The following is a 57,402-nucleotide window of genomic DNA, read 5'->3' as shown; positions in this document are numbered from 1 at the left end:
CGGACTGCGGGCGTGCCCTATGTGGCATGATTCAGCGGTCTGGAGCCCGTTTTGCCTTAGATTTGCTAAGGCAGGGAGACCCGCTGGTCAAAAAACATTAAATATGAGTACTGCTACCGATTTGGTAGCAGCAATTTTGGACTAATAAGGCCAGATGGCAAGTCGAAATGGGTGGCGCGCGCAGACGTGGTGTAAGAGCGTCCTGAGGTCCGTCGCTGCAAGTCCCGATATTACTCCTTCTTGAGACCGCGCCTCTCGACTATCTCGTCCACTATCTCCCTGGCGCGCCGCCCGAGCGCGCGGCGCCTCCCCTCTGTCGGGGCCGGCCTGTCCGCGGGCTCGGCGAAGCCCTCGGCGGCCGAGGCCTCGGAGAACACGCGCTGCTGGGACCACTGTCCCTCGGTCTCCATGAGGCTCGCGCACGTCAGGCGCAGCATCGACTCCCTCGAGGGGAAGGACTGCACGACCCTGTAGCGGCGCTTGATCTCGCGGTTGGCGCGCTCCTGGACGTTGTTGGTGCGGAGCTTGGCCCAGTGCGCCCTGGGGAAGGCCGTGAACGCCAGCGCGGAGTCCTCGGCCTGCTCGAAGACCTCGCCGGCCCTGGCGGACACCGACGCCACCCAGGGCGCCGCCTCGGCCCACACGCAGCGCGCGAGGTCGGGGTCGTCCTGGTAGACCGCGGCGTGCACGAGGTCCCTGACGGCCGCCTTGGAGTCCTCGGGCCTGCCCGAGCAGGCGCTCTGGAGGTTGCGCTGCAGGTGCGTCACGCAGCGCTGCCAGGCGCAGCCCTGGAACAGGCGCGAGACGGCGGCCACGAGCCCGGCGTGGCTGTCGGAGACCACGAGGCGAACGCCGGCCAGCCCGCGCTCGCGCAGCCCGCCGAGGAATGCCGCCCAGGAGTCCTCGCTCTCGGTGTCGACCACGTCGCAGCCCAGGAAGTGCTTGCGCCCGTCGGCGCCCAGCCCGATCGCGGTCACGACGCCCTGCGAGACGACCGACGAGCCGACCCTGCAGCTCATGTAGGTGGCGTCGAGCCACAGGTAGCAGCACGGCGTGCCCGACAGGTCGCGGCGGCGGAACTCCGCCACCTCGGCGTCGAGGTCGGAGCAGAGGCTCGAGACCTCCGAGCTCGACAGCGAGGATATGCCCAGCTTGGACGCCACGCGCTCGACCTTGCGGGTGGACACGCCGCATACGTACATCTCCTGCACGATGGCGGCCACCGAGGTGTCGACGCGCGACCATCGCGCGAGCATGCCCTCGGGGTAGTAGGTGCCGTGCCTGAGCTTGGGTATCTCGAGCTCCACGTCGCCCACGGCGGTCTTGAGCGACCTGGGGCGGTAGCCGTTGCGGCTGTTCTCCCTGCCGTCGCTGCGCTCGTTGCGGCTCGCGCCGCACATCTGCTGGGCCTCGGAGTCCATCAGCGCGTTCATCACGCTGCCCAGCACCCTGCACGCGAACTCGCGCGCGTCGCCGCACTCCTGCCAAAGCCTCGCCGCCTCGAGGGCCTCGTCGCGGCCGAGGCGCAGTACACTCTCTTCTTGGGGCATCGCCTTTCCTTCCATTCGTCACCTTCATTACTCCAACGACGAATTCTAGGCGGTGTCCCCTCCCTTTCAAGAAAGGGCGGAGGCGGGGCATGCCCCGCCTCTTACACCACATCTCTGCGCGCTACCTCGAAATGGCGATGAATGCACGATTTTGATCCAACTGTTAGTCCTTATAATGGACATATGTTGCGTAACTTAAGCAAATACTATCTTTTTATATGTTGCAAACAAAGTAGCAGTACTCATTTTTGCCATTTTTTGGCCACGGACCTTGAAATGAGGGGTCCTTAGGATTCGAATCCCTCTGCGATGGGTCTGAAAAAAAGGCCTCCATCGCTGGAGGCCTAACAATTCAGTGGTGGGCGATGAGGGATGTCGCGTGCGGCTGACGCCGCCCGCTTTCGCTTCGGGCCTACGGCCCTCGCGTGCTGCGCTGGAAAACGCTTCGCGTTTCCTCAGCTCCGCACCCTGGCGGGTTCGAATCCCATGCGCTGGGACCAAACAAAAACGGTCCCCTTGCGAGGACCGTTTCCAATTCGGTGGTGGGCGATGAGGGATTCGAACCCCCAGCCTTGTGCGTGTAAAGCACCTGCGCTAACCGTTGCGCCAATCGCCCGTGCGGAGAGAGTATAGCAAAACAATCGCCTCATTCACCTCATATCCATTAAAGGTAACTCGCGCGTGTCACAGCGGAGCTGATTCAGTTGAGATTGCCTGAACATTCCGCCCCTCTTTACGCCCTCGGGTATACTCAAAAGCTACTGATTCGATTTGATGCCCAGCAACAGCAGAGGGGATAGTATATGTGCGGTTTTGTCGGTTTTGTCGGTGGGACGGATAACCAATCCGAGGTGCTCACCAAGATGATGGACCGCATCGTCCATCGCGGTCCCGATATGGGCGGTCAGTTTATCGACGGCCGCGTTGCCCTCGGCTTCCGCCGCCTGTCGATCCTCGACCTGACCGAGGCTGGCGCCCAACCCATGGCCAACGAGGACGGTAGCGTCGTCATTGTCTTCAACGGCGAGATCTACAACTTCCAAGAACTCCGTTCCGAGCTCGAGGCCAAGGGCTACAAGTTCCACTGCGGCGCCGACACCGAGAGCCTCCTGCACGGCTACGAGGAGTGGGGCGAGGCCGTTCTCGATCGCCTGCGCGGTATGTACGCCTTCGTCATCTGGGACAAAAAGAAGAACAAGCTTTTTGGTGCCCGCGACATCTTTGGCATCAAGCCGCTCTACTACTATCCCATGGCCGATGCAGGCGACGGCGCTCCGGGCGTGCTCTTTGGTTCCGAGATCAAGAGCTTCCTGGACTACCCGCACTTCCACAAGGCGGTCAACAAAAAGGCTCTGCGTCCGTACATGACGCTGCAGTATTCGGCAACCGAGGAGACCTTCTTCGAGGGTGTCTACAAGCTGCCGCCGGCGCACTACTTTACCGTCGATATCCCGACCGGCAAGATGAACATCGAGCGCTACTGGGATTGCGATTACTCTGCCGTCGAGAAGCCGTTCGAAGAGTATGTCGATGAGCTGGACGAGGTCGTGCACGAGAGTGTCGAGGCCCATCGCATCGCCGACGTCAAGGTCGCGTCGTTCCTCTCCGGCGGCGTCGACTCCAGCTATATTGCCGCTTGCCTCATGCCCGACAAGACCTTCTCGGTGGGCTTTGACTACAAGAACTTCAACGAGACCAACTACGCCAAGGAGCTTTCCGATAAGCTCGGCGTCGAGAACGTCCGCAAGATGATTACCGCCGACGAGTTCTTCGGTGCGCTCGAGGACATCCAGTATCACATGGACGAGCCGCAGTCCAACCTGTCTTCTGTGCCGCTGTGGTTCTTGGCCGAGATGGCCCGCAAGGACGTCACCGTCGTGCTTTCGGGCGAAGGCGCCGACGAACTCTTTGGCGGCTACGCCTACTACGAGGACACGGTCCCGGTCCGCAAGTACAAAAAGATGGTGCCGCTGCCCATCCGTCGCGCGCTCGGTAACCTGGCGCTGCATATGCCGTACTTCAAGGGACATAACTTCCTGGTCAAGGGTGCCGAGATCCCTGAGAAGTCGTTCCTGGGACAGGCTCTGGTATGGCCGGAGCGCGAGGTCGACGGCGTGCTCAAGCCCGAGTACAACACCGGCGATGGCGCCTTTGAGCTCGCAGCACCCATTTACGCACGCGTGAAGGATCAGCCCGAGCTGGTCAAGAAGCAGTACCTGGACATGAACATGTGGCTCCCGGGCGACATTCTGCTCAAGGCCGACAAGATGTGCATGGCACACTCGCTGGAGCTGCGCGTGCCCTTCCTGGACCGCAAAGTCATGGAGTTCGCCGAGCACATTCCCGACCGCTACCGCATCAACGAGAACGGCAACAAACAGGTACTCCGCCACGCTGCCAACAAGTCGCTGCCCGATGAGTGGGCCACCCGTCCCAAGGTGGGCTTCCCGGTGCCGATTGTCTACTGGCTGCGCGAGCAAAAGTGGTACGACTATGTCAAGGAGTACTTCACCGCGCCGTGGGCAAGCGAGTTCTTCGATACCGACGAGCTCATGCACCTGCTCGATCTGCACTTTGCGGGCAAGGGCGATTTCCAGCGCAAGATCTATACGCCGCTCGTGTTCCTAGTGTGGTACAAGCGCTTCTTTATCGACGAGGGCCAGCCTTCTGTTCAGGCTGCCTAGCCTCGGCTTACGAACGCCTGCGCGTAACGGCTCCTCCGGGAGCCGTTTTTGCGTGGGTGCGTTTCAGTTACTATAAAAACCGTCCCTGCCAAATGGCTGAGAAAGGTGAAAGATGCACCATTCGGATTCCGCGACCGTGACCACGGTCGATACGCTTGCCAAGCTTCTCGATGTGTGCGGCGAGCTGCGCGCATCAGAGCAGGTTGACGAGCGTGCCGTGACCGGCTGCTCGTTTGATTCGCGCGCGGTCTCGGCAGGTGACGTGTTCTTCTGCAAAGGTGCTGCCTTTAAGCCCGCGTTTTTGAGCATGGCGCTCGATGCGGGCGCCGTCGCATTTGTGTGCGAGGAGTCACTGGTCGAGTCTCTGGAGCCGCTGGCGCAGGAGAGCGGTGCTGCGATGCTGGTTGTTGATAGCGTTCGCACGGCCATGGCCCTGTTGCCGCCGGAGGTCTACGACCGTCCCGACCACGACGTCAAGATCGTGGGTATCACCGGTACCAAGGGAAAGACCACGGCCGCTTTTATGCTCCAGTCGATTATCAAAGCGGCGGGCGAGTCCTGCGGCATGATCGGCTCGGTGAGTACCGACGATGGCATCGAGTGCTACGAGAGCACCAATACTACGCCCGAGGCCCCCGAGGTCTGGCGCCATATCGCCAACTGCCGCACGTCCGGTCGCCAGTCCATGGTCATGGAGGTTTCGAGCCAGGCGCTCAAGTACCAACGCGTCGAGAATCTGCCGTTTGACGTGGCGTGCTTCCTCAACATCGGCCGCGACCACATCTCGCCGATCGAACACCCCACGTTTGAGGATTATTTTGAGAGCAAACTCAGGATCTTTGACCAGGCAAAGACCGCCGTGGTGAATCTAGGCACCGAAGAGGTTGACCGTGTGCTAGAGGCAGCGTCGACGGCCGAGCGCTTGGTGACCGTTGGCGTCGAGCATCCCGAGGCAAGCCTGTGGGCGAGCGATGTCCGCATGCTCGGCTTTAACATCGAGTTCAACTTGCACGGCATGAGCGCCGACGAGTCCGAGGCGGGGGAGAAGGTCCTGCTGGGTATCGCGGGCGACTTTAACGTGGAGAACGCGCTGGTCGCTATCGCCGCTGCGCGCGAGATCGGCATCGGTATCGAGGCTATCAAGAAGGGCCTCTCAAAACTGCGTGTGCCGGGCCGTATGGAGGTCGTGGAGTCGAAGGACGGCCGCGTGATTTGTGTCGTCGACTACGCGCACAACCAGCTTTCGTTCCGCTCGCTTTTCTCGTCGGTCAAGCGCGCGTTTCCCGCTAGTCCGGTCATTGCGGTGTTTGGCGCTGCCGGCGGCAAGGCGCAGGAGCGCCGCGAGCAGCTTCCGCGCGAGGCCGCACCGTATTCCGACCTGATGATCTTTGCCAATGAGGACCCGGCTCACGAGGACCCGATGAAGGTCTGTCGCGAGCTTGCCGAACATGTTCCCGACGATACGCCGAACAAGATCATCCTCGATCGCGAAGCCGCTGTGCATGCGGCGTTCAAGGCGGCGCGCGAGGAGTACGTCAACCCCGATGCTCCCACCATTGTCTTGCTGCTGGCAAAGGGTGACGAGGAGCTCATGCACGTGGGCGACGAGTTCGTGCCCATCGAGAGCGACCTTTCGCTGGCCAATCGCCTGATCGATGTTGCCCAGTTTGACTAATGAACCATGATGGCGGCGGCGCCCTGAGTGCGCTGTCGCCATAAGCGTGTTCCCTCAATCAAAACATGCCGTCCAAGTCCAAACCCTTCTACGTAAACGGAGTAACCATGTCCCACAATACCCTGCCGACCGTCGCCGAGCTTTCGGGCGAGATGCGCGAGCGCTTGGCCAAGGTCAAGTACGTCTTTACCGACCTGGATGCCACGATGCTTGCACCCGGCTCGTGCGTGCTGCGCGACAACGACGGCAACCCCTCGACCAAACTCGTCGAGGCCGTCGTGGCGCTCGCTCGCGCTGGTATTCAGGTGGTTCCCACCTCGGGCCGCAATCGTACCATGATCCACGAGGACGCGCGCGTGCTCGGCCTCAACTCCTACATTGGCGAGATGGGCGGTCTGGTCATGTACGACCTTAAAGCCAACGATTGGGAGTATCTGACCGGCGACATGCCCTACGACTCCTCTTGCGGCCTCACGCCGCACCAGGTGATCGAGCAGACCGGCGTGTGCGAGAAGATCCTCGCCCGCTGGCCGCACAAGATCGAGTATCACAACGACATGTCGACCGGCTACAAATACCGTGAGGTCACCGTCGGCATGCGCGGCGATGTGCCCGACGATGAGGTTCAGGCCATCCTGGACGAGGCCGGCTGCGGTCTGATCTGGGCGTGCAACGGCCATCTGACTCACCTGTCCAAGCCGACGACGCTCGAGCTCGATCGCGTCGAGGACGGCCGCGCATTCAACATCAATCCCGCGGGTCTCAACAAGGGCGTCGCCATTGCGCGCTTCTGCGAGCACCTAGGGATCGAGCGCGAGGAGACGTTGGCGCTCGGCGATTCCGAGTCCGACTTCTACATGGCCGATCACGTGGGCACGTTCTGCCTGGTCGAGAATGGCCTGACGAGCGTCGGCGCGCCTGAGTTCCTGGCTGCTTGCGAGAACGCTTTCGTTACGCGTGGCAAAATTATCGACGGTTGGGCGGCGACGGCAGAGCTGCTGGTCGCGGCGCGTTCGTAGCGCGGCGTCGCCGCACTTGGACATGTCTTTTCGAGAGAGACTGGTGAGGTAATGTCCGATATCGAGAATCCGGCAGGCGACACGCGCCCGATTGGCGTGTTCGATTCTGGTTTGGGCGGTCTGACGGTTGCGCGCGCCATCGCGACGGCGCTGCCGCACGAGTCCGTCTACTACTTTGGCGACACCAAGCGCTGTCCCTACGGCACGCGCACCGAGGATGAGGTGCGCTCGTTTGCGTTGCAGGCGGGTCGTTGGCTTTCGAAGCACGACGTCAAGATTATGGTCATCGCCTGCAACACGGCGACCGCTGCGGCCTTGCGTCTGGCCCAGCAGGTGCTCGACGTTCCCGTGATCGGTGTGATCGCGCCGGGTGCCCGTGCAGCAATCAACAGCACGCGTACGCGTCGCGTGGGCGTGCTCGCCACCAACCTCACCATTCGCTCGGGCGCCTACACGCGCGCCATTCAGGATCTGGATGCCGGCGTCGATGTATACGGCTGTCCTGCCTCGAGCTTTGTCGAGGTTGTCGAACACGAGCTAGCCTCGGGTGCACACCTGCAGGAACAGTGGCTTGAGAACGAGGACATCTTCGATACGCCTGCCGTGCGTGCGCTGGTGGGTGCCACGGTTGAGCCGCTGCGCGACCACGGTATCGATACCGTGGTGCTTGGCTGTACGCATTTCCCGCTGTTGGTGGGACCTATCCGCCATGCGCTGGGGCCTGGGGTGCGCGTCGTGAGTTCCGCCGAGGAGACCACGCGCGAGCTGACCGATATCCTCACGCGCCGCGAGCAGCTGGCGGGCGACGCCGCCGAGCCGCAGCATCGTTTTGCCACGACGGCCGATAACATTGCCGAGTTTGCGGTGGCGGGTAGCTTTATCTTTGGTCAGCCGCTCAAGAGCATCGAACATATCGATATCGATGAGCTGAAATAGATGTGAGGCAGCCGCCAAAGCCTTCGCCACATATTTTGCCGAAAGGATATTTCTATGGAGTATATGCAGGTCAACCGCGCCAACGGTCGCGCCGCCAACGAGTTACGCCCCGTTAAGCTCACCCGTGGCGTCATGAAGCACGCCCACGGCTCGTGTTTGGCCGAGTTCGGCGACACGCGCGTGCTGTGCGCCGCCACTATCGAGGAGGGCGTGCCGGGCTGGCGAAAGGGCGCCAAGGCCGGCTGGGTGACCGCGGAATACGCCATGCTGCCGGCGTCGACCGGCAAGCGCTGCAAGCGCGAGCACGCCAACCGCAAGGGCCGCTCCATGGAGATCGAGCGCCTCATCGGTCGCAGCCTGCGTACCGTCGTCAATATGAAGGCACTCGGCGAGTACACCGTTACCGTCGACTGCGACGTGATTCAGGCAGACGGCGGCACGCGAACGGCGAGCATTACCGGCGCCTGGGTGGCACTGCACGACGCCCTTGCCATGTGGGTCGAGGCGGGCAAGATCGAGCGCATCCCGCTTATCGGCCAGGTGGCTGCCATTTCCATGGGCGTTGTCGACGGCAACACCCTGCTCGACTTGGATTATTCCGAGGACAGCCATGCCGAGGTCGACATGAACCTCGTCGCCACCGACGCCGGTGAGATGATCGAGCTCCAGGGTACCGGCGAGCAGGCGCCCTTCGACCGTAAGCGCCTCAACGCCCTGCTCGACCTGGGCGACAAAGGTATCGCCGAGCTCATCGAGCTTCAGCGCCAAGCCCTCGCCTAACCTACCAAAAAGGGACAGGTTTAATTTGGTAGGTTTCATCTGCGGAGACGTCTAGACACAAGACTGCCGTTGATTGAGAGGGGAGAGGCAGAGGCCCTCGTCGCCCTCGGCGCGGCATTGCTATAGAGACAAGGAGGCCACTCATGGCACTTGAGAAGATCGACATTGACACTCTCGACCCGGCGGCGACCATCGTCGTGGCAACGGGCAACGCCCATAAGCTCACCGAGATCGAGGCCATTTTGGGCAAGGTTATGCCCGAGGTTCGCTTTGTGGCGCTCGGCCAGCTGGGCGATTTTGAGGACCCCGAGGAAAACGGCACGACGTTTTTGGAGAACGCCATCATCAAGGCGCAGGCTGCCGTCGAAGAGACGGGGCTCATGGCCATTGCCGACGATTCGGGCCTGGTCGTCGACGCGCTGGACGGTGAGCCCGGTGTGTATAGCGCACGCTACGCGGGCGTTCACGGCGACGATGCCGCCAACAATGCCAAGCTGCTCGTGAATCTGAATGGCGTGGCAGATGAGGATCGTACCGCGCGCTTTATGAGCGTCGTTGCGCTCATCGACACGGACGGCTTGGTCACCTATGGCGAGGGCGTCTGCGAGGGCGTTATCGCGCACGAGGGCCGCGGCGATCACGGCTTTGGCTATGACCCGCTGTTCCTGCCGGTCGACACGCCGGGCAAGACCATGGCCGAGCTCACGGCGGACGAGAAGAACGCCATCAGCCATCGATTCCACGCGCTCGAGCATCTGTCCGCCAAGCTGACGGGCGAGGAGTAGGCCATGCGTGCGGTGGTGCAGCGCGTGCTCAACGCCGGCGTGACGGTCGACGGCGAGTGCGTGGGCCGCATTGGACGCGGCTACCTGGTGCTGCTGGGTGTGGGCCATGGCGATACGCGTGCCGAGGCCGACAAGCTGTGGGGCAAGCTCCGCGGGCTGCGTATCAACGAGGACGAGAACGGCAAGACCAACTTGGCGCTTGCCGATGTCGACGGCGAGGTGCTCGTGGTGTCGCAGTTCACGCTGTTCGCTGACTGCCGCCACGGTCGCCGTCCGTCGTTTACGGATGCCGGCGCACCCGATGTTGCCAACGAGCTCTACGAGTACTTCCTGACGCTCGTTCGTCAAGATGTCGAACACGTGGCGCACGGCATCTTTGGCGCCGATATGAAAGTCGATCTTGTCAACGACGGCCCATTCACCATCGTCTTGGACACCGACAACCTTTAGGTTACGCGGTTTTACCAAACCGCGTAACAACTGGTCATGCGAGGTTGTCGTCTGGTACGTATTTGGGACGTGTCTCTATAGTTTTGTCAACCGCGTGCTTCGCGCCATTTCGGCATGACGCATCCGGGCATCTGGCGCCCCCGCTTGGTTTCCTCTTCGGTTGATCCCGCCGCCCGCTAGGCCGCGTACGGGACGGCGTCGCGCATGATCGCGTAGATGACCTTGAGCCTCTTCCTCGCGACCGCCTTCAGCGCCTTGCTGTGCCTCATCCCCCTCGCCCTGCACTCCCCGTAGTACCTCCCGAACCTGTTGTCCGTGCCGATGAGGGAGTTGCAGCTGAATATGAGCAGGTTCTTGAGCCGCCTGTTCCCGCCGTGCTGAGGCGACGTCGACCTGATGCTGCTCCCGGAGCGCCTGTCTGACGGCGCCACGCCGCAATAGCTCGCGAGCTCGTCGTGCCCCCTGAACGCGGATATGTCGATCGACGTCACCAGCGCCGCGGCGGTCTTGGGGCCGATCCCGGGCACCGTGAGGAGGCACTCGTAGACCTCGTCGCCCGCCAGCGAGTCGGCCACGAGCGAGTCGAGTTCCTCGATGTCGGCGTCGAGGGAGGCTATCTCCCGGGCGAGTATCCGGACCGCGACGTCCTCGCCGGCCGGGAGCCGCCTTCCCGAGCGCGACGAGGCCAGCAGCGCCTCCCAGAGCCTCCTGGCCCCCGCCGCGGGGGCGCCCGCGCGCCTGGCGGCGTTCGAGAACCTGCGCCAGCCGGCGGCCGAGCACCCGGCGGCCCCGCCGAACTCGGCCAGCATCGACACCTGCCAGCGGCTCGACGGGTCGACCGCGCCCTCGAGCGCGGGGTCGGCCTCGAGCAGGGTCGCGCGCAGCCTGTTCTTCGCGCGGGTCCTGGCGGACGACGCAAACTCGCGCTGCGACGACAGGATCCGCAGCGAGGCGGTCCCCTCGGGCTCCTCGGGCGCCGGCCTGAGGGCGCGGGGCACGCCGAGCGCGGTGCGCGCGATCACCTCGGCGTCGATGGCGTCGGTCTTCGCGATGCCGGGGAACATCCCGCGGGCCTGCTTCTCGGCATATCCGGGCAGGTAGGCGCAGGGGTTCCCGTGCGCATGGGCGCGCGCGAGGACCAGTGCGCCGATGTTTCGCTTCTGGTCGACGACGACCAGCGCGCCGGAGCCGGCCCGCTCGAGCAGCCGGTCGATGTCGTCGGGCCTGTTTGCCAGCTCGGCCCTGAAGGCGACGCCCCCTCCCGCATCGAGCGCGCACGCGCTGTGCGAGCTCTTCCCGACGTCGATCCCCAGGTAGGCCACGGGCGTCTCTGCTGCAGGCATGGTGTATCCTCTCCCTTGAGCCGGCCGTTAGCCGCGGAAGCGACACCCACATTACCCCGCCGTGGCCCGGTCCGGGCCCGGCACATCTCTATCAGTCGTTCCCCGCGGCCCCTCCCGCCCCGGCGGCAACACGTCCCGGGCCCTCTACGGGGCAGGGGCTGACGGCCGTCCGGGGCGGTCGGCCAGCGACCACCGGTACGGCTCAATCGTATAACCGTGCAACGGAAAAGAGCCGCCCTTTCGGACGGCTCAAACTGTAATGGGGCTTATTTAGCTACTTGCGTATGGCGGCAGCAGGGTGCTATAGTATTAGAGTTTTGTCTATCTTAGGGGTATTATCCCCTTTTTGAATTGCACCTTCTGGAGGCCCTGTTCATGGAAGAGATGGAAGTCAATCACGTCGACGACATCCACGAGAAGCTGACCGATATGGTGGGCGATCGCGTCAAGGTGAAGGCCAACATGGGCCGTACCCGCGTCGTCGAGCGCATGGGCACCATCAAGAGCGTCCACCCGGCCGTCTTCATTGTCGAGGTCGACGAGCGTCGCGGCCGCAAGTCGCGTCAGTCCTACCAGTATATCGATGTCCTCACCGGCCAGGTCGAGTTGTTCGACCCCGAGAGCGGCGAGCATATCTTTACCCCGCTCGGCAATCAGCTCGAGGAGCATTAACGGTGACCGATCGGTCCCTGACTCTTTCCGCGCCGGCAAAGATTAACCTCTACCTGGGGGTTCATACCGAGCGCGATGACCGCGGCTACCACAGGGTCGATTCCCTGATGGCGGCCGTCGGTCTTTCCGATACCGTGACGGTCACGCCGTTGCAGGCGCTGACCGTCCAGACGGTTCCAGCATCAGATTTTCCCATGCAAAAGAATACGGCGTATCGGGCTGCGGTTGCTATGGCCGAGCATTATGGTCGCGAGGCAAACATCTGCGTGACGATTGAGAAGCGCATTCCATTGTGCGCCGGCTTGGGCGGCCCCTCGACGGATGCGGCCGCGGTCATTGTCGCCTTGGCGGAGCTCTGGGGCATTGATCGCACCGACCCAGCGCTCGATGACATTGCGCGGGGCATTGGTGCCGACGTCCCGTTCTTTTTGCACGCGAGTCCTGCGTTCTACGTAGGTGGGGGAGACGTGCTGGCAACTGAGTACCCCGCGCTGCCCGCGACGCCCGTCGTGCTGGTCAAGCCGCGCGAGGCAAGCGTTTCGACAATTGAAGCCTATCGACGTTTTGACGAGGCCCCGGTGCCTGCGGACAAGCCCGGCGCGATAGCTTCTGCCTTGCGTGCTGGTGATGCCGAGACGGCATATGCACTCATCCATAACAATCTGGGTGTCATTTCCGCACAGATGGAGTCGCAGATTCAAACGGTCCTCGACTGGCTGCGTAAACAGGACGGAACCGTTGCTGTAGATGTGTGCGGATCGGGTGCCTGCTCGTTTGCCATTTGCGACACCGCTGCCACGGTCGAAAGGCTTGCCGATGCTGCCCAGCAAAATGGCTGGTGGGCCTGCGCGACTGAGCTTATTCCCAACAAGGTTCGCGTCGAAGTGCCAAAGAAATAAAAATTTCTCTAGCACACGACGGAAATCTTTGTTACTATAGTCGAGCTAACGGGTTGTGGCTCAGTTTGGTAGAGCACTGCGTTCGGGACGCAGGGGTCGCTGGTTCAAATCCAGTCAACCCGACCAGAGCATGAGGAGGGACCGCTTCTTGCGGTCCCTTTTTTTAGCTATTGTTGTGATACCGCGATAGCCGCGGTATACTCATTCGAGCTTGTCTCGCTGTATTGTGGAGGTCTACATGTTTGGACTGAGGGCTCCTGAGCTCATCATTATTCTCGTCGTTGTCCTGATTATCTTCGGGCCCAAGAACCTGCCGAAGCTCGGCAAGTCCCTCGGCTCTACCGTCAAGAATATCCGCGAGGGTATGGAGGGCGACGATAAGGCCGAGACCAAGCAGGCCGAGGAGGTCGTGGTCGAGCAGTCCGAGGAGGACAAGGAGATCGCTGAGCTCGAGGCTAAGCTCGCTGCTGCCAAGAAGAAGCAGGCAGAGGACAGCGACGCGGACGCAGAGTAGTCCCATCCCTTTGGGGTGAGCACCTGACCGGCTTGCCCGCAGGCTAGCCGGTCTTTTTCGTTTTGTTGACAGTTGATTGTTTGATCAGAGTTGGGGAGATATCCGTATGGACGCAAGCCAGATCGTACTGACCGCTGAGGGCCGCCAGAAGCTCGTCGAGGAGCTCGCTTGGCGTGAGGGCGATTACGCCAAGGAGATCGTCGAGGACATCAAGGAAGCCCGCGCGTTCGGCGACCTTTCGGAGAACTCCGAGTACGATGCCGCTAAGGACAAGCAGGCCCAGAACGCCGCTCGTATTGCCGAGATCCAGGCCATCCTCGCCAACGCTCAGGTTGCTGCCACCACGGGCGATCTGACCGTCTCCATCGGTTCCACCGTTTCTCTGATTGATCCCAACGGTGAGGTCATGGAAGTCACGCTCGTCGGTACCACCGAGACCAACTCGCTCGAGCACAAGATTTCCAACGAGTCTCCGGTCGGTCACGCCATCATCGGTCACGGCGAGGGCGACTCCGTCGAGGTCGTTACGCCTTCCGGCAAGACTCGCGTCTACACCATCGCCAAGATCGCACGCTAGACCACGGTCCCGCGTAAAGGTATGTTTTCGCTCCCTGGGACCGAATCCTGGGGAGCGTTTTAGTTTGAGGAGCTAACTTATGGCAGAGAACCAGAACGCCGCCGAACAGGCATCGACGCTCAACGACGAGCGCGCCACCCGCCTGGCCAAGCGCGCCGCCCTGTTCGAGGCGGGCCAGAACCCCTATCCCGAGCACTCTGAGCTTGAGGACTACGTCGCCGATATCGAGGCTAAGTACGCCGAGCTTGCCGATGGCGAGGACACCGAGGACGTCGTGAAGATCGCCGGCCGTGTGGTCGCCAAGCGCGGTCAGGGCAAGATCATGTTCATCGTCGTGCGCGATGCGACTGCCGAGATTCAGCTGTTCTGCCGCATCAACGACATGGACGAGGCTGCCTGGAATACGCTCGAGGCTCTCGACCTGGGCGACATCCTGGGCGTGACCGGCGTGGTCGTGCGCACCCAGCGCGGCCAGCTTTCCGTTGCCCCTAAGAGCGCGACCCTGCTTGCCAAGGCCGTTCGTCCGCTGCCCGAGAAGTTCCACGGTCTTTCCGACAAGGAGACCCGCTATCGCCAGCGCTATGTCGACCTGATCGCCAACGACGACGTTCGCGAGACCTTCCGTAAGCGTTCGCAGATTCTCTCCACCTTCCGTCGCTTTATGGAGTCCGACGGCTACATGGAGGTCGAGACCCCCATCTTGCAGACCATCCAGGGCGGCGCTACTGCTAAGCCGTTCATCACGCACTTCAATGCGCTCGATCAGGAGTGCTACCTGCGTATTGCCACCGAGCTGCACCTCAAGCGCTGCATCGTCGGTGGTTTTGAGCGCGTGTTCGAGATCGGCCGCATCTTCCGTAACGAGGGCATGGACCTTACCCACAACCCCGAGTTCACCACGATGGAGGCCTACCGTGCCTTCTCCGACCTCGAGGGCATGAAGGCGCTCGCCCAGGGTGTCATTAAGGCGGCTAACAAAGCCATCGGCAACCCCGAGGTCATCGAGTACCAGGGCCAGACCATCGACCTTTCTGGTGAGTGGGCCAGCCGTCCCATGACCGACATCGTCTCCGACGTGCTCGGCAAGCAGGTCACCATTGACACGCCGGTCGAGGAGCTTGCTGCCGCCGCGCGCGAGAAGGGCCTGGAGATTAAGCCCGAGTGGACCGCCGGCAAGATTATCGCCGAGATTTACGATGAGCTGGGCGAGGACACCATCGTCAACCCCACGTTCGTGTGCGATTACCCCATCGAGGTCAGCCCGCTTGCCAAGCGTTTTGAGGACGACCCGCGTTTGACCCACCGCTTTGAGCTGGTCATCGCCGGCCACGAGTACGCCAACGCATTCTCTGAGCTCAACGACCCGGTCGACCAGGCCGAGCGCTTTGCCGCCCAGATGGCCGAGAAGGCCGGCGGCGACGATGAGGCCATGGAGTATGACGAGGACTACGTGCGCGCCCTCGAGTACGGTATGCCTCCCGCGGGCGGCATTGGCATCGGCATCGACCGCGTGGTCATGCTGCTCACCAACCAGGCTTCCATCCGCGACGTGCTGCTGTTCCCGCACATGAAGCCCGAGAAGGGTTTCCAGTCCGGTGCCGCTGCCGCCAAGGCTGCCGAGGCCGGCAACGCCGCGAGCCCGTTCGTTGAGTCGCTTAAGCCCACGCTCGATTACTCCAAGATCGCCGTTGAGCCGCTGTTCGAGGAGTTCGTCGACTTCGATACCTTCTCCAAGAGCGATTTCCGCGCTGTGAAGGTCAAGGCATGCGAGGCCGTCAAGAAGTCCAAGAAGCTGCTGAACTTTACGCTCGACGACGGTACCGGTACCGACCGCACCATCCTCTCCGGTATTCACGCTTATTACGAGCCCGAGGACCTGGTCGGCAAGACCTTGCTCGCCATCACCAACCTGCCTCCGCGCAAGATGATGGGTATTCCCAGCTGCGGCATGCTGATCAGCGCTGTCCACGAGGAGGAGGGCGAGGAGCGCCTCAACCTGATCCAGCTCGACGCCTCCATCCCCGCCGGCGCAAAGATGTACTAACTAGTTACGCGGTTCTACGAACCGCGTAACGGCTCGACGCTGCGCGGGCCGCATTTGGACAATCTGACGTTCAACTTCAAGGGCGCGACCAGAAGGTCAGCGCCCTTTCGTTTCACGTCACCTTGTCTCAAATGCGGCCCGCTCGCTGACGTTGCCAATACATCGATGTAGTCATTGGGGACGTTCTTAAACGACTACCCAACGGATATTGCGCACATGGCTCGCATGACAGTCGTCTCTTTTATGTTTCCTTTAGCCGTTGCTGCCTAGGATGGGGGTTAGTCGACAGGAAGGGAGCACCGGGATGGACGACGCGAGCGAGCGTGCAATCGAAGAGGACATGCTCGATCAGTTCAACTACTTTGATGATGAGGACGAGGAATTGATCGACCGTCGCGAGCCGGCGGCGCTCGATACTTTCGACCTTATTGATGAAGAGCCCGACGAGGACGAGGTCGGATCAGCGGAGCCCCCACAGCCTTCGCGCCTTGACTCGCTGCTTTCGAGAGCCCCCATGCACCACGGCGTTCGTGCCGGCGCGCTCCATATGAAAACTGACTGGCACCAGATCGTGACGGCAGGCGATGAGCTTGCCGTCGATGCGCCACTCACCGATAAGTCATCCATCATCTGCCGCACCGGCATGCTTATGCTGGCAAGCGGAACAGGTGCCTGGCGCGTGCGCGATACCATGAATCGTGTTGCTGCCGTACTCGGCGTCACGATTCACGTCGACCTGAGTCTTCTGTCGTTTGAGTGCACTTGCATCGAAGATGGCCACTGCTTTAACGAGGTTGTCAGCCTGCCCACAACGGGAGTCAATACCCATCGCATTTGGATGATGGAGAGTTTCCTCAAGGAAATCGAGACCTATGGTCGTCGCTTCACGGTACACGAGTATCACGAGATGCTCAGGACCGTTGAGAGCTCAAAGCCTGATTACTCTCCCTGGCAACAGGGCCTTGCGGCAGCCTGTGCTTGCGGCGCCTTCGTCTTTTTGCTCGGCGGCGGCCCTATCGAGATGGCCTGCGCGTTCGTGGGCGCGGGTGTCGGCAACTTTGCCCGCTCCCATATTCTCAAGCAAGGCCTTGGTCAGTTCAGCGCGCTGACGACCGGCGTTGCGCTCGCTTGCGTTTCGTATCTGCTGGCATTGCTCGGCCTTGGCCAGGTCATACCGGGGGCAATGTCGCACCAAGAAGGCTATATCGGCGCCATGCTCTTTGTGATTCCCGGCTTTCCACTCATTACGGCAGGCCTCGACATCGCTAAGCTCGACATGCGAAGCGGTATCGAGCGCCTTTCATATGCCGTATCGATTATTGTGATGGCGACCCTCGTAGGTTGGATGGTTGCCGAGTGTGTTGGCCTGGCGCCGGACGACTTTGCCCCACTGGGCCTTTCGCCGCTTGCCCTTACGCTCCTGCGCGTGGTGATGAGCTTCGTTGGCGTATTCGGCTTCTCGGTGATGTTCAACAGCCCGGTAAAGATGGCCGCGGCAGCTGGGTTGATCGGCGCCGTGTCCAATACCCTGCGTCTGACCCTTGTCGATGCGCCGACGATGATTCCCTTCCTGGGCCTCAGCACGGGAATGCCTCCCGAGGCAGCAGCGTTTATCGGCGCGCTGGTATCGGGGCTGCTCGCAAGCTTGGCTGAAGTCAAGCTCACCTACCCGCGCATCGCCCTCACGGTGCCTTCGATTGTCATTATGGTGCCGGGCTTGTATCTGTATCGCTCGATGTATTACATGTGCACCTTCGACACGGTCAATATGCTCGGCTGGTTTGTGCGCGCAGTGCTCATCGTAGCGTTTCTGCCCGTTGGACTGGGTGTGGCGCGTACGCTCACCGACCCTCGCTGGCGCCACACCAGCTAATTGGTACAAGGGGGACAGGTTACTTTGCACCAAATGAGTTGCGGTGAAATAGGGACTGAATTGTTGCTTAAAGGGTCAAAACAGTCCGTATTCCACCGCAACTTATGGGGTCGGGGGTTTTGGTGCCCTGCATCTCCACAAACTCAACGCTTACGAAGCGCGCGCCGTTCGTGTTAGGGTAGTTCCACCACATAAGTAGTCGCAGACGCGCGTAACACGGGCGGGCGAGATGAAGTCCCAACAGCTCCATCTTGCCCGCCCGTTTTTGTTGCGTGGCGCCGCGGTACAACACAGAGAGGAATCTGCCCTTTATGCCTATCAACAAACGAGAGAGCCTGCTGTTCACCTTTATCATGTGCTTTTGCATGGTGCTCTGGATGAGCATCTACAACGTTGCCCTGCAGCACGGGGCCATCAACGGCGAGGTCGTTGCCACTGCGTGGCTCGGCTTCCCCGTTGCCTACATTTTTGCCATGTGCTGCGACTGGTTCGTCGCCAGCCCGCTCGCCAAGGGTTTCGCCTTTAAGTACTTGGTCACGCCGGGCAAGAGTTCGCCGCTTGCCATGACGCTCGCCGTCAGCTCCTGCATGGTCGTTCCCATGGTCATCATCATGTCGCTGTACGGTGCCTGTGAGGGTCTGACGCACATGCCCGGCGGCATCCTTGCGAACCTGTATTCCGTGCCCGCGATCTGGATGATCAACATCCCGCATAATTTTGTGATGGCGCTGCCGTGGAACCTTTTGGTAGCCGGTCCGATTTCCCGCTTCGTCTTCCGTCGCGCCTTCCCTGTGGGGACGGTTTTCGAGGAGGAGCATGCCGAGCTCTTGGAGCAGGCTATGGCTCCTGAGTGCGAGTAGCTCGCTTAGGGATCTGCTGAGCGCGGGCGACTTGCTTGGTTGGAGCCCAAAGCGTGGATAGCTCTCTCGGCGACATCGCGGGCGTGAGCGGTGCGCATGACCGGAGGGCCCGTGCTGCTCCGTTGCCCGACGTGCTAGCGCGCAGAACAATCTGTTGGTGCATTCGGCGGCTGCTGAAGCGTTTCGGCAGCCGCTTTTTATACGGAGTTTAAATACAACAGTCTGTTGTATTACGTAGAGTGGTATATCTCTAGCGGGAAAAATGCGAGAGACGGAGCATTATGGCGTTGCTAGTAGGACTGGACGTAGGGTCGACGACGACCAAAGTTTACGCGATGCACGAGGATATGACCGAGGCGTGGTGGGGATATCGCCGCCACGGGGCGTGTCAGACAGCGAGCGTGCGCGCCATGCTCGGCGAGCTCGCCGAGCGCTTTCCCCATGAGTCGCTGCGCGTTGCGGTGACCGGCTCGGGTGCGCGCGATATCGCGACCGCGCTGGGCGCCTCGTACGTTCAGGAGGTGGTCGCCAACGCGCTCGCGATCAGCAGGTTCTATCCGCAGACGCGCTGCGCCATCGAGCTGGGCGGCCAAGACGCCAAGATGATCTTCTTCCGCACCAACGATAAGGGAGACATCGAGGTTGCCGACATGCGCATGAACGGCTCGTGCGCAGGCGGTACCGGTGCATTTATCGACGAGATGGCAAAGCTCATGGGGGTCGGCACCGAATCGGGCGAGTTCGAGCAGCTCGCAAGCCGGGGAACGACCGTCCACGAGGTCTCGGGCCGCTGCGGCGTGTACGCAAAGACCGATATCCAGCCGCTGCTCAACGAGGGCATTCCTGCCACCGACCTGGCGCTTTCGGCGCTTCACGCGGTCGCCCGCCAAACGATCGGCGGTCTGGCCCAGGGTATCGACATCGAGCCGCCGGTAATCTTCGAGGGCGGTACGCTCGCCTACAACCCCACACTGGTCCGCGTGTTCCGGGAGCAACTGAATCTATCGGACGATCAGGTTATCGTCCCGCGCGATCCGCAGATCATGGTCGCGCGCGGTGCCGCCCTGTCGCTGACCGACATGTTCGCATCGTCCCAACCGATCGACCTTCCCGACGCTTTTGTCCGGCTGGATAAGCTCGAGACGGTCGCGCCCGCAAGCGGGGAGGGACGTCTTGCCCAGCCCTTTTTTGCCACACCTGCCGAGCAGGCGGATTTTACGGCACGCCATGGCAAAGAGACGCCGGCAAAGGGTCCGGATGCGTATGCGCCCGGAGAGACGGTGCGTGTGGCGCTCGGTATCGATTCGGGGAGCACGACGACCAAGTTCGCCCTGGTCGATGAGGCGGGTGAGCTTGTCGATTCGTTCTACGCGTCTAATAACGGCAGACCGCTCGACGTCGCCCAACAGGGTCTTGTCAGCTTGAAGAACCGCTGGGAGACAGCGGGAGTCACGCTTGCGATCGATGCCGTGGGCACCACGGGATACGGCGAGGAGCTTTTCGCGCGCGCGTTCCACGCCGACTACCATACGGTCGAGACGGTCGCGCACGCCCGCGCCGCGTGCGCATGCGTTCCCGATGCGACCTTCGTGCTCGACATCGGCGGACAGGATATGAAGGCCATCTGGCTCAACCACGGCGTGCTGACCGATATCGTCGTCAACGAGGCGTGCTCTGCGGGCTGCGGCTCGTTCCTCGAGGGTTTTGCCAAAAACCTCGGAATAGCCGTTGAGGATATCGCGACCGAGGCATTTTCGTCCAAAGCCCCCGCCGTTCTCGGCAGCCGCTGCACGGTGTTCATGAACAGCAGCGTCGTTTCCGAGCAGCGGCGCGGTAAGGGTCCGGGCGACATCATGGCCGGTCTCTGCCGTTCGATTATCGAGAACGTGTTCACCAAGGTCATTCGCGTTTCAAATCTCAACCGTCTGGGCGACAAAGTCGTCGTCCAGGGCGGCACGTTCCGAAACGACGCGGTGCTGCGCGCATTCGAGCAGTATCTGGGCAAACCCGTCACGCGTGCGCCCCACCCGGGGCTGATGGGCGCTATCGGTATCGCCCTGCTCGCGCGCGAGGAATGCCGCAAGGGCGACGCCGGCACGTCGTTTATCGGGCTCGATGCCGTGGAGCGCTTCGAGCATCGCGAGTTCGGCGGCGTTACCTGCCGTCGGTGCAACAACCGCTGCCAGCGCGCGGTCGTGGCATTTGGCGACGGCTCGCTTTACGTCACGGGCAATCGCTGCCCGCGCGGCGGCGCCATCTCATGGGATGAGCTCGTGCGCGAGGTTCCCGCGGCGGAGGAGCTGCGTCCGCAGGGTGCTTGCGAGGCACAGGCACCCGGCACGGGGCGCGACCGGACCGCGGCTGCCCCCAATCTCTTTGTCGACCGCGAGAAGCTGCTGTTCGAGTCGTACCCCACGGTTCTCGTCTGCGGGGGGCGCGATGTCACGATCGGCATTCCCCGTGTGCTCGAGTTCTGGGACACCATGCCGTTCTGGTCGACGTTCTTCAGCACGCTCGGCTTTAAGGTGCGCGTCTCGGGACGCAGCACCAAGGCGATGTACGAGCGCGGTCTGGCGCACGTCACATCCGACACCGTGTGCTTCCCGGCCAAGCTCGTCCACGGGCACATCCGCAATCTCGTCGACGCCGGCGTCGACCGCATCTTCATGCCCATCATCACGACGGTGCCCACCGAAAACACCGCCTCTACCAGCGAGTGGATGTGCGCCGTCGTAAAGGGATACCCCTACGTGATGCGCAATTCCGATAACCCGGAGGAGCGTTTCGGCGTTCCGTTCGATACGCCGCTGTTCCACTGGTACGACGAGGGCGACCGAAACCGCCAGCTCAAGGCGTGGTGCAAGGAGACCTTCGATATCGATGCCGACCTGGTTGCCAAGGCGACCGAGCAGGCGGACCGCGCGCAGGAGACGTTTGAGAACCAGCTGCAGCTGCGCGGCAGGCAGGTGCTCGAGAACGTGCGCGAGGACGGCGGCTACGCGGTGGTGATCGCTTCGCGCCCGTACCACAACGACCCGCTGGTCAACCACGGGCTGCCCAAGCTCTTCTCTGAGCGCGGCATCCCCGTGCTGACGCCCGATGCGGTGCCGGGGGTCTGCAACGTCGATCTTTCCAACAGCCGCATCGACATCGTGAACAACTACCATGCGCGCATGCTGTCGTGCGCGGTCATCGTCGCATCGACGCCCGAGCTCGAGCTCGTGCAGATGGGCAGCTTCGGCTGCGGCCACGATGCGTATCTCACCGACGAGATCGCGCGCATGATGGGCGAGATGGGCTCCAAGGTTCCGATGATGATCAAGCTCGATGAGAGCGACGTCGCCGGTCCCATGGGCATTCGCGTGCGTTCGTTTATCGAGTCGGTCAACCGTCGTCGCGCGGAGGAGCGTGCCGAGGGCGCCCGGGTGCACGCGGTCCATCCGCTCGACGACCCGTATAAGGTCAAGTACACCAAGCGCGACCGGCACGACAAGATCGCGCTGGTCCCCAACACCTCCCATGCGTTCTGCAGGCTCATGACCGCGGCGATGCGCAATCAGGGCGTGCGCGCCGAGGCCCTTGATATCGGGCGCGAGGATGCCATCCGCCTGGGCAAACGCTATGTGCACAACGACATCTGCTTCCCCGCGCAAATCGTGATCGGCGAGGCGCTCGCGGCACTCAAGAGCGGTAAGTACGACCCGCACGACGTCGCCGTGGTGACTGGCAAGTATATCGGCGACTGCCGCCTGACGCACTACATGCCCCTGCTGCGCCGCGCGCTCGACGACGCGGGATACGACTATGTCCCGGTGCTCACCAACGACGACGTCGATGCCCACAATGCGCATCCGGGCTTCAAGCTCGGCCTTGGCCCGAGCATCCAGATCGCCTACGGTCTTCCCATGATCGATGCCCTCGAGGCCATGCTTAGGCGCATCCGTCCCTATGAGCTCGAGAAGGGCGCGGCGGACGCTGCGTTCGACCGCGCGCTCGATGAGGTTATCGAGGGCATGGAGCGCTCGGGGCTGAGAGGCCAGGCGACGGGCTTCAAACGCGCGCTTGCGATCATGGACGCCGTTCCGTACGACCGCTCGAACCCGCATCCGACCGTTCTCATCGTGGGCGAGTACCTGCTCAATTTCCATCTCGGCGCCAACCACGAGATCGAGCGCTACCTCGAGGACAACGGGCTCGAGGTCATCGAGGCGCGCATGACCGACGTGATCCGCAAGACCTATTTCTACAAGCATGCGCAGTCGCGCGAGTTCCACGTCGACCTGTCGCTGCCCGAAAAGGCCTGGTACGCCACGGCGGACAACCTGTTCGAGCTCGCGCACGACCGTTGCGACCGCCTGGGCGCGGCGAGCCCGCTCTACGAGCCGCCGACGCGCATGCCCGAGCTCGTGCGCGCGAGCGATAAGATCCTGCACCATACGTTCGATGCGGGCGAGGGCGTGCTGATTCCGGCGGAGATCCTCGAGCACGCCAAGCGCGGCTGCCGCAACTTCGTGATCCTGCAGCCGTTCGGGTGTCTGCCCAACCATGTCGTGGGGCGCGGGCTCATCCATGCGCTCAAGGAGCAGTATCCCACGGCGCAGTTCCTGCCGCTCGACTACGATCCCGACGTGAGCTTCGCCAACGTGGAGAACCGTCTTCAGATGCTCATCATGAACGCCAAGGCGCAGGGGTGCGGTGAGGCGCATGGCGAGACCGCGTAAGGACGCCGATGCGCCCGATGCACGCACCCGTATCATCGAGGCGTTTTGGGAGCTCATCGAGAACAACAGCATCTTCGAGCTGTCGGTTGGCGAGGTGACCCGCGCCGCCCAGTGCAATCGCGGAACGTTTTACTACTATTTTCACGATTTCGATGAACTCGTCGCCATCGCCATAGCCCAGCTGCTGCAGGATAACGAGCTCATCACCGATGCCCTCTGGCATTTTTCGAGCGAGGGCGACCTTTCGGCGTTCGACCGGCGCGACGTCCGCTGCCTGCTGCGGCGCATCGTCATCACCATGAGGGCGGGTGCCGCCGAGCAGGTCGAGCAGGGCATCCATACGATCATCATCGACCGCGTGAGAGAGATCGTCCACCCCGACGGAGAAGAGCTCAAGGCAGATTCGAGCTTTGCGGTGGGCTTTCTGGTCTCGGGCATCATGGGCTTTGTGATGGCGGTCGGCTTTGCCCGGGAGGGCGGCGAGGAGATAGACCTCGAGCAGCTGGGGGACAGCGCGTGCGCGTACCTGAGGGCGGTCGCCATGCAGACGGTTGAAACGGTCGCGCAAGTCGAGGGCGTCGATACATCCGAGCTGCTCGAACGCGTCTCCAAGGAGGCCGATGCCTATCGCGCATCGCGTGCGACGAGTCCCGACGTGGTGAAAGACGTCTAGGGTTTCTCTTGCGGGGCGCCCGTCGCGCATCGCGCGGTGAGTCCCGCGATGCGGTCATAACCTGCATTCATGTGAGCCGGGTTTATAGATATTCCTCCAGCTGTTAACATATACTCCATATGGGTAAAGAGACCAAAGCGCTGCCGCGGGGCGGCGCTTTGCGTTTGAAAAACTAGCTCGTCTAAGAGGAACTAGCATGTTAGACCGTTTTACCGATCGCGCGCGCAAGGTCATGTCCATGGCCAAGCAAGAAGCGCTCGATCTTCACTCAAATAAGGTGGGTACCGAGCACCTGCTGCTCGCACTTGCCAAGGAGGACGAGGGCATCGCTGCCGAGGCGCTGCGCTCGCTCGACATCTCCTACGATGACATCATGGATACCCTCAAAGAGGTCCAGACCACGGTCCCCGAGCCCAGCGAGGAGACCGAGGCCGCCAAGCTCGCCTTTACGCCGCTCGTCATTAGCGTGATGGAGCGCTCCTTCCGCGTGGCGCGTGAGAACAACCAGACCTACGTGTCGACCGAGCACTTGCTGATCGGCATCGTCGAAGAGGGCAACGGCATGGCCATGGACATCCTCATGCGTCTGGGTGTGTCGTCCGCCTCCATCAAAAAGGCTATCGAGAAACTCACCGCCAAGGACCAGGACAAGAAGCGTCCGCTCGCCGGTGCCGGTGCCGGCCGTCCCGGTGCGGGCCTGCCGTTCTTTAGCGGCTCGGATGCCTCTCAGCAAAAGGGGAGCGGCACCGACACGCTCAAGCAGTTCGCCACCAACCTTACGCAGAAAGCACGCGACGGTGAGCTCGATCCCGTGATTGGTCGCGAAAAGGAAGTCCAGCGCATGATGGAGATCCTTTCGCGCCGCACCAAGAACAACCCGCTCATCCTGGGCGATCCCGGCGTGGGCAAGACAGCTATCGTCGAGGGCCTGGCGCAGCAGATTGCTGCTGGCAATGTGCCCGAGAATCTTATGAACCAGAATATCTGGACGCTCGATCTGCCGGGTCTTGTCGCGGGTGCCAAGTATCGCGGTGAGTTTGAGGAGCGCCTCAAGAACGTGATCCAGGAGGCGACCGAAGCCGACGACGTTATCTTGTTTATCGACGAGATGCACACCATCATCGGTGCCGGCTCTGCCGAGGGCTCCATCGACGCGAGCTCCATGCTCAAGCCCGTGCTCGCGCGCGGTGCTTTCCAGATCATCGGTGCCACCACGGCCGAGGAGTTCCGCAAGTACCTCACCAAGGACCCGGCCTTCGAGCGTCGCTTCCAGACCATTGATGTCGAGGAGCCGAGCGTCGAGGACACGGTCAAGATCCTGACCGCGCTCAAGCCGCGCTACGAGGAGCACCACCATGTGCGCTATACGCAGGGTGCTATCGAGGCCGCCGCGAACCTTTCCAACCGCTACATCCAGGATCGCTTCCTGCCCGATAAGGCCATCGACCTCATCGACGAGGCCGGTGCCCGCGCTCGCATCGCCGCGAATCGCGCGCCCGAGCCGGTGCGCGAGGCCGAGCATCGTATAGAGGAGCTCAAGGCCGCCGCGCAGGAGGCCACCGAGAGCGATGACATGAACAAGGCCGCCGAGATCACCGAGCAGCAGAAGGCCGCTGAGATTGAACTCGCCGAAGCCAAGGCCGCCTGGACCGCCGAGCTCGACGCCAGCCCGCTCACCATCGACGTGAGTCAGATTGCCGACATCGTGTCCGTGACCTCTGGCGTGCCGGTTTCCTCGCTCACCGAGAGCGAGAGCCGTCGCCTGCTGCAGACCGAAAGCGTGCTCAAGACCCGCATTATCGGCCAGGACGAGGCCGTCGAGGCCGTCGCCAAGGCCGTGCGCCGCAGCCGCTCGCCGCTCAAGGACCCGCGTCGTCCCGGCGGCAGCTTTATCTTCCTGGGTCCCACCGGCACGGGCAAGACCGAGCTCGCCAAGACGCTCGCCGAGTACCTCTTTGGCAGCAAGGACGCGCTCATCAGCTTCGACATGTCGGAGTTCGGCAGCGAGTTCGAGGTCTCCAAGCTCATCGGTAGCCCTCCGGGTTACGTGGGTCACGACGAGGGCGGTCAGCTTACCAAGGCCGTTCGTCGTCACCCGTATTCGGTCGTGCTGTTCGACGAGATCGAGAAGGCGCACCCCGACATCTTCAACATCCTGCTGCAGGTGCTGGAGGAGGGCCGTCTGACCGATAGCCAGGGCAAGACGGTCGACTTCCGCAACACCGTGATCATCATGACGTCTAACGTGGGCGCCCGCGAGATCGCGCAGGATGCGAGCGTGGGCTTTGGCACCACCGGTGAGCAGGGTCTCACGTCGAGCGAGATCAAGGGTCGTGCGATGGGCGAGCTCAAGCGCCTGTTCCGCCCCGAGCTGCTCAACCGTATCGACGATATTGTGGTGTTCCAGAAGCTCTCGGGCGAGAACCTGACTAAGATTGCGCACCTGCTGGTGGACGATCTGCGCCAGCGCCTGATCGCAAACGGCATGAACATCAAGCTTACCGATGCGGCCTACGACAAGATTGTGGCGGAGGGTACCGACCTCACCAACGGCGCGCGTCCTCTGCGTCGTGCCATCCAAAAGCTCATCGAGGATCCGCTGTCCGAGGAGCTGCTGGCCGGCGAGTGGGGCGAGGGCGATACCGTCCTGTGCGACGTGGCCGATGGCAAGTTTGTCTTTAGCCACGGCACGGGTGAGATCCCGGCGCCGCGTCCGGCGGGTGCGCTCGGGGGCGATGCCGCTCCGGCGGCGCCGCACACCGGCAACGCTGCTCCTGTGGGAGGCGGCGTGACCTCGGGCCCCGGCGGCATGATGCAAGCCGGCTCTGGTGCGCTGTAGGGCGTGGCGACAATTTGATACGCGCAATCGAGGCGCTCCGGAAAGGGCGCCTCGATTTGTAGAGCTGCGGAAGTTGTGACCGTTACGCTATACGGTCCACCGTTAGCCGATGATGCGAGGGCGCTCGGCGTTTTCGACTGGTTTATGCACGCAAAGTCTGGGAATATACAAGTCGCATGTCTTACTGTCTAACCAGTTGCGCCAAGGAGGCACCATGGACTACAAGATTACCGGCTACGAGCCCGCCCAGCTGTTCCATTTCTTTGAGGAGGTCAGCGCGATCCCCCGTGGGTCTGGCAACGAGAAGGGCATCAGCGATTTCCTGGTCGCGTTTGCCAAGGAGCGCGGTCTCGATGTGTATCAGGACGAGGTCTACAACGTCATCATTCGCAAGCCCGCATCTGCCGGCGCCGAGAATGCCCCGACCGTGATGCTGCAGGGTCACATCGACATGGTGTGCGACAAGCTGGGCTCCGTCGAGCACGACTTTACGACCGATGGTATCGACCTGGTCGTCAAGGACGGCGTCCTCACCGCTAGCGGCACCACTCTGGGCGCCGACAACGGTATCGCCGTCGCTCTGATGCTCACTGTTCTCGATGACGATTCGATCGTTCACCCTGCCCTCGAGTGCGTATTCACCACCGATGAGGAGACTGGCCTGGTCGGCGCCGAGACGCTCGACAAGTCCCAGATCAGCGCTCGCACCATGATCAACCTCGATTCCGAGGAGGAGGGCGTGGCTACCGTCAGCTGCGCCGGCGGCGTCGTCGTTACCTACACCTGCCCGATCGTGCGCGAGCACAAGACCGGCAGCACCCTCACGCTCGAGATTTCCGGCCTGCTGGGTGGTCACTCCGGCGCCGACATCAACCTGGAACGCGGCAACGGCAACCTCATCATGGCCCGCATCATCGACCGCCTGATGGTTGCCGGCGAGCCCGCCATCGTTAGCTTTAACGGCGGCACCAAGGACAACGCCATCAACCGTGAGTGCAAAGCTGTTCTGGTCTACGCCGACCACGCTGCCGCCGAGGCCGCGGCCCAGATCGCAAAGGGCATCATCGCCGACGTCACTGCCGAGCTCGAGGTCTTCGACCCCGGCTTTACCTGCACCGTCGAGATTGCCGACGACGCCGAGGTCGAGGCCATGGACCAGAAGTCCGCGCTTGCCCTCATCCGCGCCCTGCGTCTTGCCCCTAACGGCGTGATTCGCCGCAACGTCGCCACCGACGGCTCCGTCGAGGTTTCCTCCAACATCGGTGTGGTTGCCACTTCTGACGACGAGGTCAAGATCATGCTGTCCCCGCGCTCCTCGATCACCTCGCTGCAGAACGAGTTCAAGGACCGCCTGCAGACGCTGGCCGATGTCTTGGGCTTCGACGCCAAGTTTGAGTTCGAGTATCCCGGCTGGAGCTATGCCGAGCATTCGCCGGTCCGCGACGTCTTTGTCGAGAGCTATCGCGAGCTCTTTGGCTCCGAGCTGCGCATCGAGTCCATTCACGCCGGCCTTGAGTGCGGCCTGTTTGCCGAGGCCCTGCACGGCCTGGACGCCATCGCCGTGGGCCCGACGCTCTCCGATGTCCACACTCCGGACGAGAGCATGGAGCTTGCTTCTGCCGAGCGCTTCTACGAGCTGCTCATCGACGTCCTCAAGCGCCTCGCTGCGTAAAGGTTGCGCTAGCAGCAGTTCGAGCCACGTGCTAGCGGATTGCAAATGACATTACGAGAGGGGACATCCGAGCTTTTGCGACGGGTGTCCCCTCTCTTTTGTTTGATAATTTCGAAATTAAGGCCACCTAGTCCATTTCTGCCTTGATGAGGTCGAGGGTGCGCTGGCAGTTTTCGCGGACGGGGCCGAGCATATGCTCGCGCAGGTCCGCCATGCCGGGCAGATCGGCGTATTCGTCCATGACCTCTTCCATGCAAATGGGCACTTCGTAGGCGAGGTCCATCATGGTCGCAAAGCAAAACTTCTCGGATAGCCCGGCATCGGTAAGCGCCGCCTCCAGCACGGGGTCGCCCATACCGTGGTATCGGCGGATAGCGCCTGGACCGATGCGCCCCACACGATTTTCGCCGCCAACGCTCATGGCAAGGCGCGCCCGGCGGCGCATGCGCTCATACGCCAAACCCGACGCGACATCGTACATTCGAGCCATCATGGCTGCGCCGTCGTTTCCAAGGAGCAGGGAATAGTTTTTCGCGTGCGCATCCGGTGCGCCGATAATGGCGTTGAAGAACAGTATCTGCGTAAACAGATACAGGTTAAGTTGATGGTGGCTCGTATTTACGAGGAGCTCTTGAATGTCGCGGGTGGTCGGGCCGCCGTCTGCTGTGTACTTTTGGGCGGGCATCACCCCAAGTGCCTGACAGAGGTCTTCTTGATGTAGGCGCCTGATCATTCCGTCTTCGACTTTCACGCGGTCATAGCGCTCAACAATGAGGGCAGGTTCGTCCTCAAACATACGATATTCGACGTTTGCCGTTGCGATACCGGCGCGCTGGGCGCTTTTCATGCAGACAAACTCATTGAGAGCCTCGAGTTTAAATCCGATAACGCCATTTTTGAAAATATGCGTTGTGGGCGAGGAGCCCATGCATTCGCACCAGCGGCCGTTTATGAACGCGAGCGCGAACTTGCCCTGGTTGCCTCCAAGTGACCAACTTTCATCTAGACCCATCCACGATGCATCGCGGTCATCTCTGATCGACTTGAGACGGAGAGCAATTTCGTGGTCGTCTATAGGGCGGTAGTCGCCAGCGCGATGCAGGACGGCGTCGGCATCTTCTTCGGCACAAAACTGCACTCCGCCCGGACAGTCGAGTCCGATATGGCTGAGCAACGCAACGGGATTGTTGGGCCTAACGTTGAATTCGGCGGCAATCGCTTTTCGTTGGTCCTCGCTGTCGGGTAGAAGGCCGAACAAGTACGGATTCATGACCTGTTGGCCGTATGTGCGATTTGATACGGGTATGTTGGTCGATAGGGTTGGCCCGTCATAGTCATGATCGTAGGTAAAGCTGATAAGACCGTTCTCATCTTGCGTGAGCGTTCCCGCAGGTACGCCGCAAATAATGGTCCGAAGTGATGTTCTGGCCATTGGCTATTTCCCTTCGGGCTTGGTTTGGTTAGATGCGTTTGCGGCAATCGAGACTCCGAGATTGGACATGGCGAAATCGGCGAAGGCCCTGTCGTAGAGCTCGGACGTAAAGGGGACATCTGCGAGAGCCGGAACGGCTGCGCTGCGACGGTTGCGATGGTGAAAACGTTGAGCGTGATGGCGCCTGGGGGTACTACGAGGTTGCAAATCAGCATGCGGGGCGTCGACTGGTTGCTCGTTTTTCGATTCGTCGATATCCCCTTGAGCGGCGAGCGCCAGTCCAAGAGCACCGAAAACTGCCAGCAGCTTGTCGAGCCGAATGCCCGTGGCATCTCCCAGCTCGAGCGATGCGAGCAGGCGCTCCGAAACACCGGCTTTTTTAGCGAGGACGGCACGGGTGATCCCTTGCGCCTCGCGTGCCTGACGCACGTAGGTGCCAGCTTGGCGCGGTGTGGTGATGGGAAGGATATCCACGGCGATCTCCTAACGTGCAGACTTTTGCATATCAGTATGACATGCAAAAGTCTGCATGAAAAGGCCTCATGCAAAACTCTGCATGAGGCCTCATACGGACGTTTAGTTTTGAAGGGTGTTTTACAGCACCAAAATCCCCAGGTGCTCCAGCAAAATCTTGAGGCCGATGAGGATGAGCACGACGCCGCCCACGATGGTGGCGGGTTTTTCGTAGCGCTCGCCAAAGGTGTGGCCGATCGCTACGCCGGCGACGGAGAAGATAAACGTTGTGACTCCGATAAGCGATACAGCGGGAACGATGTCAACCGAGAGCGCAGCAAATGAGATGCCCACGGCCAGGGCGTCGATTGAGGTGGCGATAGTCAGAATCAGGTACTCACCCAGGTCAATCTTTTCGGCATCCTTGCCGTCGCTCTCGTCCTCATCCTCGTCTTCGGTAAAGGCCTCCCACAGCATTTTGCCGCCGATAAAGGCCAAAAGGATAAAGGCGATCCAATGGTCGATGGGTCCGATGATGCTCATGAATTGACTGCCGAGCGCCCATCCGATTACGGGCATGCCGGCCTGGAAGCCGCCAAAGAACAGGCCGAGCACTACGGCGACCTTAAGGTTGATCTTCTTCATGCCAAGGCCCTTGCAGATGGATACGGCAAAGGCGTCCATCGAAAGGCCGATAGCGAGCAATACGAGCTCTGCGAGTCCCATAGTCTGGCTCCCTTTCTGCGGGCGGGCCCGCGTGTACCTCTTGGGGGAGTAACAAAAAAGACCCGTGGCGTACGCGTTGTGCGCACAGCCACGAGTCTCGTTCATTAAGGCAAGCCAGACCGCATCGGCCAGTATGTTGACTTGCCGCGCCACCGGAGGCGAACCTGGTCACGCGACTACTCCCTCATTTATGCGAATCCCGATGCTGCCACATAAGCAGCTCATTTGGATTGGGGCTCTCAGCTGTGTTCGCTCATTCTGTAAGCATCGGATTTTGCGGGCGTCACAGGGGCAAACCGTGAGAAACTTATTGACGTTTATGGAGCGTATACGATGGGAGCGATGCCTTGGATAAGAACGAGCTGCAAAAGCGTATGGAACAGGCCATTCGCCTGACGGCACCTGGCCAGCCGATCCGCACCGCCCTCGACATGATCATTGCCGGTCACCTGGGTGCCCTTATCTGCGTCGGCGACACCGAAAACGTGCTCGCTGCCGGTAACGACGGCTTCCCGCTCAACATTTCGTTTACCTCGAACCGCCTGTTCGAGCTTTCCAAGATGGACGGTGCCATCGTTATCGATGGCGACCTCACCCAGATCCTGCGCGCCAACTTCCACCTCAATCCCGATCCCTCGCTTGCCACGAGTGAGACGGGCATGCGTCACCGTACTGCCGCTCGCATGTCGGTGCTCACCGACGCCATCGTGATCTCGGTTTCGGCTCGTCGCGCCGTCGTTAACGTGTACGTTCACGGCAAGAGCTACGAGATCCAGCCCGTCACCACCATCATGAGCTCGGTCAACCAGCTCGTCGCCACGCTCCAGACTACCCGTCAGTCGCTCGACCGCTCCCTGCTGCGCCTGACGGCCCTCGAGCTCGACGACTACGTCACGCTCGCCGACATTACCGGTATTTTCTCGAGCTTCGAGATCATGCAGCAGGCAAAGACCGAGCTTAAGGATTGCATTGTCAAGCTGGGCAACCAGGGCAAGCTCGTGCAGATGCAGCTCGAGCAGCTCGCGGGCTCCAGCATGGATACCGAATACGACTTGATGATCCGCGACTACGCAAGCGATTCCTCCGAGGCAAACGCCGAGAAGATCCGCGCCGAGCTGAGCCGCATGACGCCTAAGGACCTGTCCGACCCGCAGCACGTGGCGGCAGTTCTGGGTTACGACGACCTGGACGAGGACTCCGTCATGACGCCGCTGGGCCTGCGCACGCTTTCGCGCGTGTCCGTCGTGCGCGACGGCGTGGCCGAGAAGATCGTCGACGAGTACGGCTCGCTGCAGGAGCTCATGGACGACATCAGCGAGGATCCGGAGCGCTTGGGCGACTTTGGCGTCAACAACCCTGCCATTCTTGCGGACTCGCTGTACCGCATGAAGGGCACCAAACAGGGGAACGCATAATGGCGCCCGTATGCGCCGTGGTCGTTGCCGGCGGCAGCGGCCAGCGCTTTGGAAATCCCGGCGGCAAGCAGCTCGTTAATGTGGCGGGCCGTCCGCTCATGAGCTGGTCCATCCGCGCGTTCGATCGTAGCGATAAGGTCGGCCATATCGTCGTGGTTTGCCCTGCCGAGCGCCGTGCCGAGATGCGCCGCCTGGCCATCGACCCGTTTGACTATGACACGCCCATCAGCTTTGCCGATGCCGGCGATACCCGTCAGGATTCCACCCGTGCCGGCGTGCATGCGGTTCCGGCGGGTTTCGAATATGTCGCCATCCACGACGGCGCTCGTCCGCTCATTACGACCGAGGCCATCGACCACGCTATCGACGTGCTCGTGAGCGACCGTGCCCTCGACGGTGTCGTGTGCGGTCAGCCCGCGATCGACACGCTCAAGATCGTTGACGGCGATAATATCGTCGAGACGCCGCCGCGTGAGCTCTACTGGGCAGCGCAGACGCCGCAGATCTTTAGCGTCGATGCTATGAAGCGCGCCCACGCTGCAGCCATTGCCGAGGGCTTTATCGGTACCGATGATTCGTCGCTGGTCGAGCGCATGGGTGGGCGCGTCCGCTGCGTCCAGAGCCCACGCGATAACCTTAAGGTGACGGTGCCCGAGGACCTGCGTCCCGTAACCGCGATTCTGCTTGGCCGCATGGCCGAGGGAGAGGACCTTCCCCATGTTCAGTAACCTGCGCATTGGCCATGGCTACGACGTTCACCGTCTGGTGGAGGGGCGTCGATGTATCATCGGCGGTGTCGACATTCCCTACGAGCGCGGCCTGCTGGGCCACTCGGATGCTGATGTGCTCGCGCACGCCTTGGCCGACGCCATTCTGGGCGCCTGCCGCGGGGGAGACATCGGCAAGCTATTCCCCGATACCGACCCTGCCTACGAGGGCGCCGACTCGATGGTGCTACTTGCCCGCGTAATGGACTATGCGCGTGAGCTGGGCTTTGAGTTTGTCGATGCCGACTGCACCATTGCCTGCCAGCAGCCTAAGATCACCCCGCATCGCGATGCCATGCGCGCCAACCTTGCCCATGCCCTGGGCGTTGACGTCGAAAACGTGGGCGTCGCCGCCACTACGACCGAAAAGCTCGGTTGGGAAGGCCAGGGCGAGGGAATCGGCGCCTGGGCCGTTTGCCTGCTACAGAAAACCGTTAAGGAGTAACGAATGCGTATCTACAACAGCGCTACCCATAAAAAGGAAGAGTTCCAGCCCATCGAGTCCGGCAAGGTCCGCATGTATGTGTGCGGTCCCACGGTCTACGACAACATCCACATCGGCAATGCCCGCACGTTCATCAGCTTTGACGTGATTCGTCGCTGGCTCATCGCGAGCGGCTACGAGGTCACGTTCGCCCAGAACCTCACCGATGTCGATGACAAGATCATCAAGCGCGGCAACGAGCAGGGCCGCACTGCCGCCGAGGTCGCGACGGAGTTCTCCGACAAGTTCATCGGCGTCATGCGCGCCGCCAACGTGCTCGATCCCGATGTGCGCCCCCGCGCCACCAAGGAGATCGGTCCCATGATCGCCATGATCAAGACGCTCATCGAGCAGGGCCACGCTTACGCCGCCGATAACGGCGACGTGTACTTTGCCGTGCGCAGCGATCCCAACTATGGTCAGGTCTCGGGCCGCAACATCGATGACCTTATGGTGGGTGCGCGCATCGAGGAGAACGAGGACAAGAACGACCCGCTCGACTTTGCCCTGTGGAAGGCCGCCAAGCCCGGCGAGCCCAGCTGGCCGAGCCCCTGGGGCGAGGGCCGTCCCGGTTGGCACACCGAGTGCGCCGCCATGGTACACCGCTACCTGGGCACCCCGATTGACATCCACGGCGGCGGCTCCGACCTTGCCTTCCCGCATCACGAGAACGAGTGCGCCCAGGCCACCTGCGCCTGGCACCAGGGCTTCTCCAACACCTGGATGCACACGGGCATGCTGCTGGTTGACGGCGAGAAGATGTCCAAGTCGCTCGGAAACTTCTTTACGCTGGCCGAGGTGCTCGAGCAGCACTCTGCCGCGGCCCTGCGCCTGTTGATGCTGCAGACGAGCTATCGCTCGCCGCTCGACTTCTCCTGGGAGCGCCTGGAGGGTGCCGAGAACTCACTCACGCGTATTGCCGGTACGGTCGAGAACCTTCGTTGGGCTGCGAACCATGCGACGGCCGATGCCGATGCGGGTGCCGCCGAGGCGTTTTCCGCCAAGGCCGCCGAGACCCGCGCCGCCTTTAAGGAGTGCATGGACGACGACTTTAACACCGCCGGTGCCATGGGTGCTGTCTTTGGCTTTGTCACCGAGTGCAATCAGTATCTGGAGCAGGCGGGCGATGCTGCCGACAAGGCCGCAGCCCTGGCTGCCGCCGATACGCTGGCCGAGCTGCTCGATACGTTTGGCGTTGAGCTTCCCGAGCCCAAGGTCGAGTTGCCGCTGGGCCTGCTGGGCGTTGCCGCCGGTTTGGTTGCCTACACGGGCGACGACGTGGACGAGGCCGCTGCCAAGATTCTCGAGGCTCGTGCCGAGGCCCGTGCCGCCAAGAACTGGGATCTGGCAGATGCCATCCGTGATCAGCTCAAGGACCTGGGCCTGACGATTGAAGATACCGCCGCCGGCACTCGTATCAAATCTCTCTAATCCCCGCGGGTTTCCCAAGCACCCGACCTTGCCGTTCAAACCGTCGCTCGCGTACTCAAGTACGCGTCGCTCCTCTTTCACGGCAATCTCGGGCACTTGGAAAACCCGTACCGACCGCCCGAATTAATATTCATGGGCGGTCGTTTATTTTGTTTCGTTTGATAGTTGTATTTAGGAGGTCACTTTATGGCCGACAATCGCAAGCGTGCGCCTCGTGGCGGCAAGCAGGCTGCTTCTGGCTCGCGTCCGATTCGCCGCAATGACCGCGCTGCCGCTCCCAAGGGCCAGCGCGATCGCACCCAGGCCGCACGTCCGCAGCGCGATCGCAACCGGGACGCTGTCCAGGCTCCCAAGGGCGAGTTTATCGAAGGTCGTCGTGCAGCCGCCGAGGCGCTGCGCACTGGTTTTCCCATCAAGTGCGCGCTCATTGCCGAGGGCGGGGAGCGCGATGCCGCCTTGTCGCGCCTGGTCGACGACCTCAACGCCGTGGGTGTCCGCATTAAGTATGTGCCGCGCGCGCAGCTCGACGCACTGTCGAGCCACGGCGCTCACCAGGGCATCGCGCTCGAGGTTGGCAACTTCCCCTATGCCGATGTCGCCGATATTCTCGACCGCGCAGGCGAGGGCCCGGCACTTGTCGTGGTGCTCGACCACGTGACTGACGACGGCAACTTTGGCGCCATCGTGCGCTCCGCCGAGGTTGTGGGCGCGGCGGGCGTCGTCATTGCCAATAAGCGTGCCGCCGGCGTGACCGTGGGCAGCTATAAGACCTCAGCCGGTGCCGTCATGCATCTGCCTATCGCGCAGGTTCCCAATATCGCCCGTGCGCTCGACGATTTTAAGGCCGCTGGTTTTTGGGTGGGCGGTGCTTCCGAGCACGCCGAAGGCAGTTGCTGGGATGCTCCTTTCGAGGGCCGCGTGGCGCTCGTCATGGGCTCCGAGGGCGACGGCATCTCGCGTCTGGTGCTCGAGAAATGCGACTTTTTGACCAAGCTTCCCCAGCGCGGTATGACCGAGAGCCTCAATGTTGCCCAGGCGACCACGGCGCTGTGCTTTGAGTGGCTGCGCCGCAACGCCGGCGAGCTGATGGGGGAGGAGTAGCGCATGTCCAAAAAGAACCGTGCCAAGTCCAAGGCCAAGCGCTTTGGCGAGGGCTCGGCCAAGCCGATTGTTTCGGCCGCGACCTATGGCGTGGGCGGCAATGCGTTTGCGCAGGCTATCGCCGACCCAGTCTCGACGGTGCACTCCAACAAGCCCGAGCTGCTGGTGGTCGACGGTTACAACGTGATCCACTGCACGCCGCGCTACGAAAAGCTCGTGTACGACCATTCCGACGATCCGTATTCCAGCGACGTTCACGATATGGCGCGCACGGCGCTCATTAATGACGTAGCTGCGTTTGCCCAGGGCCGCTACGAGGCCGTGATCGTATTTGACGGCGCGGGCAATATCTCCAGCGAGCGCCCCAACCTACCGGCCCGCGGTGTGCGCATTGAGTTTTCGCCGACGGGTGTTTCGGCCGATACCGTGGTGCAGAAGCTCTGCATCGAGGCGCGCGAGGAAGGCCGCGCGTGTTCTGTAGTGTCGAGCGACGGCACGATCCAGGCCGTCGTCATGGGCAAGGGCGTTACGCGCATCTCGAGCCGTATGCTGGTGGACGAGATCAAACAGATCGACAACGACGTGCACGAGGCCGAGGAAGCTCCACAAATCAAGATGACTCTGGGCAGTCGCCTGAGCCCCGATGCCCTGGCCAAGCTCAAGGCCCTGCGCGGGAGGTAGGGAAGTTGGCGGGGCAATGCTGCCTCGCTAACTCCATTCAGCGATGTCGATCATTCTTTCGAGGCGCCACGTTAGCGCCTCTTTTAGATATGGCAGCCTTGCCGTGAGCGCGTCGTTTCTGGAAAGAATCTCGATTGCCTCGTCAACGAAGCCTTCGAGTTTGTCGCAGTCAAACCAGCCCATGTCCTCGACGAGCAACATTTGTTTGGCGGGGCTTGAATGAAATTGTGCGCTGGTAAAACTGTGCTCTCCCGCCCTAAGCTCCTCTAGTGATATGTTGCACCAGAGCGATGAGCCCGAATCGAAGATGGGGGCAGGTCTGCAAGCTTGCGTGTTTACGTTTCGCACGAGGCCGAAGTTGCGCCAATGACGATCGTAGTTGGCAATGATGTCGTCACATACGATCATGCGGTCAAGGGCATCCTTGACGCCTGTCACCCCGAGCTCCTCGCAGTTTGCTACATATCGCTCGTAGTCGGTTAGCCGTTCATCTGCGTTTGCGTGCTGGTTTACATAGAACGCAGGGACATACTCTTCTTCATCAGTTAAGAAGACATCGCATGTGCTCAGGGCGGAAGTGCCCGTGCCCTCGAGCGAGTAAGGCACATAATCGCAGGCGTTTAGGATGCGACGGTGGAGCGCGGTCGCCACCAGCTCGTTATAAGGTTCCTGGTCCAGGTGCGCTCCTGCCTTATGCAGAATTCGACGTTCGCCCTCGCACGTCCAGTTCTTTTGAAGATTGCCGTCCGAGGTGTTATCGGGCTTTGCGGCAGCCGCTTTTCCCTCTGGGGCAAAGGGTGCAATGGACAGCGAGACGTCATCAAAGGCGTTATTGAAGAAGTTGATATCCTCCCAGGTGAGACCGGAACCTTGGGGCCTAATCCAATACTGGTCGGATAAGGAGAGGCCGAGATTTCGCTGGACGAGTTCATCGGGAACATCGACTGCGGCTTCTGCAAGCAGGGAGGCTAGCCCAATGCGTGCGAGCGGGATACCGCGGCCGCGCCACCAGATGCGGAAGGAGTCTAGCGATATGGGGCTATTAGGGCCAAATACTCCAATAGGGGCGTGGGCGTAATCGATGTCGGCACCGATGTGGGTAAAGTCTTTTCGCGATGTACTGTAGACCAGCTGAGCGACTTCGTACGTGCGGTTCATGAGGGTGAACGCGATCTCGCTCTTACCGTGGCCGCGGCGGGGACGTCCCCCCGTTTTGGTCACAGAGCGGAGTCGCGTGTCGACGCTGTCTTTGTCGATGAGCCATACACCAGAAGCCTTGCGGGCCTCAAGTGCTCCGTTTTTTATGAGCTCCTGCACCCTGCGCGGAGTGATGCCGAGCAGCTCGGCGGCTTCTTTGGTAGTAAGCATCGCGAAACCCTTCGCCAGAACGAATAGTTTTATATATAGCAATTGTAATTAAAACTATTCGTTCTGGCGAATGGTTTTAAGATTGAGGGCGCACTGACAGAAATGAACGGGCCTGGTACGCGTTGTTGCTGGATTTTGCATATTTGTATAACGCCGTGCGGCCTGTTGCGCCCCGTCCGCAATTCCTTTATTCTTAACTCGCTTCGCGTGAAAGCGCCAAGTGTGCCAGTGTGGCGCAACGGTAGCGCAACTGATTTGTAATCAGTGGGTTGCAGGTTCGATTCCTGTCACTGGCTCCATGAGAGTTTCGGGCTCTGTCTCTATATGGGACAGGGCCCGTTTCTATTTAGGTGGTGCGCCATCGGGTTAGCGCCCATCCCGTTTTTGGTTTGTCTCGTCCTCCAGTTTGTCTAAATCTGTAACACCAAGACCGATATTTGGCATCTAACTGTTACAGATTGAGATGAAACTTAGGGTGTTTTAAGAATATCTTGATCTGTAACATGTAGAAGCGGAATAGGCCTCTTGCTGTTACAGATCGAGACAAGGGCGGGCGCGGACCTGGATGTCCTGCTCGAGCGTGGATTTCTGGACACGCGAGCGAAGAAAATCTCCCGACCGGAGAACGAGCGTGGATAATTAACTTGGATAGGGAGCTAAGGTAAACACCGATTGTCTATCGACGGCTTTAGAAACAACGACCCCGATTTCATTGTGGAATCGGGGTCGTTTGTGCCTCAGGAATCCGAATGGATTAATCGAGCTCCTAAGGGACTTCTTGGGTTCTTGCTAATGGTCTGCCGAGGATGTCCCCAATGCAAACAGCGGGCATCTACTCAATATAGCTGGGGTTCTTCTTGATGATTACGCGTGCAGCGATGAAAGAGACGACGATGGCGATGATGGCGACAACGCATGCCAGCACGAAGTTGCCCATGGACCCATCGGGAGCGATAAAGATGAGTGCCGAAAGAAGGCCGGGGCATGCTCCCGCAACATACTCTTTCAGAACAAAGATGCCTGCAGGGAGTCCAGCGCAGAGCGCGCCGATTGCCGTGCCGACAAGCAGGCGGGGACGCTCGATGAGGCAACCGTAGAACGCGGGCTCGGTTACGCCACAGAGTGCGGTAACGGCAACCGTGGTGACCATACCCTTCTTCTCCTTGTTTCCCTTCATGGCAGTTGCCAGGGCGAGGCTCGTGCCGCCAATGCAGAGGTTCGAGATGAATCCAAAGATAATGGGTGCCCAACCGAGCTGCGCCAGGCTCGTAACTTCGATTGCGATGTAAGCCTTATCGAGACCGAGCATGACGAAATAGGGGTTAAGGGCTGCCAGGATCGGAGTAGCGATAAATGCCACGTTGTCCATAAGCCACGTGACGGCATCACTCAGCGCGTAGCCCATCATGCTGCCGGCGGGGCCAAGGATAATCAGCTCGACGGGCACGACGATGATCATGGTGAGCAGCGGCTTCAAGAACAGTTTGGTAACGTCGGGAATGATCTTCTGAAGGCTGCGGTCGACAAAGTACATGAACACAACGCCCAGTACGATGGGCACTACCGTACTCGAATAGTCGTTCGTCGGGATGGGGATACCAAGAAAGTCGAGACCCTCGGCACCGCTAATGGACGAGCTGATCATGATCGCGCCCAGCAATGCGCCCATGATGGGCTGCATCTTCATGACGGCTGCGAGCTGATAACCAAGATAAACGGGCAAGAAGCTAAACGAAGCGCTAAAGATCGCCAACAGGACCTGGGCGGTTCCGCTATCGGTGCTTAATCCGCAATAATTGACCAGGAGATTCTTGATCGAAAGAATGAGTCCGCCAACGATGAGCGCCGGGACGATGGGCATGAATACCTGTGCAGAGACGTTCCCGAATTTCTCAATCAAGCCCATGGCGGTGTTACCGCTTTTAATGCCTTCTGCAAGGTCTTTGGCGGTTTGGGCATCGTCGGCAACCGTGCCACCGCCGACTTCGATTCCCGCGAAGTCGAGGAAGTCGTTGTAAGCCTCGGTGACGTTGGGGCCGATGATCACCTGAAGCTGGCCACCGCTGACTACTGCCCCGAGCGCCTGATCGGCCGATTTGGCGAGCTGGAGATCGATGATCGAGGTGTCTCGTGCGTCGATGCGAAGGCGTGTCGCACAATGAGTTACCGATGTAATGTTCTCTTTGCCGCCAACAGCCTTTAGGACTGTTTCGGACATTGCCTGATATTTCATCTCTTTCTCCTAACCTTCCTGCTCTTGATACTTCGAGATAAGGTCTCGGTACCAATACCAGCTCTTTTTGGGGGTGCGCTCCAGATTGTTCTCGAAGTCGATATGGACAAGTCCGTATCGTTTTTCGTAGCCGTTGATCCAGCTATACAGATCCATCGTCGACCAGAGGTAGTAACCCTCAACGCGCGCGCCGTCGCGCTTAGCCCTCATCATGTGCTCGATGAACTGGCCCAGAAGCTCGATGCGGTCATCATCGTGGATCATTCCGTCTGTGTCTGGTTGCTCATAGGCGCCATGTCCGTTTTCCGTAATAAAGATGCGGGGCGCGTCATAGCGCTCGTGGACATCCATGATGGTTGAATACATGCAACTTGGGAGTATTTCGCGGCCCCATTTATTGCGGGGAACATTGCTGTCGCGGGCGCTTTCAAACAAGGGCGCAATGCATTTTCCTTCGACCCTTTTGCTCGAACTGCCCTTATTGTTCGCCGAAACGGCAAGCTCTCCACCGTGCCAGTCGGTTACATACTCTCGGCAATACACGTTGAGTCCAATAAAATCGACTTTACCGTCTCTGAATTCTTTTACGTCATTTGGGGATCGATAGAGCGAGACGCCAAGTTTTTCAAGGATTTCGTCCATTTCTGGCGGCAGTTGACCCTGAAGCGCTGGTGCCAGAATCATGCGATTGGCGAAAAAGTCTGCGTATCGAAATACGTCATCAGGGTGCTCGGTTGCCGGGTCGAGTTCGACAACGCCGCCATCGTGGACGGCGCCGATGATGCCGTCGTAGCCCATTTGACGATATGCTCGGACTGCGAGTGCGCTTGCGCGCATCAGGTTGTACTGAAACTGCATGTACGACTGAACATCGAGCGATCGATTGGGGGGATAGTTGCCCAACATGTTTACGCAGTAGCTGTAGAAATGCGGCTCGTTAACGGTAGCCCAGATTTTGACGCGGTCTCCAAAGCGCTCAAAGCAAATCTTGGCGTATTTGCAGAACCACTCTGCCATGTCGTTGTTCAGCCATCCGCCTTTGCAAGCAAGCGTGAATGGCAGATCGTAATGGAACAGCGTAACGTTGGGCTCTATGCCATTTTCGAGGCAGCAATCAATGACCCGATTATAAAAATCGATACCCTCTTCATTCACTTCGCCGATACCCGTGGGGATGATTCGACTCCATGAAAGAGAGAAGCGATAGGTGTTTTGTCCGCCTTCTTTCATCATGCGGATATCTTCTTCATAGCGATGGTAGAAGTCGCAAGATACATCACCGTCAACATGGTTGATGTTCTTATTGCTTGTGTGGCTAAAGAAATCCCACTCACCAAGGCCTTTGCCGTCTTCGTTCCAGGCACCCTCGCACTGATAAGACGCCGTGGCGGAACCCCAGAGAAACGGCATGTTGTTCACGTTGCCCATGAATCCCCTTTCCGTCACTCAAAACACGGTGGATACGTGTGGCGGAATTATGATTAAGATGACGTCAACTGATTTGAATCATAGGAGAACGACCAAAGCTGTTTGATTCAATAAATGAACCATGATTTCGAGGAGAGCGGAAAGAGGGATCACGTGAATATCAATGACTTCGATGTGCTCAATCGCATTAGCTCCATCATCAACAGCGAGTTTGGGTCAAACGATGCCGCCATCGCCCGATATCTCATCGCTCACATTAGGCGTTCGAGCGAAATCAATGTTGCCGCAATAACCCGCGATGCATTCGTGACTCGTTCCGCTGTTCGTCGTTTCTGCAATCGATTGGGCTACCAGTCTCTTAGCGATTTGAAAGAATCATTTACTCAGTCAGTCTTTCCAAGCGACTTAAGCCATCGAGAGGAGGAATTTGGCTACGAGGAGTACAGGGCAGAGCTCGACGTTCGCATGATCGAGATGTTCGCTGAGGTTGAAAGCGGCGTGTCCGATATCGCTATTAAGCATCTTGTCGACGAAATTGATGGCCATAAAAACGTTGAAATCTGGTGCACCAATAATGTGAGCGCCAATCTCGTACGATTTCAGCAGGAAATGTTTTATGCGGGCAAGATAGTTCGCATAGTTGCTGGGGCTAACGTCGCGGAATTGAAAAACATGGGAGACGCTTCGCAGTCATTGATAATTCTCGTATCGGTCTCCGGGCTATTTGCGTCACAGGCGCGTGAGTATCTTGATTGCCGTTCGGGCAGGAAGATTCTAATTACTGCGTTTAGCAACGATGACAAATCGAGGTCTTTTGACCGTGTATATCGTCTTGGTAATGCGGGAAACGGAATTGACCGACTCGGCGTTTATTCGAAATACGCCACGACTTATTTTTTCGACTTGCTATCGTCGTGTTACTTGAGTCGCTACCCCTGCACCAAGGGGGAGCCGCTTTATGGGTCTACTTTGGCCTGGCCCGAGTAGTTGCGGCTTTACAGTTCTCTCGCCTGGGAATGAACGTGGATAATCTGCCACTTTGGCCTTAGAGCCGCGCTAAAAGTGGGAGATAATCCACGCTCGATCGTGGCGTGGAAGCCCCGATCTCGACCTATATATAGGTGCAAATAAGCTGGTATCGAAGTTCGATACTGAAGGTGTACTCCACTACAGCAAAGTGTTACCTTGGGAAACGTCACCTCAGTATCCAAAACCACTGTCCTTCATATCCAAACTCAATAAAACCGCAGGTCACGGCTATATAGATACGCCCGGCACCGTGTATCTAGAGGTTTTCGTTGACAGCCCCCAAGGTGGCATCGTATTATCTTCTTCGTTCGCGGGGGCGGCGGTCCAAAAGACCAAAGGACCTGCGGATACTTGAACGATTGGGAGTTTGCCCGAGTGGTTAATGGGGACGGGCTGTAAACCCGTTGGCTCTGCCTACATAGGTTCGAATCCTATAGCTCCCACCCGTCAAGTGCCTGTATAGCTCAGTCGGTAGAGCACTTCGTTGGTAACGAAGAGGTCACCAGTTCAAGTCTGGTTGCAGGCTCCATCCGGCGGTGTAGCTCAGTTGGTTAGAGCACACGGTTCATACCCGTGGCGTCACTGGTTCGAATCCAGTCACCGCTACCATAGGTAACACGGTGGCTTCTCAATAGTATGTTGAGAGGCCACTATGGTATAAAGGCAAAGTCCCGTCCGGGGACGACCTGTTAAGAGGAGGGCTTTATGGCCAAAGAGAAGTTTGAGCGCACTAAGCCGCATGTTAACATCGGCACCATTGGTCACGTCGACCACGGCAAGACCACGCTGACCGCTGCCATCACCAAGGTTCTCTCCGAGACCGAGGGCTGCAAGGCTGACTTCACTGCGTTCGAGAACATCGACAAGGCTCCCGAGGAGCGCGAGCGCGGCATTACGATTTCCGTCTCCCACGTTGAGTACGAGACCGCTGCCCGTCACTACGCTCACGTTGACTGCCCGGGCCACGCTGACTACGTCAAGAACATGATCTCCGGCGCTGCTCAGATGGACGGCGCTATCCTGGTCATCGCTGCTACCGACGGCCCCATGGCTCAGACCCGCGAGCACATCCTGCTCGCCCGTCAGGTCGGCGTTCCCTACATCGTCGTCTTCCTGAACAAGTGCGACATGGTCGACGATGACGAGCTCATCGACCTCGTCGAGATGGAGACCCGTGAGCTCCTCTCCGAGTACGATTTCCCCGGCGACGACATCCCCGTCATCCGTGGCTCCGCTCTGGGCGCTCTCGAGGGCGACGCCAAGTGGATGGACGCCATTCGCGAGCTCATGAAGGCCGTCGACGAGTACATCCCGACGCCTGCTCGTAACAACGACCTCCCGTTCCTGATGGCCGTTGAGGACGTTATGACCATCTCCGGCCGTGGTACCGTTGCTACTGGCCGTGTCGAGCGCGGTGAGCTCAAGCTCAACGAGCCCGTCGAGATCGTCGGCATCAAGGATACCCAGAACACCGTCGTTACCGGTATCGAGATGTTCCGTAAGTCCATGGACTTCTGCGAGGCTGGCGACAACGTCGGTCTGCTGCTCCGCGGCATCAAGCGTGAGGACATCGAGCGCGGCCAGGTTCTCTGCAAGCCCGGTTCGGTTACCCCGCACACCAAGTTCACCGGCGAGATCTACGTTCTGACCAAGGAGGAGGGCGGCCGTCACACCCCGTTCTTCGATGGTTATCGTCCTCAGTTCTACTTCCGTACCACCGACGTTACCGGTACGGTCAAGCTCCCCGAGGGCACCGAGATGGCTATGCCTGGTGACCACATCACCATCGAGGGCGACCTCATCCACCCGATCGCCATGGAGGAGGGCCTGCGCTTCGCTATCCGCGAGGGTGGCCACACCGTTGGTTCGGGCATCGTCTCCACGATCATTGAGTAAATTAGCTCTTTGATATAGCTGACTTAGAGAACCCGGCACTTATATGGGTGCCGGGTTCTTTTCTGCAATGGATATTGAGCCGTTGCTGGTGTCGAGAGGATCGATAATGGTCCTGGATGCACCGTCGATTAGCTCTCGATGGCTTCATTGATGTGTTCCAAATATGAATGGATCCACCGAGAACCAATTGACTCGAGGTTTTCATTGACAGCACTTACGTGGAGCTGATAAAGTAACAACTCGTGCCCGTACGGGGCGGAAATGAAAGGTTCAGGATACATGCGTACTCTAGTTACTCTTGCGTGCACTGAGTGCAAGCGCCGCAACTATACGACCACCAAGAACAAGTCGACCATGCCTGATCGTATGGAGATCAAGAAGTATTGCCCCTGGTGCCGTCACCACACGCTGCACAAAGAGACTCGCTAGTCTCTAGTCACATACGCCAGTAGTTCAATTGGTAGAGCATCGGTCTCCAAAACCGAGTGTTGAGGGTTCGAGTCCTTCCTGGCGTGCCAGTCATTATTCCGTAAGCTCCCACTTGGGGGCTTACGGTTTACTCATGTATAAGCGCATTGCGCGGAGGTAACCCAAATGGCCAACAAGAAGAACAAGAAGAAGGCTCAGCAGCCGGCACCTGCCAACAAAGCTGCCGCCAACTCCAAGGTTGAGGCCAAGAAGGCCGTTGCCAAGAAGAACGAGAAGGCTGCGAAGTCCAAGAAGAACGAGAAGCCTGGTTTCTTCGCCCGCACCAAGAAGTATTTCGCTTCGGTCAAGTCCGAGATGAAGCGTGTCACGTGGCCCGATAAGAAGGAGCTCGTGAACTACTCGGTTGTTGTTTGCGCTTCTCTGATCGTCGTCGGCGTCGTCATCGCTCTGCTCGATGCTGGCTTTGGCGAGGCTCTTGCTCTGTTCTCTGGATTGAGGGGCTAAACCATGTCTAAGCGTTGGTACGTCGTTCACACTTACTCTGGATACGAGAACCGCGTTAAGTCCGATCTCGAGCATCGCATCGAGACTATGGGCATGCAGGACCGTATCTTTGATATCGAGATTCCTATGGAGCGCGTCACCGAGATTAAAGAGGGTGGCAAGCGTGAGACCAAGGATTCCAAGATCTTCCCGGGTTATGTCCTGGTCCGCATGGAGATGGATGACGATGCTTGGACGTGTGTTCGTAACACGCCTGGCGTCACCGGTTTCCTAGGCGGCAACGGCAAGCCCGCTCCGCTTTCCCGCGACGAGTACAACAAGATGACTCGTCGTCCCGGTAAGGGCGATTCGCCCAAGCGCACCTCGGTTGATATTGAGGTCGGTACGTCCGTCCGCGTCACCGATGGCCCGCTTACCGACTTTGATGGCAAGGTCTCCGAGGTTAACACCGAGGCTGGCAAGCTCAAGGTCACGCTGATGATCTTTGGCCGCGAGACGCCGGTCGAGCTCGACTTTAACCAGGTCGCTGTCATCGCTTAAGTTTTCGTCCGTTCGCGCGAGCGTGCTTCTTCTGTGACTGCTCATCTCAGGAGTGCTTCTAACACGTGCGTGCTTACGATATAGCAAGTACTTCACACTCGTGATTCGAAAGGAATGACCATGGCTGAGAAGAAGGTTGCCAACGTCATTAAGCTCCAGATTCCTGCTGGTGCAGCAAACCCCGCTCCTCCCGTCGGCCCCGCCCTGGGCGCTGCTGGCGTGAACATCATGCAGTTCTGCCAGGCCTTTAACGCCGAGACGCAGGACAAGAAGGGTGACATCATCCCCGTTGAGATCTCTGTCTACGAGGACAAGTCCTTCTCCTTCATCACCAAGACCCCGCCGGCGGCTCACCTTATCAAGAAGGAGCTGAACCTCAAGTCTGGTTCCGCTAAGCCCCAGGCTGACAAGGTTGGTCAGCTCTCCCAGGAGCAGCTCACCAAGATCGCCGAGATCAAGATGCCGGACCTCAATGCCAACGACATTGACGCCGCCAAGAAGATCATCGCCGGTACCGCCCGTTCCATGGGCGTCACCATCGCTGAGTAGCGATTTCTTATGGTAACGGCGGGTGCTCCGACCGGGGCGCCCGTTAAATGTGTGCAATAGGGCACACGATACGATGTGGGAGGGCTCACGCCCGTTTAACCACAGGAGGTAATGCACATGGCTAAGCATGGTAAGAGCTATAACGCCGCTGCCGAGAAGATCGACCGCGCCACGCTCTACACCCCCCTTCAGGCTGCCAAGCTCATCAAGGAGCTCGACACCGCCAAGTTCGACGAGACCGTCGAGGCTCACTTCCGTCTGGGCATCGATACTCGTAAGGCTGACCAGAACATCCGTGGTTCCATCTCCCTGCCCCACGGCACCGGCAAGACCGTTCGTGTTGCCGTCTTCGCCGAGGGCGAGAAGGCCCGTGAGGCTGAGGCTGCCGGCGCCGACATCATCGGTTCCGACGAGCTCGTCGCCCAGATTCAGAAGGGCGAGATCAACTTCGACGCCGCTATCGCTACGCCGAACATGATGGCCAAGGTTGGCCGCATCGGTAAGATCCTTGGTCCCCGTGGCCTCATGCCGAACCCCAAGCTCGGCACCGTGACCATGGACGTCGCCAAGATGGTCTCCGAGCTCAAGGCTGGCCGCGTTGAGTACCGCGCCGACCGCTACGGCATCTGCCACGTGCCCCTGGGCAAGAAGTCCTTCTCTGAGCAGCAGCTCGTCGAGAACTACGCTGCCCTGTACACCGAGATTCTGCGCGTCAAGCCCTCTTCTGCTAAGGGCAAGTACGTCAAGTCCATCTCCGTGTCTTCCACCATGGGCCCTGGCGTCAAGGTCGATCCCGCTGTCCAGCGTGACTTCCTGGCTGAGTAACTGCTAGTTACTGCCTGAGTACAGCAAGCATTGCTAAAGAAACCCGGTTCTGCCTTGTGAACTGCCTCCCATTTCTTGGACATGAGAAATGGGAGGCTTTCTTTATGCGCGTTGATTTGAGAGTGAAGCATGATATCGAGGCCAGGAAGGCGGCCATAGGGCTCTTCGAGCTCGGGCACGGGTATAAATCTGCCGCGATCGCCCTTTCGCTTCCCGTGGAAGCCGTGAGAAGATGGCAGGAGATATACCGCGCATTCGGGAGCGAGGTGCTGCTGCGCATGGACGGAAAGCAGGGCAGGTACACATACGAGCAGAAGGTCGCCGCCGCCTCCGCCGTCGTCGACGGCGGCATGACGAAGACCGAGGCGATGGCGGCGTTCGGCATAATGTCGATGTCGCCGCTCAAGAAGTGGTGCGCGCTATACCGCCGGGGCGGCGCGGAGGCCCTGCGCCCGAGGCCCAAGGGCCGCCCGAGCGGTTCCAAGGCGAGGCCGCGGACCCGCGAGGAGGAGCTCGAGGAGCGGTGCCGTAGGCTCGAGGCCGAGGTGGCCTACCTAAAAAAATTACGCGCCCTGGTCGAGAGGGACGGGCTCTGACCAGGGCGAAGGCCGAAGCGGTCGCGGCCCTGCGCGCCGAGGGGCACGCGCTCGGGCACCTGCTCGCATGCGCCGAGCTCAAGCGGTCGACCTACTACTACGCCCTCGCGCACCCGCCGAGGCCCACGCGCCCCGAGCTCTGGGAGGCGGCCGCCGAGATCTTCTCGCGCACCGCCAACGGCTGCGGGCACCGGCAGATAGCGATGTGCCTCAGGGCGGAAGAGGGGACCGTGATAGCCGACAAGACCGTGCTCAAGATGATGCGCGAGATGGGGATTCGCTGCGGTATCAGACGCGAGACGGCCTACCACAGGTACAACTCGTACAGGGGCGTCGTCGGCAGGACGTTCGAGAACGTGATCGCGAGGGATTTCGACGCCGGGGCCCCGTGGCGGAAGCTGGGAACGGACGTCACCGAGTTCAAGGTGGCGGGCGGCAAGGCCTACTGGGCCCCGACGCTGGACTTCTGCACCAAGGAGATCGTGGCGAGCGACATATCGACCACGCCCGACATGGCCCAGCAGGTCAGGATGCTCGACGAGCTGCTGTCCAAGATCCCCGAGGGCGCCGCCCCGACCATGCACTCGGACCGGGGCTGGCAGTACCAGCACGCCTCGTACACATCCAGGCTCGAGGCCGCCGGCATCGTCCAGAGCATGTCCAGGAAGGCGAACTGCATCGACAACGCCGCCACCGAGCAGCTCTTCGGCCACGTCAAGGACGAGTTCTACCGGGGCCGCGAGTGGGAGACGTTCGAGGATTTCAAACGCGACCTGGAGGAATACATAGTCCACTGGAACACGAGCCGGAGGCAGGTAAGATTGAAGGGCCTGACCCCGGAGGAGTTCCGGAATCAGGCCCTCGCGGCCTAGTCGCTATTTAGGGCGTCCAAGATTTGGGACGCAGTTCATTGTGCAGGACCGGGTTTCTTGCTATCGCGTCAAAAGCACCATAAAGGGGACAGTGTCCCCTTTATGGTGGTTACCAGGGTGTTCTGGCTGTTGAAGACTCGATGGCTTCGTGGCGTTTGAGCTCGCGGCGCATGGTTTGTGAGTTGAGCCAAGCTGCTTGCCAGCCGCGGATGGGGTAGTGCGTCTGGTCGAGCTCAAACTGCGTATAGCCGCAGGCGTTGATGATCGTCGTTCCACACACATGCTGACGCTCGCGCTGAAAATCGCAACCGTAGCTTTGGTGCACATGCCCGTGCACCATGTAGTCGGGATTCCAGGATTCGAGTGCTGTGTTAAAACACTCGAATCCTCGATGCGGCAGATCGTCCAGATCACCCATACCGGCGGCGGGTGCATGGGTAAGCAGAATGTCGCACCCGCCGACCATCCTAACCTTACGCGACAGCTTACGCATGCGCTTGGACATCTCGCGTTCGGTGTACATGTTGGCGCCGTCGCGATAACGCATGGACCCGCCAAGGCCCGCAATGCGAATCCCTCGGTACGTGTACACGCTGTCCTCTACGCAGATACATCCACCCGGTGCATGACGTGCGTAGCGGTCATCGTGATTGCCGCGCACGTAGATGAGCGGTTTGTTGATGACCGTAACCAAAAACTCAAGATAGTCCGGGTCCAGATCGCCGGCGGACAAAATCAGGTCGACGCCCTCAAAGCGTTCCTTGCGAAAGCACTCCCAAAGGCATCGTTCTTCGGTATCGGCTATGGCAAGGATTTTCATAGGGCAGGGACTTTCGGCTCATCGTCGAGCTGCGGAATGGTGCCTACCACGTTATCCGCCAGCCAATTCATCTCGACAATCTGCGTGCTCGGCAGCGGAGGGAAGCCTTCGATCTGTACCACGCCGTTCTGACTGTGGAGCTCGCCGCCAAAGGGGTTGATGGATCCCTCGACAATGCCGTTGCGGAGCAACTGCACGAGTTTGCGCGTCTGGTAGGGTAGGCCCGGAGCGTAACGGATGTCGATAACGCCGGAGCTCATGCCGTACCAGTAGTTGACGGCGCGCACTTGGTTGTCATCGCTGGTCTCGTCCCACGTGCCGTGCAGAAGGCTGCGAACGATGAGCTCGTAGTAACGGCCCCAGTTCCATACCGGCATGGCGATGCCGGTAACCTTGCCATCGACCAGGCGGTGGAGTCCGTAGGCCGTAGGGTCTTCGAGCGACTTTGACATGTCAGCGCCGGTCATGACGCTCACGCCTTCGCGGCACATGGCCTCGGCGAGACCGCCGGCGGGCACATCGCCCCAGGTGAGGATAATTTGCGCGCGGGGGTCGAGCAGCGAGGCACCGATGGCAAAGGCATTGATCTCGCTGAGCGCGCCGGATGCGAAGACCGACGCGTGGTAGCCGATGCGATGGTTGTCCGCCATGCTGGCGGCAAGGGCGCCCAGGAGGAACTTGGCCTCGTACATCTTGCCAAAGTACGAACGGACGCTTTGGTGGGGAAGGCCGATAGAGCAGTTAAGGAACCGAACCTGGGGATACTCAACGGCAGCTCTGAGCGTGTATTCCATCAGGCGGTGCGAGGTCGAGAAGATGACGTTGTCTCCATGTTTGACAGCCGTTTCCACGGCGGCGTAGAACACGTCCGGATCGTGACAGTCTTCGAACGCCTCGGTGCGCACGATACCGTCAAAGTGCTCATCGAGATACTGACGTCCTTGGTCGTGCAGACTGTCCCAGCTCGACGCCGCACAGGGGAACTCATGGATAAAGGCGATACGCAGGGGGTTGGCCGCCGAATAGACAGTCTTGCCCATAAAGAAGTTGAGCACGCCGGAGGTGGACTTGGCGGGCGACTCCTCCTCATCGACGCTCGGCGCTTCGACAAGATCGACCTTGTCCTCGTCGTTTTTGCCGGCAATGACCAGCTCGCGCCAAATCTTGCACAGGCGGTTTACGACGATATCCGTCGGCGTATCCAGCAGGCGGTCCTGGTTGTACACATTGAGGTAGACGAGCATGGCGTCGGCGGGCGTAATGTCCAGGTGGTCGCCGCCTGCGCGAAGGTAGGCGCGCTTAAAGAGCAGGAAGGTGTGGCGCAGGTAGTCGACCTTTTTCTGCGGCCATTTTTCGATAAGGTTCCGACCGAGCATCTTGGCGAGCGTCTCGTAGCTTCCCTCACGCGAGAACTCGATTTCGTATAGGGGGCAGACGCGCCAAAACGCGCAGAATTCACCGTACAGGCGGCTTTCGACGGAATCCCATGTGCCGGGGTAGAGACGGGTGACCCTGGCCGAAACCGTTGGAGCGTCCAGGAATTTGAGGACACTGACGCGTTTGTTGCCTTCCTGGACATAGAACCGATGCATGAACTCGGTGACGATGATGGGATCGCGATAGCCCTCGGTTACCTGGATGTCGTAGAGGTTGGACCACTTGCGGGCGAACTCAGTGTTAAACGGCAGCAGGGGCATAAAGTTGCATGAAAAGGCGGACTGACGGCCTTTGGTGACTGTGCCGACGACCATTTCGAGCGGAATATCCCTTAGGCCGACATTCTCTCGCTGACCTAAGGGGAGCTGGGCAACGAGGCTGTCGAGGTCCGTAAGGTACGGGTGCTCGCTTTGGCTGATGGCGCGACGGCGTCCCTGCTCGCCGCGCTTGCGTGCTTGACGATAGGCCTCTTCCATGATGTTGCTCCCTTAGTCGTTTAAACAACTATATGAACCATGGTACCACGAATGAAAACCACCACAAAGGTGCCTGTCCCTTTTTGGCGGGTTAGGCGATGATGGGGGCGATGGCACGGATGCAGGCGTCGGCTGCCGTGAAAGTAGTGCTGTCGTCGCTGACGATAAAGATGATCTTTCCTTTGATGCCAAAGTCGCCGATTTCGCTAAAGAGTACGTAGGGCTCCTTGTCAAAGCCCGAGATGGGAAGCACGGCGGTCTTGGTGGCGCTGGTCAGCTCGTCTGCCAGCACGTCAAGGGAAGCCCACTTGGACGTGTCCTTTACGGCAACGGGCACGGCCACGCGCCCAAAGGGCATCAAATGCACGAGTGTGTTCTTGGAAATGTTGGAGTTGGGCACAATGATGGTCTGTCCACAGGCATCCTCAATCGTTGTATGGCGCCAAGTGATGTCTTGGACCACGCCGGATACGCCGCCGACCTCGATATTGTCGCCGGGCTTGATGATGCCCATAAAGGTCACCTGCATGCCGCCGATAAGGTTTGACAGCGTGTCCTGAAAGCCGAGCGAGATAGCGATGCCGCCGACGCCAAGAGCGGCGACGAGCGCGTTTGCGTTAATGCCAAAGCAGTTGTCGAGGATAAAGCTGCCGCCGATCATCCAGATGACGGCGCGCGCGATGTTGATGAAGATACTCGATGCCGGAAGCGGGTTATCGTCTCGGTTAAGCAGATGGTTCAGGGTCTTGGATACGACCTTGGCGGCGACGGCGGTGCCTATCGCCAAGATGACGGCCCAGATGATGTTGTGGACCCACCGTTGCTCAAAGAAATGAAGAATCGGCTCAAACAATTCCATGTAGGGAAAACCTCCTAATGATCGTCCAACCATGATACCCACCAAGAAGCCCGTCCGATCACATCGGACGGGCTTCTGTGCTCGATATAAGGTTTACGCGGCGGGGCTGTAAGGCCCGGCGGTGTAGCTTAGCGTCGACGCTTCCAGATAATGCCGAGCATGATGACGATGATGCCGCCGATAAGGCACGCGCCAACTACTGCCAGCGTGCGGTCTCCCGTTGCGGCAAGCTTACCGGTCGTCTTCTTGGTGATGACCTTCGTGGTCGCCGTGTCCGTCTTAGACGAGGGCTTAGGCGTCGGGGCCGGTGAGGGCGTGGGGTCCACGGCTGCGGAGCCGAAGCCGATGGTGCCGGCGAGCCCGGCCATCTTGCTCTCCCAGCCGTTCTGCCCGATCAGCGCCCTTAGCGCTGACTCGCAGGTACCCCACTCGGTGTGCTTGGTGGCGTTTGCGAAGGTGGGGAAGTCGGTCGTGTTGGTAATGATGTAGTTGTTGGTGGCGACGGTATAGGTCTTGGTGGGATCGAACGTGCTGCCGTCTTTGGTGAGTGTGGCACTCACAATGCGCTTGCCTTCGGGCTGCGTCCAATCAATCGTCACGTTGATGCCGCCAAAGGAGAGAACGCTGCCAGAGTCATCGCGCCACTTGTACTTGTTTTGCGCCTCCTGCTCGGTGTGACCGGCCGCCACATAAGCCTGCTGAAGCTCGTAGCTGTCGTTGCAATCGTCGCTGATTTGTAGCGAGTGCTCGAGCGCTGCGAGGAAGTCCGCGCCCGTCAGGGCAAGATAGGAGCCGCAAATCACGTGGCCGATGGTCTGGGCCTTGGTGGTGTCGCCCTCCTTGCTGGGGCGGAAATCGGTGGTGCGCACCATTTCCCAACCATGCGTGCCTGCGGCGTCCTCGCCGTAGAAATAGTTGGTGGTGGATGTGCCGAGCACCTTGTTCGATTCGTTTTCAAAGTCCTCGTCGAGCGGCTTGATCTTGTTGCGGACGGCTTCAAGGCGGCTTTGGTAGTCGGAGCCCTTGTCGGGGTCTGCCAAAAGGTCGTTGACGTTCTTGGCGGTGTAGAGCTTCTCGTCGCTACCGTCTGCAGGGACCGTGACCGTGTCATCGTCGGTCGTCTCGGTGTCATTCGTGTTGTACTTGTACGGAATGGAAAGCAGCCCCACCTCGGCAAAGGCGCTGCCTGCCTCGACAACGTGGATCGTCTTGCCGTCGGCTCCCGTCACCTTCTCGTTAAGGTTGATGTGCTCGTGGCCTGCGATAAGGGCATCGACGCCACGGAGTCGCGTGGCAAAGGTCTTGGCGTCGAGCGTGTGCGCGATACACACAACAACATCGCAGCCCTCCTTGCGCAGCTGCTCTGCCTCGGTATTGATGGCGTTCGCGGCACTCGAGAAGCTGGTGCCCGCGACCAGGTCCGCGCGCAGCGAGGAACCTAGCGACTCATCCATGGCACCCACGACGCCGACCTTGATTTTGTAGTCGAATGTGGAGTGATCCTCGGTATCCTCCCAGGTGCGATCGAGCGTCTTCGTGATGCTCGAGCTCCATACGCCGCTCGTGGACTTCGCGTTCGCGCAGAGCATGGCGAAGGGCGTGCCGGTGGTGCTGTAGCCGGTCATGGTGCGGAGTTTGTCTGCGCCGTAGCTCCAGTCGTGGTTGCCCGGCGTGGTCGCGTCGTAGCCGTCTACATAGAAGGTGTCCATGAGCTCGGCGATGCTCTTGCCCTCGCTCATGGTGGCGAAGGACTGCCCGTGGAAGGTGTCGCCCGCATCGAGCAAAAGATCGGGGGCGCTGTTTTGGGCGCTATAGAGAACCGCCAGCCCATCAAAGCCCACAGTGCCGGTGCCCTTGCTTGCGTTGTAGCTGTACTTGTAGCTGCCGTGGATGTCGTTGGTGTGCATGACGGCCACGGAGCCGTCAATGGCGGCGGGCAGGTTCCCCGCGAAAGCGAGGCTTGGGATGCCTGCGAGCGCGCCGGCAAACAACGCGGCGGCTAACGCAAGGCGGGGGAGTCTTTTCATGGCAGTTTCCTTAGTCCTTAGCCAGAATGTCTGGTTGAATATCGGATTATCGACATAATATGCGAAAACCGCCGCAAGGGCGCCTGTCCCTTAGCGGCGGTTTTGACGTTTGCGCAGATAAAACCTGCCAAAATAAACCTGTCCCTTTTTGGCAGGTTTTAGCTCAGCAGCATGCGGTCGTTGGCGAGCTCGCCGCCCGAGACCTCCTCGAACTTCTGCAGCAGGTCGGCTACGGTGAGCGACTTCTTCTCATCGCCCGCCACGTCGTAGATCACGTGGCCTTCGTGCATCATGATCAGACGGTTGCCCAGACGGATAGCGTCGTTCATGTTATGCGTGACCATGAGCGTGGTGAGGTGGTTCTCGTCGACGATCTCCTCGGTCAGATTGAGCACCTTAGAGGCCGTCTTGGGGTCGAGGGCCGCGGTGTGCTCGTCGAGCAGCAGCAGGCGTGGCTTGGTGAGCGTGGCCATGAGCAGGGTGAGTGCCTGGCGCTGGCCGCCCGAGAGCAGGCCGACCTTGGCGTTGAGACGCGTGTCCAGACCAAGGTCCAGGCGCTTGAGCAGCTCAACGTACTCATCTTTCTCGGCCTTGGTGACGCCCCACGAAAGGCCGCGACGCTGGCCGCGACGCTTGGCGAGGGCCAGGTTCTCGGCGATTTGCATGTCGGCAGCGGTACCGCGCATGGGGTCCTGAAACACGCGGCCCAGGTACTTGGCGCGCTGCGACTCGCTCAGGCGCGAGATGTCGGTGCCGTCGAGCTCAATAACGCCCGAATCGAGCGGGTACACGCCGGCGATCATGTTGAGCAGCGTGGACTTGCCGGCGCCATTGCCGCCGATCACGGTTACAAAGTCGCCGTCATTCAGGGTGAGGTCGACGCCGGTGAGCGCGCGCTTCTCGGTGACGGTGCCCTTGTTAAAGGTCTTCTTGACGTGCGAGAGCTTAAGCATCTGCCTCATCCCCCTTCGTGTAGGAGCTGCGGAGCTTATAGCGCTCCCAAACCACGGGCACGCACAGGGCCACGGCGACGATCACGGCGGAGAGCAACTTCATGTCGTTGGCGTCCATGCCCAACTGCAGCACGATGGCGCGGATAAGGAAGTACACCACGGAGCCAAAGACGGCGGAGGCAAGACGGACGCTAAACTGCGTGAGGCCGCCGGGCAGCAGACGGCCGAGCACCTCACCGATAACAATGGCGGCAAGACCGATAACGATGGCACCGGTGCCCATACCAATGTCGGCATACTTCTGGCTCTGGCAGATAAGCGCGCCCGAAAGGCCGATGAGGGCGTTGGAGAGCACGAGGGCGATCATCTTGGTGGAGTTGGTGTTGACGCCCAGAGCGCGGATCATGTACTCGTTGTTGCCGGTGGCGCGCAGCGCCGAGCCGATCTCGGTGCCAAAGAACCAATACAGGATGGCAACGATAGCCACGGCGAGCAGGATGCCCAAGATGATGGCAACGGTGGACTGCGGCAGACCGGTCATATTGCTGACGGCCGAGAACACGGTGCCCTTGGCAAGAATTGGCGTATTGGACTTGCCCATGATGCGCAGGTTGATGGACCACAGGCTGATCTGGGTGAGGATTCCGGCGAGGATCGCGGGAATCTCGAAGACGGTGGTCAAAATGCCCGTGACGGCACCCGCGATGGCGCCGGCGCACATACCGGCCAGCACGGCGAGCAGCGGGTCGACGTTGTTATTGACGATGAGCACAGCGCAGACGCAGCCGCCGAGGGCAAAGCTGCCGTCGCAGGTCATATCGGGAATGTCGAGCAGGCGGAACGTGATAAACACGCCAAGCACCATAATGCCCCAGAGGACGCCCTGCGAAACGGCGCCCTGCAATGCAATGAGCATGCTTCATACCTCCTAGGATAGGGTGGACACGTGATTCACCATAATAGCGGTAACAATGCATAGAAGAGCTGCGGACAGACGTTTTGTTTTACCTGAAACAAGCAGGGCGGACGCCGGTCTACAGCGCCCGCCCCTGTGGCTCAGATATTGAATAACGCAGCTAAAGCGCGAGCACGGGCTCTAGACGCATGCCGCGTATAGCATTACGCGTCCAGAGCGGAAAGGTCGATGCCCAGGGCCTCGGCCATCTCGTCGTTCTTGACGACGACCAGGTCCTTGCTCGAGAGGTGCTTGATAGGCATGTCTTCGGGCTTGGCCTCGCCCTTCAGAATCTTGACGGCCATCTCGCCCGCGGCGTAGCCCAGATCCTCGTAATTGATGGAGAGGGTGAACAGGCCGCCGGCCATGCACATGCCCTCCTCGCCAGTCACGAAGGGAAGCTTGTTCTCCTTGCAGATCTGGCCCACCTGCGAGGCGCCCGCGGCGATGGTGTTGTCGGTGGGGGAGTACAGCGCGTCGACCTTGCCCACGGCAGACTCGACGACGGACTGAATCTCGTTGGAGCTCGAGACGGTGAAATCGGTGTACT

48 protein-coding genes and 7 tRNA genes (1 of these 55 running past the window's edge) are annotated in these 57,402 nt (G+C 60.2%); 39 read left to right on the top strand and 16 right to left on the bottom strand.

The window, feature by feature from the left end; genetic code table 11:
• Window positions 1-230: 230 nt before the first annotated feature.
• Complete coding sequence (locus LCQ44_RS01270; RefSeq protein WP_089573697.1) at window positions 231-1,565, bottom strand: IS256 family transposase; 1,335 nt, start codon at window positions 1,563-1,565, stop codon at window positions 231-233.
• 525 nt (window positions 1,566-2,090) lie between these two features.
• Window positions 2,091-2,166 (bottom strand) — tRNA-Val (locus LCQ44_RS01265).
• Window positions 2,167-2,353: 187 nt separating this feature from the next.
• On the opposite strand from LCQ44_RS01265, the gene asnB reads away from it, so the two are divergent.
• The 7 genes from asnB (at window position 2,354) to dtd (ending at window position 9,879) form a co-directional block, all read left to right on the top strand.
• On the top strand, window positions 2,354-4,234 hold the full coding sequence (gene asnB, locus LCQ44_RS01260; protein WP_225093854.1) for an asparagine synthase (glutamine-hydrolyzing): 1,881 nt from the start codon (window positions 2,354-2,356) through the stop codon (window positions 4,232-4,234).
• A gap of 112 nt (window positions 4,235-4,346) precedes the next feature.
• The gene (locus LCQ44_RS01255; RefSeq protein WP_195569164.1) at window positions 4,347-5,909 is read left to right on the top strand and encodes a Mur ligase family protein; all 1,563 of its coding nucleotides are present in this window, start codon (window positions 4,347-4,349) and stop codon (window positions 5,907-5,909) included.
• A gap of 107 nt (window positions 5,910-6,016) precedes the next feature.
• Window positions 6,017-6,928, top strand: coding sequence for an HAD family hydrolase (locus tag LCQ44_RS01250; RefSeq protein WP_225093853.1), 912 nt, complete (start codon window positions 6,017-6,019; stop codon window positions 6,926-6,928).
• A gap of 51 nt (window positions 6,929-6,979) precedes the next feature.
• Window positions 6,980-7,864, top strand: a complete 885-nt coding sequence (gene murI / locus LCQ44_RS01245; RefSeq protein ID WP_035137557.1) for a glutamate racemase — start codon at window positions 6,980-6,982, stop codon at window positions 7,862-7,864.
• Between the two features lie 54 nt (window positions 7,865-7,918).
• On the top strand, window positions 7,919-8,644 hold the full coding sequence (gene rph / locus LCQ44_RS01240) for a ribonuclease PH (RefSeq protein ID WP_225093852.1): 726 nt from the start codon (window positions 7,919-7,921) through the stop codon (window positions 8,642-8,644).
• A 143-nt stretch (window positions 8,645-8,787) separates the two neighbouring features.
• Complete coding sequence (rdgB, locus tag LCQ44_RS01235; RefSeq protein WP_225093851.1) at window positions 8,788-9,429, top strand: RdgB/HAM1 family non-canonical purine NTP pyrophosphatase; 642 nt, start codon at window positions 8,788-8,790, stop codon at window positions 9,427-9,429.
• A 3-nt stretch (window positions 9,430-9,432) separates the two neighbouring features.
• A complete protein-coding gene (dtd, locus tag LCQ44_RS01230; RefSeq protein ID WP_055286755.1) occupies window positions 9,433-9,879 on the top strand; it encodes a D-aminoacyl-tRNA deacylase in 447 nt (148 codons plus the stop codon).
• A gap of 176 nt (window positions 9,880-10,055) precedes the next feature.
• Here dtd and LCQ44_RS01225 read toward each other — a convergent pair whose 3' ends face one another.
• Window positions 10,056-11,222, bottom strand: a complete 1,167-nt coding sequence (locus LCQ44_RS01225; protein WP_225093809.1) for an IS110 family RNA-guided transposase — start codon at window positions 11,220-11,222, stop codon at window positions 10,056-10,058.
• Window positions 11,223-11,597: 375 nt separating this feature from the next.
• Between LCQ44_RS01225 and LCQ44_RS01220 the strand changes: the two genes are divergently transcribed.
• The 12 genes from LCQ44_RS01220 to LCQ44_RS01165 all read left to right on the top strand — a co-directional run bounded on the left by LCQ44_RS01220 (window position 11,598) and on the right by LCQ44_RS01165 (window position 28,566).
• Window positions 11,598-11,894, top strand: a complete 297-nt coding sequence (locus LCQ44_RS01220; protein WP_006234957.1) for a Veg family protein — start codon at window positions 11,598-11,600, stop codon at window positions 11,892-11,894.
• Window positions 11,895-11,896: 2 nt separating this feature from the next.
• Window positions 11,897-12,793, top strand: a complete 897-nt coding sequence (gene ispE, locus LCQ44_RS01215) for a 4-(cytidine 5'-diphospho)-2-C-methyl-D-erythritol kinase (RefSeq protein ID WP_225093850.1) — start codon at window positions 11,897-11,899, stop codon at window positions 12,791-12,793.
• A gap of 49 nt (window positions 12,794-12,842) precedes the next feature.
• Window positions 12,843-12,919: transfer RNA gene (locus tag LCQ44_RS01210), tRNA-Pro, on the top strand.
• A 112-nt stretch (window positions 12,920-13,031) separates the two neighbouring features.
• Window positions 13,032-13,307 (top strand): twin-arginine translocase TatA/TatE family subunit, encoded by a 276-nt coding sequence (tatA, locus tag LCQ44_RS01205; RefSeq protein WP_022094895.1) that lies wholly within the window; start codon window positions 13,032-13,034, stop codon window positions 13,305-13,307.
• Window positions 13,308-13,413: 106 nt separating this feature from the next.
• Window positions 13,414-13,884, top strand: a complete 471-nt coding sequence (gene greA / locus LCQ44_RS01200; RefSeq protein WP_006234960.1) for a transcription elongation factor GreA — start codon at window positions 13,414-13,416, stop codon at window positions 13,882-13,884.
• A 79-nt stretch (window positions 13,885-13,963) separates the two neighbouring features.
• On the top strand, window positions 13,964-15,928 hold the full coding sequence (gene lysS / locus LCQ44_RS01195; protein WP_225093849.1) for a lysine--tRNA ligase: 1,965 nt from the start codon (window positions 13,964-13,966) through the stop codon (window positions 15,926-15,928).
• Window positions 15,929-16,232: 304 nt separating this feature from the next.
• Complete coding sequence (locus tag LCQ44_RS01190; RefSeq protein ID WP_225093848.1) at window positions 16,233-17,801, top strand: threonine/serine exporter family protein; 1,569 nt, start codon at window positions 16,233-16,235, stop codon at window positions 17,799-17,801.
• Between the two features lie 311 nt (window positions 17,802-18,112).
• Complete coding sequence (locus LCQ44_RS01185) at window positions 18,113-18,661, top strand: DUF2798 domain-containing protein (protein ID WP_022094319.1); 549 nt, start codon at window positions 18,113-18,115, stop codon at window positions 18,659-18,661.
• A gap of 281 nt (window positions 18,662-18,942) precedes the next feature.
• Window positions 18,943-23,382, top strand: a complete 4,440-nt coding sequence (locus LCQ44_RS01180; RefSeq protein WP_161145274.1) for an acyl-CoA dehydratase activase — start codon at window positions 18,943-18,945, stop codon at window positions 23,380-23,382.
• The gene (locus LCQ44_RS01175; protein ID WP_117848032.1) at window positions 23,366-24,055 is read left to right on the top strand and encodes a TetR/AcrR family transcriptional regulator; all 690 of its coding nucleotides are present in this window, start codon (window positions 23,366-23,368) and stop codon (window positions 24,053-24,055) included. Before LCQ44_RS01180 ends, LCQ44_RS01175 begins: the two co-directional genes overlap by 17 nt.
• 196 nt (window positions 24,056-24,251) lie before the next feature.
• Window positions 24,252-26,894 (top strand): ATP-dependent Clp protease ATP-binding subunit, encoded by a 2,643-nt coding sequence (locus LCQ44_RS01170; RefSeq protein WP_161145275.1) that lies wholly within the window; start codon window positions 24,252-24,254, stop codon window positions 26,892-26,894.
• A gap of 214 nt (window positions 26,895-27,108) precedes the next feature.
• Complete coding sequence (locus LCQ44_RS01165) at window positions 27,109-28,566, top strand: aminoacyl-histidine dipeptidase (protein WP_225093847.1); 1,458 nt, start codon at window positions 27,109-27,111, stop codon at window positions 28,564-28,566.
• Between the two features lie 127 nt (window positions 28,567-28,693).
• On the opposite strand, the gene LCQ44_RS01160 is transcribed toward LCQ44_RS01165, so the two are convergent.
• The 3 genes from LCQ44_RS01160 to LCQ44_RS01150 all read right to left on the bottom strand — a co-directional run bounded on the left by LCQ44_RS01160 (window position 28,694) and on the right by LCQ44_RS01150 (window position 31,177).
• A complete protein-coding gene (locus tag LCQ44_RS01160) occupies window positions 28,694-29,998 on the bottom strand; it encodes a type II toxin-antitoxin system HipA family toxin (protein WP_138113147.1) in 1,305 nt (434 codons plus the stop codon).
• A gap of 3 nt (window positions 29,999-30,001) precedes the next feature.
• Complete coding sequence (locus tag LCQ44_RS01155; RefSeq protein WP_204986976.1) at window positions 30,002-30,472, bottom strand: helix-turn-helix domain-containing protein; 471 nt, start codon at window positions 30,470-30,472, stop codon at window positions 30,002-30,004.
• 120 nt (window positions 30,473-30,592) lie between these two features.
• Window positions 30,593-31,177 carry a manganese efflux pump MntP gene (locus LCQ44_RS01150; RefSeq protein ID WP_161145277.1) on the bottom strand — a complete coding sequence of 195 codons (585 nt, stop codon included), beginning with the start codon at window positions 31,175-31,177 and terminating at the stop codon, window positions 30,593-30,595.
• A gap of 374 nt (window positions 31,178-31,551) precedes the next feature.
• Here LCQ44_RS01150 and disA point away from each other — a divergent pair, with 374 nt between their 5' ends.
• From disA to LCQ44_RS01120, 6 genes are all read left to right on the top strand, one after another.
• The gene (gene disA / locus LCQ44_RS01145) at window positions 31,552-32,592 is read left to right on the top strand and encodes a DNA integrity scanning diadenylate cyclase DisA (RefSeq protein ID WP_369796797.1); all 1,041 of its coding nucleotides are present in this window, start codon (window positions 31,552-31,554) and stop codon (window positions 32,590-32,592) included.
• Window positions 32,592-33,320: a 2-C-methyl-D-erythritol 4-phosphate cytidylyltransferase gene (gene ispD / locus LCQ44_RS01140; protein ID WP_035137545.1), complete on the top strand. Its 729-nt coding sequence runs from the start codon at window positions 32,592-32,594 to the stop codon at window positions 33,318-33,320. The genes disA and ispD overlap by 1 nt, the downstream gene beginning before the upstream one ends.
• Window positions 33,310-33,804 carry a 2-C-methyl-D-erythritol 2,4-cyclodiphosphate synthase gene (ispF, locus tag LCQ44_RS01135; RefSeq protein WP_006234975.1) on the top strand — a complete coding sequence of 165 codons (495 nt, stop codon included), beginning with the start codon at window positions 33,310-33,312 and terminating at the stop codon, window positions 33,802-33,804. The genes ispD and ispF overlap by 11 nt, the downstream gene beginning before the upstream one ends.
• Before the next feature lie 3 nt (window positions 33,805-33,807).
• The gene (gene cysS, locus LCQ44_RS01130; RefSeq protein WP_161145278.1) at window positions 33,808-35,274 is read left to right on the top strand and encodes a cysteine--tRNA ligase; all 1,467 of its coding nucleotides are present in this window, start codon (window positions 33,808-33,810) and stop codon (window positions 35,272-35,274) included.
• 186 nt (window positions 35,275-35,460) lie between these two features.
• The gene (gene rlmB, locus LCQ44_RS01125) at window positions 35,461-36,375 is read left to right on the top strand and encodes a 23S rRNA (guanosine(2251)-2'-O)-methyltransferase RlmB (RefSeq protein ID WP_055250322.1); all 915 of its coding nucleotides are present in this window, start codon (window positions 35,461-35,463) and stop codon (window positions 36,373-36,375) included.
• 3 nt (window positions 36,376-36,378) lie between these two features.
• Window positions 36,379-37,056, top strand: coding sequence for an NYN domain-containing protein (locus LCQ44_RS01120; RefSeq protein WP_006234978.1), 678 nt, complete (start codon window positions 36,379-36,381; stop codon window positions 37,054-37,056).
• Window positions 37,057-37,083: 27 nt separating this feature from the next.
• Here the strand turns inward: LCQ44_RS01120 and LCQ44_RS01115 are convergent, their stop codons facing one another.
• On the bottom strand, window positions 37,084-38,424 hold the full coding sequence (locus tag LCQ44_RS01115; RefSeq protein WP_225093846.1) for a DNA-binding protein: 1,341 nt from the start codon (window positions 38,422-38,424) through the stop codon (window positions 37,084-37,086).
• Between the two features lie 224 nt (window positions 38,425-38,648).
• Here LCQ44_RS01115 and LCQ44_RS01110 point away from each other — a divergent pair.
• Window positions 38,649-38,723 (top strand) — tRNA-Thr (locus tag LCQ44_RS01110).
• A 533-nt stretch (window positions 38,724-39,256) separates the two neighbouring features.
• On the opposite strand, the gene LCQ44_RS01105 is transcribed toward LCQ44_RS01110, so the two are convergent.
• Together LCQ44_RS01105 and LCQ44_RS01100 are read right to left on the bottom strand one after the other, a co-directional pair.
• Window positions 39,257-40,657, bottom strand: coding sequence for a PTS transporter subunit EIIC (locus tag LCQ44_RS01105; RefSeq protein WP_161145280.1), 1,401 nt, complete (start codon window positions 40,655-40,657; stop codon window positions 39,257-39,259).
• Between the two features lie 9 nt (window positions 40,658-40,666).
• Entirely contained in the window at window positions 40,667-42,085 is a 1,419-nt protein-coding gene (locus LCQ44_RS01100; protein WP_161145281.1) for a glycoside hydrolase family 1 protein, read from the bottom strand.
• 153 nt (window positions 42,086-42,238) lie between these two features.
• On the opposite strand from LCQ44_RS01100, the gene LCQ44_RS01095 reads away from it, so the two are divergent.
• From LCQ44_RS01095 to LCQ44_RS01035, 13 genes are all read left to right on the top strand, one after another.
• On the top strand, window positions 42,239-43,072 hold the full coding sequence (locus LCQ44_RS01095) for a MurR/RpiR family transcriptional regulator (RefSeq protein WP_225093845.1): 834 nt from the start codon (window positions 42,239-42,241) through the stop codon (window positions 43,070-43,072).
• Window positions 43,073-43,475: 403 nt separating this feature from the next.
• Window positions 43,476-43,557 (top strand) — tRNA-Tyr (locus LCQ44_RS01090).
• 10 nt (window positions 43,558-43,567) lie between these two features.
• Window positions 43,568-43,643: transfer RNA gene (locus tag LCQ44_RS01085), tRNA-Thr, on the top strand.
• Window positions 43,644-43,646: 3 nt separating this feature from the next.
• Window positions 43,647-43,723 (top strand) — tRNA-Met (locus LCQ44_RS01080).
• 96 nt (window positions 43,724-43,819) lie between these two features.
• On the top strand, window positions 43,820-45,010 hold the full coding sequence (gene tuf / locus LCQ44_RS01075) for an elongation factor Tu (protein WP_035137538.1): 1,191 nt from the start codon (window positions 43,820-43,822) through the stop codon (window positions 45,008-45,010).
• A gap of 279 nt (window positions 45,011-45,289) precedes the next feature.
• Complete coding sequence (rpmG, locus tag LCQ44_RS01070; RefSeq protein ID WP_022093895.1) at window positions 45,290-45,439, top strand: 50S ribosomal protein L33; 150 nt, start codon at window positions 45,290-45,292, stop codon at window positions 45,437-45,439.
• Between the two features lie 13 nt (window positions 45,440-45,452).
• Window positions 45,453-45,528: transfer RNA gene (locus LCQ44_RS01065), tRNA-Trp, on the top strand.
• 76 nt (window positions 45,529-45,604) lie between these two features.
• Window positions 45,605-45,943 carry a preprotein translocase subunit SecE gene (secE, locus tag LCQ44_RS01060; protein WP_035137537.1) on the top strand — a complete coding sequence of 113 codons (339 nt, stop codon included), beginning with the start codon at window positions 45,605-45,607 and terminating at the stop codon, window positions 45,941-45,943.
• Window positions 45,944-45,946: 3 nt separating this feature from the next.
• A complete protein-coding gene (gene nusG / locus LCQ44_RS01055; RefSeq protein ID WP_099432095.1) occupies window positions 45,947-46,483 on the top strand; it encodes a transcription termination/antitermination protein NusG in 537 nt (178 codons plus the stop codon).
• A 120-nt stretch (window positions 46,484-46,603) separates the two neighbouring features.
• Window positions 46,604-47,032, top strand: coding sequence for a 50S ribosomal protein L11 (gene rplK / locus LCQ44_RS01050; RefSeq protein WP_022093893.1), 429 nt, complete (start codon window positions 46,604-46,606; stop codon window positions 47,030-47,032).
• Between the two features lie 117 nt (window positions 47,033-47,149).
• Entirely contained in the window at window positions 47,150-47,857 is a 708-nt protein-coding gene (gene rplA / locus LCQ44_RS01045; RefSeq protein ID WP_022093892.1) for a 50S ribosomal protein L1, read from the top strand.
• 104 nt (window positions 47,858-47,961) lie between these two features.
• Window positions 47,962-48,453: a helix-turn-helix domain-containing protein gene (locus LCQ44_RS01040; RefSeq protein WP_225093249.1), complete on the top strand. Its 492-nt coding sequence runs from the start codon at window positions 47,962-47,964 to the stop codon at window positions 48,451-48,453.
• Window positions 48,420-49,325 (top strand): IS3 family transposase, encoded by a 906-nt coding sequence (locus LCQ44_RS01035; RefSeq protein WP_225094231.1) that lies wholly within the window; start codon window positions 48,420-48,422, stop codon window positions 49,323-49,325. The genes LCQ44_RS01040 and LCQ44_RS01035 overlap by 34 nt, the downstream gene beginning before the upstream one ends.
• Window positions 49,326-49,434: 109 nt before the next feature.
• Here LCQ44_RS01035 and LCQ44_RS01030 read toward each other — a convergent pair whose 3' ends face one another.
• From LCQ44_RS01030 to LCQ44_RS01000, 7 genes are all read right to left on the bottom strand, one after another.
• Window positions 49,435-50,145 (bottom strand): metallophosphoesterase family protein, encoded by a 711-nt coding sequence (locus LCQ44_RS01030; protein ID WP_117799696.1) that lies wholly within the window; start codon window positions 50,143-50,145, stop codon window positions 49,435-49,437.
• Window positions 50,142-52,058 (bottom strand): BMP family ABC transporter substrate-binding protein, encoded by a 1,917-nt coding sequence (locus tag LCQ44_RS01025; RefSeq protein ID WP_161145283.1) that lies wholly within the window; start codon window positions 52,056-52,058, stop codon window positions 50,142-50,144. Before LCQ44_RS01025 ends, LCQ44_RS01030 begins: the two co-directional genes overlap by 4 nt.
• Window positions 52,059-52,149: 91 nt before the next feature.
• Window positions 52,150-52,917 (bottom strand): mechanosensitive ion channel family protein, encoded by a 768-nt coding sequence (locus LCQ44_RS01020; protein ID WP_225093844.1) that lies wholly within the window; start codon window positions 52,915-52,917, stop codon window positions 52,150-52,152.
• Window positions 52,918-53,045: 128 nt separating this feature from the next.
• Window positions 53,046-54,944: a bifunctional metallophosphatase/5'-nucleotidase gene (locus tag LCQ44_RS01015; RefSeq protein WP_225093843.1), complete on the bottom strand. Its 1,899-nt coding sequence runs from the start codon at window positions 54,942-54,944 to the stop codon at window positions 53,046-53,048.
• A 158-nt stretch (window positions 54,945-55,102) separates the two neighbouring features.
• Window positions 55,103-55,897 (bottom strand): ABC transporter ATP-binding protein, encoded by a 795-nt coding sequence (locus LCQ44_RS01010; RefSeq protein ID WP_022093887.1) that lies wholly within the window; start codon window positions 55,895-55,897, stop codon window positions 55,103-55,105.
• Window positions 55,890-56,813, bottom strand: a complete 924-nt coding sequence (locus tag LCQ44_RS01005) for an ABC transporter permease (RefSeq protein WP_006234992.1) — start codon at window positions 56,811-56,813, stop codon at window positions 55,890-55,892. The genes LCQ44_RS01010 and LCQ44_RS01005 overlap by 8 nt, the downstream gene beginning before the upstream one ends.
• A 203-nt stretch (window positions 56,814-57,016) precedes the next feature.
• Window positions 57,017-57,402, bottom strand: partial view of an ABC transporter substrate-binding protein gene (locus LCQ44_RS01000; RefSeq protein ID WP_225093842.1) — the end only. It continues 595 nt past the right edge of the window; 386 of the gene's 981 nt are visible here — the last part of the coding sequence; its start codon lies off the right edge, out of view — the gene reads right to left on this strand; its stop codon occupies window positions 57,017-57,019.

Origin of the sequence: Collinsella aerofaciens, from assembly GCF_020181355.1 — a bacterium.
Lineage (GTDB): Bacteria > Actinomycetota > Coriobacteriia > Coriobacteriales > Coriobacteriaceae > Collinsella.
The sequence above is the reverse complement of the archived record's forward strand: the minus strand, read 5'-3'. Positions and strand labels throughout refer to the sequence as shown.

Coding starts and splice junctions, on each gene's coding strand:
- rlmB (WP_055250322.1), top strand. CDS start 35,461: ATGGCCGACAATCGCAAGCGTGCGCCTCGTGGCGGCAAGCAGGCTGCT.
- lysS (WP_225093849.1), top strand. CDS start 13,964: ATGGCAGAGAACCAGAACGCCGCCGAACAGGCATCGACGCTCAACGAC.
- ispD (WP_035137545.1), top strand. CDS start 32,592: ATGGCGCCCGTATGCGCCGTGGTCGTTGCCGGCGGCAGCGGCCAGCGC.
- LCQ44_RS01005 (WP_006234992.1), bottom strand. CDS start 56,813: ATGCTCATTGCATTGCAGGGCGCCGTTTCGCAGGGCGTCCTCTGGGGC.
- cysS (WP_161145278.1), top strand. CDS start 33,808: ATGCGTATCTACAACAGCGCTACCCATAAAAAGGAAGAGTTCCAGCCC.
- tuf (WP_035137538.1), top strand. CDS start 43,820: ATGGCCAAAGAGAAGTTTGAGCGCACTAAGCCGCATGTTAACATCGGC.
- LCQ44_RS01010 (WP_022093887.1), bottom strand. CDS start 55,897: ATGCTTAAGCTCTCGCACGTCAAGAAGACCTTTAACAAGGGCACCGTC.
- rdgB (WP_225093851.1), top strand. CDS start 8,788: ATGGCACTTGAGAAGATCGACATTGACACTCTCGACCCGGCGGCGACC.
- LCQ44_RS01030 (WP_117799696.1), bottom strand. CDS start 50,145: ATGAAAATCCTTGCCATAGCCGATACCGAAGAACGATGCCTTTGGGAG.
- LCQ44_RS01255 (WP_195569164.1), top strand. CDS start 4,347: ATGCACCATTCGGATTCCGCGACCGTGACCACGGTCGATACGCTTGCC.
- tatA (WP_022094895.1), top strand. CDS start 13,032: ATGTTTGGACTGAGGGCTCCTGAGCTCATCATTATTCTCGTCGTTGTC.
- LCQ44_RS01170 (WP_161145275.1), top strand. CDS start 24,252: ATGTTAGACCGTTTTACCGATCGCGCGCGCAAGGTCATGTCCATGGCC.
- LCQ44_RS01175 (WP_117848032.1), top strand. CDS start 23,366: ATGGCGAGACCGCGTAAGGACGCCGATGCGCCCGATGCACGCACCCGT.
- LCQ44_RS01025 (WP_161145283.1), bottom strand. CDS start 52,058: ATGGAAGAGGCCTATCGTCAAGCACGCAAGCGCGGCGAGCAGGGACGC.
- LCQ44_RS01015 (WP_225093843.1), bottom strand. CDS start 54,944: ATGAAAAGACTCCCCCGCCTTGCGTTAGCCGCCGCGTTGTTTGCCGGC.
- greA (WP_006234960.1), top strand. CDS start 13,414: ATGGACGCAAGCCAGATCGTACTGACCGCTGAGGGCCGCCAGAAGCTC.
- LCQ44_RS01120 (WP_006234978.1), top strand. CDS start 36,379: ATGTCCAAAAAGAACCGTGCCAAGTCCAAGGCCAAGCGCTTTGGCGAG.
- LCQ44_RS01115 (WP_225093846.1), bottom strand. CDS start 38,424: ATGCTTACTACCAAAGAAGCCGCCGAGCTGCTCGGCATCACTCCGCGC.
- rplA (WP_022093892.1), top strand. CDS start 47,150: ATGGCTAAGCATGGTAAGAGCTATAACGCCGCTGCCGAGAAGATCGAC.
- asnB (WP_225093854.1), top strand. CDS start 2,354: ATGTGCGGTTTTGTCGGTTTTGTCGGTGGGACGGATAACCAATCCGAG.
- LCQ44_RS01040 (WP_225093249.1), top strand. CDS start 47,962: ATGCGCGTTGATTTGAGAGTGAAGCATGATATCGAGGCCAGGAAGGCG.
- LCQ44_RS01105 (WP_161145280.1), bottom strand. CDS start 40,657: ATGAAATATCAGGCAATGTCCGAAACAGTCCTAAAGGCTGTTGGCGGC.
- rph (WP_225093852.1), top strand. CDS start 7,919: ATGGAGTATATGCAGGTCAACCGCGCCAACGGTCGCGCCGCCAACGAG.
- LCQ44_RS01225 (WP_225093809.1), bottom strand. CDS start 11,222: ATGCCTGCAGCAGAGACGCCCGTGGCCTACCTGGGGATCGACGTCGGG.
- LCQ44_RS01250 (WP_225093853.1), top strand. CDS start 6,017: ATGTCCCACAATACCCTGCCGACCGTCGCCGAGCTTTCGGGCGAGATG.
- LCQ44_RS01150 (WP_161145277.1), bottom strand. CDS start 31,177: ATGGGACTCGCAGAGCTCGTATTGCTCGCTATCGGCCTTTCGATGGAC.
- secE (WP_035137537.1), top strand. CDS start 45,605: ATGGCCAACAAGAAGAACAAGAAGAAGGCTCAGCAGCCGGCACCTGCC.
- LCQ44_RS01165 (WP_225093847.1), top strand. CDS start 27,109: ATGGACTACAAGATTACCGGCTACGAGCCCGCCCAGCTGTTCCATTTC.
- nusG (WP_099432095.1), top strand. CDS start 45,947: ATGTCTAAGCGTTGGTACGTCGTTCACACTTACTCTGGATACGAGAAC.
- murI (WP_035137557.1), top strand. CDS start 6,980: ATGTCCGATATCGAGAATCCGGCAGGCGACACGCGCCCGATTGGCGTG.
- LCQ44_RS01180 (WP_161145274.1), top strand. CDS start 18,943: ATGGCGTTGCTAGTAGGACTGGACGTAGGGTCGACGACGACCAAAGTT.
- dtd (WP_055286755.1), top strand. CDS start 9,433: ATGCGTGCGGTGGTGCAGCGCGTGCTCAACGCCGGCGTGACGGTCGAC.
- rpmG (WP_022093895.1), top strand. CDS start 45,290: ATGCGTACTCTAGTTACTCTTGCGTGCACTGAGTGCAAGCGCCGCAAC.
- LCQ44_RS01190 (WP_225093848.1), top strand. CDS start 16,233: ATGGACGACGCGAGCGAGCGTGCAATCGAAGAGGACATGCTCGATCAG.
- disA (WP_369796797.1), top strand. CDS start 31,552: ATGGAACAGGCCATTCGCCTGACGGCACCTGGCCAGCCGATCCGCACC.
- ispF (WP_006234975.1), top strand. CDS start 33,310: ATGTTCAGTAACCTGCGCATTGGCCATGGCTACGACGTTCACCGTCTG.
- LCQ44_RS01270 (WP_089573697.1), bottom strand. CDS start 1,565: ATGGAAGGAAAGGCGATGCCCCAAGAAGAGAGTGTACTGCGCCTCGGC.
- LCQ44_RS01100 (WP_161145281.1), bottom strand. CDS start 42,085: ATGGGCAACGTGAACAACATGCCGTTTCTCTGGGGTTCCGCCACGGCG.
- LCQ44_RS01220 (WP_006234957.1), top strand. CDS start 11,598: ATGGAAGAGATGGAAGTCAATCACGTCGACGACATCCACGAGAAGCTG.
- LCQ44_RS01160 (WP_138113147.1), bottom strand. CDS start 29,998: ATGGCCAGAACATCACTTCGGACCATTATTTGCGGCGTACCTGCGGGA.
- LCQ44_RS01020 (WP_225093844.1), bottom strand. CDS start 52,917: ATGGAATTGTTTGAGCCGATTCTTCATTTCTTTGAGCAACGGTGGGTC.
- rplK (WP_022093893.1), top strand. CDS start 46,604: ATGGCTGAGAAGAAGGTTGCCAACGTCATTAAGCTCCAGATTCCTGCT.
- LCQ44_RS01185 (WP_022094319.1), top strand. CDS start 18,113: ATGCCTATCAACAAACGAGAGAGCCTGCTGTTCACCTTTATCATGTGC.